The sequence below is a fragment of the Arthrobacter sp. TJ-178 genome, assembly GCF_058269275.1.
Window position 1 is genome coordinate 1 of the sequence record NZ_JBZCNK010000007.1, and the last position, 56867, is coordinate 56867.

Consider the following 56867-nt stretch of genomic DNA (forward strand, 5'->3'; position numbering starts at 1 on the left):
GATCACCAGAATGTTTTTGGTGGGGTTTGGCCGCCATGCTCAGGATGTTTTGCAACTCCCGGCCGCGGCGACTTAGAAGACTCTACACGGGGTTGGGGACCGGCGCAAATCGGCCGGCGAAGGCCGGAGGCGGCCGGCGGTTTAGGCTGCCGGCCGCCGTCGTCGGGGCTTAGTTTCCGCCCTCAGCCAGGGAAACTTCCACGGGCTGGTAATCCGCGCCCTTGGTGTCCACGCCCTCTTCCTCCAGCTCGGCGAGCGCCTTCTGAACGTACTCATTGGTGTACGCGGTCTCCGGCGGTTCGGTGGTCAGGATGGTCGCGCCGGTTTCATTCTGTGTACCCATGGCGATGTCCACCGTGTTCTTCCATGCTGCCTCGTCAATCATGCCTACGCCGTTGGTGGAGGGGAAGATAAGTTTGTTGGTCTCGTTCGTCATCCACAGCTGGTGGCTTTGGCCCAGGGTGGATCCAGCCTCGGTCACGATGCGGGCCGCATCCTCGGGATTGTCCTTCGCATAGATCCAGCCTTTGATCGCTGCCTTGATGAACGCGGTGGTGGTCTCCTGATACTCGGAATCATCGGCCAGCCGGTCCGCGTCCGCCCAGATCGCGTCCTGCAGCATCGCGGATCCCTCGTCATTCCAGTCAATAACGCTCAGGTCCTCGGGCTGGTACAGCTCCCCCGTGTCCGGATTGACGGTCTCCAGCACCTGGGCATATTCGTTGTAGGTCATGGCCTGCGCTGCATCGATGTCCCCGGACAGGAAGCCGTTCATGTCAAAGGCCTGCTGGATCAGCTCGATATCCCCCGGTTCAACCCCTGCATCCTTCATCCCGGCGAAAAGCTCCCATTCGTTGCCGTAGCCCCAGGAGCCCACCTTCTTTCCGGCGAGGTCTTCCGGCCCGTCAATCCCGGAATCTGCCATGGCCACCTGCAAAGTGGCGCTGCGTTCAAAGATCTGCGCCACGTCGGTGATGTTGGCGCCCTGCTCGATCGATCCCAGGACCTTTGGCACCCAGGAAATTGCATAGTCCACGTCCCCGGACGCGAGCACGTCCTGCGGCACGATGTCCGCTCCGCCTTCCACAATCTCCACGTCCAGGCCCTCGTCTTCAAAGAACCCCTGATCCAGTGCCGCGTAATAGCCGGCAAACTGTGCCTGCGCGAACCACTGCAGCTGCAGCTTGACCGGGGTCAGCCCCTCGGCTTCCCCGCCGTCGTCCGCCGCCCCGCTGCCCGAGGCGCAGCCGGCCAGGACCAGTACTGCAGCGGTTCCGGCCGCTGCGGCCGTGCGGATGCGTTTTCCATGTGCCGTTTCTCTTCCATGTGCCATTTCATTGCCTCCAGTGGGTAAGCGGGTGAGCGGAACGATGAACGGCAGCGTGCGCCGAATGGAGCTAGTGCCGGGAACTGTATTTCTCCAGTGCTGCGGTTGCGCCGAAGAACAGCAGGCCGACGACGACGGCGCCCAGCACGTAGGCCCAGGCCAGCGTGTAGTTGCTGCCGGCAGCGGCGGAGGTGATGGATTTGCCCAGCCCGCCCACCGGACCGCCGAAGTACTCGGCAATCAGGGCCGAAATCACTGCCAGCGAGGAGGCGATCCGCAGCCCGGTGAACATATAGGGCACTGCACTGGGCAAGGTGACTGCCCGGGTGACCTGCCAGCGGCCCGCAGCATAGGAGCGCATCAGGTCCCGGTGCACCGGAAGGACCTGCCGGAATCCGCGCAGCGAGTTCACATACACCGGGACAAACACGGCGATCCCCGCAACGATCTGCCGCGGCGCTTCCTCGCCGGCACCGAACATTGTGTACAGCACCGGAGCCACTGCCACGATCGGCACCACGGACAGAGCCGTCACCGTGGGCCCGGCCAGCCGGTCAAAGACCGGGAGGAAGGCGGCGACGACGGCGGCCAGCACACCGATGATTGCCCCGGCCACCAGGCCCGCCAGGGCGTTGGTTCCGGTGACGAGCGAGGCCGAGGCAATGTTGCCGAGGTTTGCGGCGAATTCAGCGGCGATGGCAAAGGGGCCCGGCAGGACAAACGGCGGAACCGCGAACAGGCTCACCGCGCCCTGCCACAGCAGGACCGCCGCGGCACCCAGCAGCAGCGGCAGCGCGGCCTGCTTCCCGCCGTCGAGTGCCCTGCCCAGCAGTGCCGGTGACGTGGCTCCCGCAGCGGCCGGCGCTGTTGGAAGCGTTGCGGGCTCCACCGCCGTCACCGTGTCTCCACTCCGCGCACCTGGGCCACTTCAGTGCCGTGCAGGGATTCCCGCACCGCGGTGATGGCCGCATAGAAGGCGGTTTCTTCGCGCAGGTTCTCGCCGCGCTCCTCCGCGGCTCCCAGCCGGATCGGCAGCACGTCCTTGATCCGTCCCGGCCGGGCGGACATCACGAACACGCGGTCGGACAGGAACACCGCCTCCGGAATGGAGTGGGTGACAAAAACGACGGCGGCTCCCGTTTCCGCGCAGATCCGCACCAGCTCGTTCTGCATCCGTTCGCGCGTCATCTCATCCAGTGCGCCGAACGGCTCATCCATCAGCAGCAGCCGCGGACTTTCGGCCAGGGACCGGGCAATCGCCACGCGCTGCTGCATCCCGCCGGAGAGCTGGTCCGGAAAGGAATCGGCAAACTCGGCCAGACCCACCATGTCCAGCAGCTCGTCGACGCGGTGACGGCGGGCGGGCACCGCGGCCCCGTGAAGCTGAAGCGGCAGTTCGATATTCGCCCGGACGCTCCGCCACGGCAGCAGCCCGGCCTGTTGAAAGGCGATGCCGTAGGCCTGTTCCTTCCGGGCCTGGCGTGCGGTGCGGCCAAACACACTGACGGTTCCGCTGGTGGGCTCGTCAAGGTCAGCGATCAAACGCAGCAGCGTGGACTTGCCGCAGCCCGAGGGCCCGATCAGGGAGACGAACTCCCCCGGCGCCACGCTCAGACTGGCAGCTTCCAACGCTGTGACCGCCCCGCGGTTCGTGGAAAACACCCGATGAACGTCCCGGACTTCCACCGCCGGTTCAACTGGTCCGCTCATGATGCTTGTTCTCCTCTGCGGTAGCGGTGCAGGAACAGTCCCAGGACTGTGGTGGCAGTGACGGCAGCCAGCCCCAGCAGGACTGCCCCGAAAATGGGTGCCCAGGGTTTGCCCGGATCCCCGCCGGCGGCGGCCGCATATTCCACGATCATCCGGCCGATCCCGCCCTTCAGCCCGATCGATACTTCCGCCACCACGGCGCCGATGACGGCGTTTGCTGCGGCAAGGCGCAGGGCGGGAAGCAGGAACGGAACACTGGCGGGAAGCCGGAGGAACAGGAAGCTGCGCCACCAGCCCACGGAATAGCTGTGCATCAAATCAAGGTGGCTGGCTGCCGGAGAGGAAAATCCGCGCAGGGCACCGATCGCCACCGGGAAGAAGGCCAGATAGGAGGCGATGACCGCCACCGACATCCAGTTTTCCCAGGTGAAGGATCCCACCTCCAGCTGGGATCCCCAGCGCCGCACCAGCGGAGCAATGGCGATCAGCGGCACGGTCTGGCTCAGGATGATCCACGGCAGCAGGGCCGATCCGGCGGAACGGAACCGCTGCATCACCATCGCCAGACCGGTGCCCACCACTACTCCGATCAGCCATCCCAGCGCCGCGATTCCCAGGGTGAACGCCGCCGCCTGCAGCACTGCGGCCCACAGGGGCGGCGCCCCCGCAGCCGAGGTGGCCGGTTCAGCCAGCCGCGCCAGCATGGTCCACAGGTGCGGCATGGCCAGGTCAGAGGTCCGCGGCAGCAGCGGCAGCCCGGCCAGGTTCACGCCGTTTTCGGGCCCGGCAAACTTGTACCCTTCCCACAGCAGCACCGGGGCCAGGACCCCGCCGGCGGCCCACCCGATCCGGGCCGCCGGCCCCGCCGCCGAACTCATGCGCTGCTCATGCGGTTGCGCTCACGTGCTCGCGCAGCGCCGGGATGATGCTCTCGCCGTACACCCGCAGGGTTTCCTCCTTGTTGTCATGCTGGAGGTAGCCGGCAAACTGCGTGACCCCCAGCGCCTTGAGCTTCTCCAGCTTTTCCATGTGCTGCTCGGCGGTGCCCATGAGGCAGAACCGGTCCACAATCTCGTCCGGAACAAACGCGGTGTGGGTGTTTCCGGCCCGTCCGTGCTCGTTGTAGTCGTAACCCTCCCGCCCGGCGATGTAATCGGTCAGAGCCTGCGGCACAGCGGCGTCGGCACCGTATTTGGCCACGATGTCCGCCACATGGTTGCCCACCATTCCGCCAAACCAGCGGCACTGGTCCCGCATGTGCTCCCAGTCGTCCCCTATATACATAGGGGCCGCCACGCAAAACTTGATGGCCATTGGATCCCGTCCGGCAGCGGCCGCCGCGGAGCGCACGGTGTTGATCATCCATTCGGCAATGTCCAGATCCGCCAGCTGCAGGATGAAACCGTCCCCCACTTCGCCCGTGAGCTTGAGCGCCAGCGGCCCGTAGGCGGCCACCCACATTTCCAGCTCCGAACCGGTGCTCCACGGAAACTGGAGGGTCCGGCCGTTGTATTCCACCGAACGGGAATTCGCCAGCTCGCGGATCACATGGATAGCCTCGCGGAGCGTCTTCAGCGTGGTGGGCGATCCGCCGCTCACCCGCAGAGCGGAGTCGCCGCGGCCGATGCCGCACACCGTCCGGTTGCCGTACATGGAGTTCAGCGTGGCGTAGGTGGACGCAGTTACCGTCCAGTCACGGGTGGCCGGGTTGGTCACCATTGGGCCCACTTTGATGTTCTGGGTCTGCGCCAAGATCTGGCTGTAAATGACGTACGGCTCCTGCCACAGGATGTGCGAGTCGAACGTCCAGACGTAATCGAATCCGTATTCCTCGGCCCTTTTCGCGAGCGCCACGGTTCGGGCTGCGGGCGGATTGCATTGCAGTACTGCGCCAAATTCCATGCTGTTCCGCTCCTAGATCAGGTACTGGCTGGGGGCCCGGCGGACGTACCGGCCGTGGCCCTTGGAACCGAGGTACTCGTTGTCATTGATGAGGATCCGTCCGCGGGACAGCACCGTGTCCACGTGCCCGTCAATCTCATAGCCCTCCCAGGCGGAGTAATCCATGTTCATGTGATGGGTTTTCTCCATTCCAATCGAGGTGTGGCCGTTGGGGTCATAGATCACGACATCGGCATCGGCTCCGGGGGCGATCACGCCCTTGGCGCCGTACATGCCAAACATGCGCGCCGGCGTCGTACTCGTGATCTCCACCCAGCGTTCCAGCGAGATTTTCCCATCCACCACGCCCTGGTACATGAGGTCCATGCGGTGCTCCACAGAGCCGATGCCATTGGGAATCTTCGAGAAGTCCGTCTGGCCCAGATCCTTTTGCCCCTTCATGCAGAACGGACAGTGATCGGTGGCCACCATCTGGATGTCGTTGGTGCGCAGCGACTGCCACATGTGGTCCTGATGGTGTTCGTGCTTGGAACGCAGCGGCGTGGAGCACACCCATTTGGCTCCCTCGAACCCGTCGGCGCCGAGCTGGTCCTCCATGTTCAGGTACAGGTACTGCGGACAGGTTTCCCCGAACACGTTCTGGCCGTTGTCCCGGGCGGCCGCCAGCTGCTCCACTGCCTGCTTTGCTGAAACGTGCACTACATACAGCGGAGCGTTGGTGAGGTTGGCCAGCATGATGGCCCGGTGCGTGGCCTCTTCCTCCATCTGCCAGGCGCGTGCCACCCCGTGGTAGTAGGGATCGGTTTTGCCCTGCGCCAGCAGTTCGGTGACCATGGCGTCAATGGCGGGTCCGTTTTCGGCGTGCATCATGGTCATCAGGCCGGTTTCGGCTCCCACCCGCATGGCCTTGTAGATCTGTGCGTCATCGCTGTAGAAGACACCCGGATAGGCCATGAACAGCTTGTAGCTGGACACACCCTCATCAATGAGCCCCTCCATGGCCTTGAGGGAATCATCATTGACGTCCCCCACAATCTGGTGGAATCCGTAGTCGACGGCGCACTCCCCCGCCGCTTTCTCGTGCCAGGCCGCCAGGCCGTCCATCACCCGCTCGCCGTAGCGCTGGATCGCGAAGTCCACGATCGTCGTCGTGCCTCCCCAGGCGGCGGCGCGGGTGCCGGTTTCAAAGGTGTCGGAGGCTTCGGTGCCGCCGAACGGCATCTGCATGTGGGTATGGGCATCAATGCCGCCGGGAATGACATATTTGCCGCTGGCATCCAGGACCGTGTCCACGGAGCCGGCAAGGTCATGGCCCAGCAGGGTGGATCCGGGGGCGAGTACCGCCGCGATCTTTTCCCCGTCGATGAGGACGTCCGCTTCGCTGCGGCCGGTGGAGGTGACAACTGTTCCTCCGGTGATCAGTGTTGTACTCAAAACGACTCCCTTATAGAACTAAGACTTCTTTCCTGCGAAGAACCGGCCGATGGAACCGGCCGTTACGGGTTGGTGATGGGCGTGTAGGCGTCCGGCCGGCGGTCTCGGTAGAACTGCCAGTTGTTGCGGGCGGTGCGGACCAGGTCCATGTCCAGGTCGCGGATCATCAGTTCCTCGTCGTGGCGGTTCCCCAGTTCTCCCACGTAGTTGCCCTGGGGGTCGGCAATGTAGGAGGTGCCGTAAAAGTCCACCGCTTCCTCGCCGAATTCATTGGTTTCGCTGCCTACCCGGTTGGGGACCACCACGTAGTAGCCGTTGGCGGCAGCAGCGGTGGGCTGCTCGAGTTCCCAGAGCCGGTTGGAGAGCCCTGGCTTGGAGGCGTTCGGATTGAAGACAAGCTGGGCACCGTTCAGCCCCAGGACGCGCCAGCCCTCCGGGAAATGCCGGTCATAGCAGATGGTCACGCCTACGGTGCCGACGGCGGTCTCGAACACCGGCCAGCCCATGTTTCCCGGCCGGAAGTAGAACTTCTCCCAGAACTTCTCCACATGTGGAATGTGGTTCTTGCGGTATTTGCCCAGATAGGTTCCGTCAGCATCGATAACCGCTGCGGTGTTGTAGTAGACACCCGGCTGTTCTTCTTCATAGACGGGCAGGATGATCACCATGTTGTGCTCGGCGGCGAGCTTGGAGAACCGTTCCGTCAGGGGTCCCGGAACTTTCTGCGCATAGTCGTAGTACTTGCTGTCCTGCACGATTCCGAAGTACGGACCGTGAAAGAGTTCCTGGAAACAAATGATCTGGGCGCCCTCGGCAGCTGCCTTGCGGACGAACTCCTCGTGCTTGGCAACCATGGATTCTTCATCCCCGGTCCAGGTGGTCTGGGTCAGGGCTGTGCGGACGATTGTCATTGTGCCTCCTTGTAGCGGCAGGTGCGCCGCAGTTCCGATCGGCCGTTTGACGGGCCGTTCCCAGTCTTTGGGCTGAATATTTCCCCAACATTTCCGCGGCGTTAAAAATCGCCTTTTCCGCGGTGTGGATTCATCCTTCGCTCCTCATCCGGAACTGGCAAGGGTTTTGAGATGTTGTTTTGAAACCGTTGCGTACCGATTCGGTCTTATATCGCCCTGAAATGGCTCTGAATTGGCCCCTGATTCTCCGGGAATATCCGGAGAAAGAGAAGGAACGTAACGGAAACAAAGAGATGCTAGCGTTTAGTCGAAAGATCACCGGCCGGAAATGGCCGGTAGCACTGGTCTGGATTTGGACCATAGATCCCTCCGCTCTTCCGCCCCACTGACGAGGAACTATGAACCGATCCCTTTTGCCTGCCCTTTCCCTGCTTCTGGCCGCCGCACTGGCCGGCTGTTCCGCGGCCTCCGATTCCGCGGCCCCGGCCGATGCCGCCGGCAGTTCCGAATCCGGCACTCCCGGAGTGAGCAGCACCGCGGATGGCCCGGCGTCGTCGTACCCGATTTCCGTGTCCAACTGCGGCACCACCGTGACCCTCACCGCGCCGCCCGAACGCATCGTGACCATCAAATCCACCTCGCTGGAGACGGTCCTGGCCCTGGGCCTGGGCAGCAAAGTGGTGGGGACGGCTTTCCTGGACGGACCGGTTCCGGAATCCATGGCGGCAGCGGCCGAAGAGCTGCCGTCCCTGTCCGATGCCGCCCCGTCACAGGAAGTGGTGCTGGAGAGTGAACCGGATTTCATTTACGCAGGCTGGGAATCCAACCTGAGCGCCGACGCTGCCGGGGAGCGCGGTTTCCTGGCCTCACTGGGCATCAGCAGCTACGTGTCTCCCGCGGCCTGCCGCGCAGAAGGGGCCCCGGGCAAGCTGACCTTTGAATCCGTTTTTGACGACATCACCGAAGCCGGCGCACTTCTGGGCGCACCGGATGCCGCCGCGGAGCTGATTGCTGATCAGCGTGAGGTGCTGGCCGGCGTCGAACCCGCCGGTGACGGGCGCACCGCCTTCTGGTTTTCCTCCGGCCGCGACACCCCCTACGCCGGTGCCGGCCTGGGCGCTCCGCAGATGATGATGGAGGAGCTGGGGCTGAAGAACATTGCCGCCGACGTGCAGGAATCCTGGGCATCGCTGAGCTGGGAGACCGTGGTGGCGGCCAACCCTGATGTGATTGTGCTCGTGGACGCGGACCGGAATACGGCCGAATCCAAAAAGGAGCTCCTGAAGTCCAATCCGGCGACGGCGGGCATGGACGCCGTCATCAACAACCGCTATCTGATCCTTCCCTTCGCGGCGGGAGAGGCCGGTGTCCGCAATGCTGAAGCAGTGGCGGACCTCGCCGACCAGCTCTCGACGCTTCCGTGACCACAGTCCGTCTCCGACCCTCATCACGTCGCCGGTTCCGCACAGGGCCGGCGACGGCGGTGCTGGCCGCAGCCCTGGTCTTTTCCGTGGCCGCCGCGGCAACTGTTGGTCCGGCGGATATCAGCGTGGCGGACGCGTTCCGGTCCATCCTGTCCCATCTCGGCCTCGGCACCAGTCCGCTGTCCGCTTTGCAGGACGGGATTATCTGGGAGCTGCGGCTCCCGCGCGTCCTGACCGCCGGAGCGGTGGGCGCCGGATTGGCTGTCAGCGGAGCAGTGATGCAGGCACTGACCCGCAACGCGCTGGCAGATCCGTATCTGCTGGGTTTGTCCTCGGGCGCTTCCCTGGGCGCGGTCTGCGTGGTGCTGCTCGGGGCTCAGCTGCTGCTGCCGCTGGCGGCGTTCATCGGCGCGCTGGCTGCTCTGGCCGCCACCCTGCTGCTGGCCAGGCTGGCCGGCGGCCTGACGCCCTCCCGAACAGTCCTGGCCGGAGTCGCGGTCTCTTCCCTGGGCAGTGCCCTGACCAGCCTGGTGATCTTTTGGACGGCCACGGGGGATTCTTACCGGAACATCCTGGGCTGGCTGCTCGGTTCCCTCAGCGGCACCACATGGTCCAGTGCGGGAATCGCCGCCGGAGCCCTGGTGCTGGTGGGCCTTCCGCTGCTGGCCACGGCCCGCCTGCTGGACGGGTTCGCGTTCGGGGACGACTCCGCCTCCGCCCTGGGCATCAACGTTCCGGCCGTGCGCTGGAGCATGCTCGCCGCCACGGCACTGCTGACCGGAGCCATGGTGTCCGTCAGCGGATCGATCGGCTTCATTGGACTCGTGTTCCCGCACGTGGTCCGGCTGATTGCCGGGCCGGGACACCGTGCCCTGCTGCCGTTGTCGGCGCTGCTCGGCGCCGTCTTCCTGATCTGGGCGGACACCGCGGCCCGCGCCGCGTTTGAGCCCCGGGAACTTCCCGTCGGCGTGGTGACTGCCGTTATTGGTGCGCCGGTGTTTGCTTACGTGCTGGCCCGGCGGAAGGGCGGAGCATGAGCCCGGTGGCGGAGGGAAGGGCCGGGGCAAGGGCTGATCTGCTGCGTGAGGCGTCCCTGCAGGCTGCCGGCGTGGAAGTGCAGCTTGGCGGAAAGCTGGTGGTGGACGGCGTGGACTGCACGGTTCCGGCAGGTGCCCTGTCAGCGCTGGTGGGGCCCAACGGTGCCGGAAAGTCCACGCTGCTGCGAGCGCTCGCCGGGGTCATCCCGGTGCGCGCCGGAACCGTGCTGTGGGAGGGACGGGACCTGCTGCACCGGCCGAGGCGCGAACGTGCCCGCATTGCTGCCCTGGCCGAGCAGGAGTCCGGCACCGACTCCCCGCTGACCGTGCGGGACGTAGTGGCGCTGGGAACCATGCCGCACCGGCCGCTGCTGGGATTCGGCACCAGCGAGGACGAGTCCGAGGTGCTGGCGGCGCTGGACACCGCGGGTGTTCCTGATCTGGCGGACCGGATGTTTTCCGAACTCTCCGGCGGGCAGCGGCAGCGGGTGCAGCTGGCCCGCGCGCTGGCGCAGCGCCCGCAGCTCCTGCTGCTGGATGAACCCACCAACCACCTCGATCCGTACGCCCAGCTGACCACCCTGCATCTGCTTCGGGAGCTGGCCGGCCGGGGCATCGCCGTCGTCGCCGCCCTTCACGACCTCACCCACGCCGCTGCGCACTGCGACCACGTCATTGTCCTCTCCGGGGGCACGGTGGTGGCCGCCGGCGATCCGCGCACCGTGCTCACCGCCGAACTGATCCGCGAGGTCTACGCAGTGCAGGCGCATGTGCTGGTGCATCCCGGAACGGGTCGTCCGCTGATCGCCCTGTCCCTGCCGGTGGAAGCGGTGGAAACCTAGTTTGCTCCTTCGGCCTCCTGCCGGAACCCGCCGGCTGCAGGATTAAGGGTTTCATCGCCGGCACCCGGGTTCAGCCAGGCCGGAACCGGCAGCCCGGCGTCGCGGCAGGCTGCGGCGTAACCTTCCCGCCAGGCTTCGGCGCTGCCGAGACGGAACATGTCCGTGTCCGCGGCGCGAACCAGTGCCCGTGCACCCTCATCGGCGCCCGCGGGCGGTTCGGAACGCACCAGTTCCGGCAGGCCCCGCAGCACCGCCACCGGGCACTGGCTGGTTTTGCCCTTCACGAGGTCCGCGGCTGCGGCGATTTCGTCCGCCACCGCGGTGATGGTCGCCTTCATCTGCTGGCCGAAGCTGTCGGCCGTTCCGCGCAAATCCATCAGGACATCCATGCCTGCGGCACCGATGGCGGCGTCGGTCTGTCCCTCCCGCCAAGCGCGGCCCAAGGTGTCGGTGATCAGGACGCCGACGTCGAACCCCAGTTCCCGGCGCAGCGCGGCACACAGCGCGCGGGCCGAGGCGTCCGGATCCACCGGAAGCAGCAGGACCGTTCCGTCGGGGGTGTTGCTGTTGTCCACTCCGGCTGCGGCGGCCACGATGCCCAGCTTGTTCTCCACAATCCGGGTCACGCCGCCGGGATGAACCTTGCTGGCCACCACCCGGACGGTTTCATCGGTGATTGCCTGTTCACGGTCCCCGGCGGCGATCTGGCGTCCCTCGGCCTTGGAGACAATCTTTGACGTAACCGCCAGGATGTCCCCGGGCTGCAGTTCAGTGCCGGGAGCCGACCCGGCGGCGGCCAGGATGACCGCCGCCAGATCGGTGCCCGGCGCAATTTCGCCGATGCCGGGAAGGGTGAAAAGCGTGATGCCGCGCATGGAGGTCAGCGCTTCAGCGCGGGCAGGACGCTGCTGCCAAAGACATCAATCCATTCGCGCTGGTTCCGCCCCACGTTGTGCAGGTAGATGCGGTCGAAGCCCAGGTCCACGAACTTCTGGATGTAGGCGCGGTGGATGTCCGGATCGCTGGAAATGATCATCCGGCCCTCGAAGTCTTCGGGGCGGACCAGCTTGGCCATCTGCTCCAGCTCGAACGGTGAACGGATGTCTCCCTTGGGGAACTTCATGCCGCCGTTGGGCCATTCCACCATGGCATTGGTGAGGGCCTCTTCCTCGGTCTCTGCCCAGCTCATATGCAGCTGCAGGACTTTGGGCATAGTGTCCGGATCCTTGCCGGCCTCGCGGGCACCGGCGTCGAACCGTTCAAAGAGCATGCCGATCTTTTCCAGCGGAGCGCCCACCGTGATGAGTCCGTCCGCGTGGCGTCCGGCGCGCTTGGCCGTCACCGGGCCGGCGGTGGCCACCAGGATTTCCGGGGCGACTTCCGGCATGGTCCACAGGCGCGTGGATTCCATCTTGTAGAACTCACCCTTGTGGCGCACGTCCTTGCCGGCCAGCGAGTTCGTGAAGAGCTTGGTGATGATCTCAATCGCTTCGAACATGCGGTTGATGCGTTCGGGTGCTTCCGGCCAGTACTGTCCGGTGATGTGCTCGTTCAGCGCCTCTCCGGAGCCCAGGCCCAGCCAGTGCCTGCCCGGATACATGGCCGCCAGGGTGGCCGAAGCCTGCGCCACCATGGCCGGATGCCAGCGGAAAGTGGGAGCTGTGACGCCCGGGCCAATGTCACCCCTGGTGCGTTCCCCCAAAGCGGACAGGACGTTCCAGACAAAAGCGGACTGGCCCTGGGCGGGAACCCACGGCTGGAAATGATCCGCGGCCATGACGCCGGAAAATCCCCTGCTTTCGGCATATTCAGCAAGTGCCACCGCTTCCGTGGGGTGGAACTGCTCCAGCATTGCTGCATATCCGATGGTTAATGAAGAAGTCATATTCCGATCCTGACAGCGAGACATTTCGAAAAGGAAAACAATTGTTTCCAGTGCAATAAGGCAACGGATTCCGGATCTGCCGGAACGTTGAAGCCATCCTAACGGCCGTGTCCGGTTTGCGGCCGGCAGGACCGCAGCCGATTTTCAGCACCCCTTTTTCAGCACCCCTAGGATGGAAGGACCGGACCTGCTTTACAGGCATGACAGAGGAAGGCCGCAATGACTGCCAAGAACTCTCCGCCGTCACACCCTGACGCTCCGACATCAAACACGGCTGGCCCTAAGTCCCGCACCGACGGGTATGCGGACCTGCGCTCCTACGCGGCGATCGGGGACGGACGCACGGTCGCACTGGTGGCCCTGGACGGTTCGGTGGACTGGTACCCCACCCCCGATCTGGATTCGGTTCCCTCGTTCGCGGCACTGCTGGATGCCGACGACGGCGGCCGAATCGAGCTGCGTCCGGAGGAGGACTTCACGGTGGAGCGGGCCTACGTGGACGGATCCAACGTCCTGACAACCACCTTCAGCACCTCATCCGGAACCGTCCGGGTGACCGATTCCCTCAATACCGGCGTTGCCGGGCGCCTGCCCTGGGGCGAGCTGGCCCGGCGGGTGGAGGGTGTGGCCGGCACGGTGCGGATGCGCTGGGCCGTGATACCCGGCAACTGTTTCGGTACCGCATCGCCCTGGGTGGAAGAGACGGCCCACGGACCGGTGCTTCATGCCCAGCAGACCACCATCGGCGTCCGCGGACTTCATCACGGCAGCGAGAAGGTCTCGGACCGCAGCATTGCCGGATCCTTCACCACCTCCCCCGGTTCCCGGCACCTGGTGGCTGTTGTCTCCACCTATGACGAGCCGCTGGCACTGCCGGATGCGCAGACCGTTGATGCCGGCGTCGACCGCACCATCGCCAACTGGCAGAGCTGGATGCGGGAGTTTACCTATGACGGGCCGTGGTCCGAAGCTGTACAGCGCAGCGCGCTGGCGCTGAAGCTGCTGATCCACAGTCCGTCCGGCGCTGTGGCCGCTGCCGCCACGACCTCGCTGCCGGAGAGCCTGAACGGCGGGAAGAACTGGGACTACCGCTACGCATGGGTCCGGGACACGGCGTACACCCTCAATGCCCTGATCCGGTTCGGCCTGCGCGAGGAGGTCCATGCCGCCGTCGCCGGAATGCTGAAGAACATCCGCAGCCAGGGGAAGGACTTGCAGGTATTCACGGCTCTGAACGGAGACCGGGCTGAAGGAGCCCAGGAGCTGGACCTGCCCGGCTGGCGCGGGATCGGGCCGGTGGTCCGCGGCAACAATGCGGCATCCCAGCTGCAGATGGGCGTCTTTGGCGACCTGTTCAATATTGTTCAGCTCTATGTCGACGCCGGCCATGTCCTGGATACGGGCACCGGGCGGCTGCTGGCCGATCTGGCTGACCTCGCCTGCGACACGTGGCAAAAGCGCGACGCCGGGATGTGGGAACTGTATGACGAGCAGCACTACACCACATCCAAGCTGGGCTGCTGGCATGCCCTCAGCTGCGCCTCGCACCTGGCGGATTTGGGACAGATGCCCGGTCCCGGAAAGCGGTGGCGGGCGGAGAAAGAGCGGATTGCGGAGTGGGTCCGGAACAACTGCTGGTCCGAGGAACGCGGAAGCTACGTCTGGTATCCGGGATCAGACAAGCTGGATGCCTCCATCCTCCTGCACGCAATCAGCGGCTTCGACCGCGGGGAGCGGATGAGTTCCACCCTCGATGCGCTGCGGAAAGAGCTTGGCCGCGGACCCCTGCTCTACCGTTACAGCGGTGCCGAAAAGGAGGAAGGCACCTTCGTGGCGTGCGCGTTCTGGATGGTCTCCGCACTGACCCATGTCGGCCGGCGGGAAGAAGCGGTGGAACTCATGGACCAGCTGGTTCCGCTGGCGAACGACGTCGGCCTCTTCACCGAGATGATCGCCGAGGCGGACCATGCGTTCCTGGGCAACTTCCCGCAGGGGCTCTCCCATCTTGCGCTGATCACCGCGGCGCTCACTCTCCAGGACAGCGAGGGCCGGTAGCTCCGGTTCGGCGGGGTGCCCTCCGACTAGGACGTGCAGCCCTCACCGTCTCCGTCGCCGTCGAACTTGGGGTCCCAGCCCGCGTCACCGGAACGGATGGGCGCCGCTCCGGCAGCCTTCACGGCCGCGCAGTTCGCGTAGACCGGAGCGCTTTCGGGTACCTCCCTTTCGGGCACCGCCGGGGCAGCTTCCGCGGCGGCTGCGGCGCTCGCGCCCGCATCGGGAACCGGCTGGTCCGGGCAGGTGGAGAGGACACCGGCAATCGCTTCGTGCTCAGGCGGGGTGACCCACAGCTGGTAGCGGGACTTGACCGCAACCTGGCGGGCCACGTATTCGCAGCGGAAGGCTTTATTCGGCGGCAGCCAGCTTGCGGCGTCGGCATCCGACTTTGAACCGTTCGCCGGACCGTCCGCGGCCATGAGGTTCAGCGGATCGTTGGCGAGCTGGCGCCGTTCCTCAGCTGAGAGCTGCTGGGCGCCTTTTTGCCAGGCGTCGGACAGCGCCACAATGTGGTCAATCTGGACGGCAGTGCTGGTTTCATTGCCGCGCGTGAAGTTGATGGTCGTGCCGGTGTAGGGATCGGCGAAGGTGCCGGAGGCCACCACGCATTCCTTGGAGCCGTCCTTGAAGATGACGGCGGTGAGGTCCCGGGCCAGGATGTCGTTGCGGGTGTCGCATCCGTTGTGGTCCACGTCCGCCCAGGACGGGCCAAACTGGTCCCGGTCATAGCCCGTCTTGGGGGCACGTCCCTTGACCGGAAGAGTTTCCAGCTGCTCCAGCGCGGACCCTGCTGCCACCTCCTGGACCGACGACTGCCCGGGTCCTGTTCCGGAATCAGGGCCGGACTCCGTCAGCGGAGTGCAGGAAACGGAACCGAACAACAATGCGGGCAGTGCGGCGAGGGACAGAATCTTGGTGCGTAGAGAAATCATCAATATTCATTATGAATGAAGAATTCCGGCACATTTTCACCGGCTCCCCGCTGCGGGACTCCAACACAAACTGACACTTTGGTTTGGCACTGCAGGTACTTCGGGGAGTTCGTCATTCCACGGGATAGAGTCAGCATGCGCGGCAAAAGCCGCCGTCTATTTACCCGCTGAACGTTGCTCAGCCGGTCTCCGTTTGAACAGGAACACTTTTTGGCGAAGATTTTTGGTGCCCGTGTCCGGGTCCGCACCGCGGCCGGGGCAGCTGTCCTCTTTCTGACCGGCGGCATGCTGATGGCCTCGCCGGCCGCCGCGCTCAGCCATGCTGACCAGCCGCCGTCCGCCGACTTCGGGCAGCAGGCGGGAACCAACCGCTTCGTCGTGAAGTTTGCCGACCGCGCCGCACCTTCCGCTGCTGACCGGGCCGAGTCCTATATGGAAGCCGGCGTTCCCCTGGGCGCTGCCGTGACCGAGCTGCGTCAGACCGCTGCCGGCGCAACCGTAGTGGCAGTGGACCGGACGCTCAGCGCAGAGGAAACCGCCGACGTCGTCAGCATCCTGGCCGCCAATCCCGACGTCGAGTTTGTGGAACCAGACGTCCTCCTGCAGCCGGCCGCAGCGGCTCCGAACGATCCCCTGTATCCGCAGCAGTGGAGCCTTACGGGCACCGGCGGCGGAGCCAACGCGGCGGCGGCCTGGGCTGCCTCCACCGGCGCAGGCCAGGTGGTGGCCGTGGTGGATACCGGCATCACCTCGCACACTGACCTCCAGGGGCAGCTGCTGCCCGGGGCGGACGTCATCTCCGACCTGGAAATGGCCGGGGACGGCGACGGGCGCGACGCCGACCCGCAGGACGAGGGCGACTGGTATCCCGACGGCGGATGCGGCCGGACGGTGGGCAGCCCGTCGACCTGGCACGGCACGCATGTCTCCGGAATTATTGCCGCCAGCACGAACAACGGCGTGGGCATCAGCGGCATGGCCCCGGGAGCCCGGATCCTCCCGGTGCGGGCACTGGGCACCTGCGGCGGTTACATGTCCGATATTTCCGACGGCATCATCTGGGCGGCCGGCGGCGAGCTGCCTGACCTGGCCGTGAATCCCACCCCTGCCCGGGTCATCAACCTGAGCCTGGGCGGGGTGAGCACCTGCTCCCAATCGATGCAGGACGCGATCAACTTCGCCGTAAGCCGGAACGCCGTCGTAGTGGCGGCAGCCGGCAATGACGGCATTTCCGCCGGCCGGAGCCAGCCGGCCAACTGCGGGAACGTCGTCGTAGTGGGTGCCACTGACCGGAACGGGTCCCGCGCGGATTACTCGAATTATGGTCCGCAGCTGGACCTCATGGCTCCGGGCGGAAGCACTTTTGAGCGCGAATCCGACGGCATCCTTTCCACGCTGAACAGCGGCGCTTCGGTCCCTGCTGCCGAAAGCTACGAGTTCTATCAGGGAACATCCATGGCTGCTCCGCATGTGGCCGGAACAGCGGCCCTTTTGCTGGCCGCAAATCCTGGACTGACTCCCGCTCAGGTGGAAGCAGCGCTTAAGGAAACGGCCCGGACCCTGCCGGGAACCTGTAAACCCTACTGCGGCCCGAAGCTGCTGGACGCTGCTGCTGCAGTGTCCATGGTCGCTGCGCAGGCACCGCCCTTCACAGATGTGCCGCACGGCATGTTGTTCTCCGTGGAGATGAATTGGATGGCGTCCGCTGGCATCTCCACCGGCTGGGTCGAGGCCAATGGAACGCGGACGTACCGACCTCTGCGGCCCGTCAACCGCGATGCGATGGCTGCGTTCATGTACCGGCTGGCCGGCAGCCCGGACTTCACGCCGCCGCAGGTGTCACCGTTCGCGGATGTCTCGCCGAACAATCTTTTCTACAAAGAAATCACTTGGCTGGCGGAAGAAAACATCTCCACCGGGTGGGCGGAGCGGAACGGTTCCCGAACCTATCGGCCCCTGCAACCGGTTAACCGTGACGCCATGGCCGCTTTTATGTACCGCTTTGCTGAAGTGCGGGGCAACCAGAGTCCGGCAGAAACTCCCCTTGCGAATGCTCCGTTTACGGACGTGGCTCAAAACAATCAGTTCTACAAGGAGATTTCCTGGCTGGCGTCTGCAGGTATCTCCACCGGCTGGCAGGCGGGGAACGGTACCAGTGCCTTCCATCCCCTCAGCCCGGTGAACCGTGATGCGATGGCGGCGTTCATGTACCGTTTCTCCGCGAAGTTCGGCGCGTAATCCGCCGTCGCACGTCAATATCTATGGGGAAGATTCCATTCTCCGGACTGCTGCCGCCCCGAGGTCCCGGGGCGGCAGCTCTTCCCTGCCTTCCCGCGGCGACGTAGATTCATTAATCACCGTCCGCGTGCAGGAGATATTTATGGCTACGAACAAGACCACCGTCACCGCCACCGCAGAAGACAAAAAGCTGCCCGAGAAGTCGGAAGAGCGGGAGGTTTCCAAGGCGTCCGAGTTGGATTCCTCCGATCAGGACAAGCAGGTGGCGCTGACGCCGGACTACGCCAGCGAACTCGATGAGCTGCGCGAGCTGAAAATTAAAAGCAAGAAAATCACTGAAAGTGTCGACGGCGAAGCCTGGCGGCACAATTACCCGTATGACAAGAAGCTCAGCCGGCGCAGTTACGAGAAACAAAAACGCGCCCTGCAGATAGAGCTTCTGAAGATGCAGCTCTGGGTGAAGGAAAGCGGCCAGAAAATGCTCCTCATCTTTGAGGGCCGTGACGCCGCCGGCAAGGGCGGGGCGATCAAGCGGTTCAATGAACATCTGAATCCCCGTGGCGCCCGGATAGTGGCGCTTGAGAAGCCCACCGACACAGAGCGCACCCAGTGGTACTTCCAGCGCTATGTGGCAAGGCTTCCCAGCGGCGGAGAAATCGTCATGATGGACCGGTCCTGGTACAACCGGGCCGGTGTGGAACGTGTCATGGGATATTGCACTCCTGCCCAGTATCTGGAGTTCATGCGCGAAGTGCCCGAACTCGAGCGCATGCTGGTGAATTCGGGGGTGCTGCTCAACAAACTGTGGTTTTCCGTGGGACGTGCGGAGCAGGCCGCACGGTTTGCCGCCCGCGAAACAGACCCCGTGAAACAGTGGAAGCTCTCCCCCACGGACCTTGCCAGTCTGGACAAATGGGATGACTACACCGAAGCCAAAGAGGCCATGTTCTTTTATACGGATACCGGTGATGCGCCATGGACTGTGGTGAAGTCCAATGACAAAAAACGGGCCAGGCTGGAAGCCATGCGGTTTGTGCTGCACAGCGTGAACTATCCGAATAAGGACACCTCGGTTGCACATGCGCCCGATCCGCTGATTGTTGGGTCGGCAGCCAGCCACTTCGAAGAAGATGAAGAGCCCAGCGGCCGCTTCCCTGTGGTCAAGCCGAACGGATAAAGGCAGGCCTGTTCTGGCGGCAGGGGTGTCCCTAAGTCAGGGGCAGAGCGGCAGTTCTGGCAGAGTGGCAGCGTGGCAGTCCATACGGTTGTCCGGAGTGCCGAAAAAGACGGGTATTCGGCCCGTACCGACAGGGCCGATTTTGGGTCTTTCGGAGCTGTTTTCGGGTCGGGAATGTCAGTGGCGGGTGAAAGCCTGAGGACATGGATCAGCACGGATCTTCTTCAGGGAACGCACCGGCCGGCGCGGGTGGAAGTGGCGGTGGTGCCTGCGTAGGTGATGTTTGCGCAGGTGGCAGGACAGCACCGGCGCGCAGCCTGTCCGTCTACTCCGTTGAGCCCGGCAGAGGTGAAGTCCGTTCGTGCCCGGCCACACTTGAAAGCGAAGCCGCAGCGTTCACCAGCACGGACTATTCCCGCTACAGGGACGGGTTCACCGGCAGCCTGGCTCTGCAGGGTGTTGAAGTCTTTGACCAGGATGAAGCCGGTGCCGTCCTGGCACGGTTGGATCACCTTGTCCGGTGGGCGCAGGCGCAGCAGGCCAGGGTCCTGAACCGGTTGGAGGGGATCTTCCGGAACGGCTTCCTGCCGGAAACCGGATCGAATGAAGACCGGCAGTTGGATCCGGGTCTGGCTTTCAGTCTCGCCGCGGAGGAAGCAGCAGCGATCCTGCACCTGCCCACCGGCACCGCGAAGATGCTCATGATGGACGCCGGAACCCTCTGCGACACCCACACGGCCACCCTGCAGCGCCTGGAAGCGGGAACACTCGGTTACGGGCACGTGCAGACCGTGCTGGAGCAGTCCCAGAACATTCCTGCCCCTGACCTGCCCGGATTCGAGAAGGATCTGCTGACGGCGGCCGGGCAGCATGACGGGGCGTTGACCCTGGCGCAGTTCCGGGTCAAAGCCCGCCGGCTGCGCGAAACCCGGTATCCGGAGACCATTCCGGTCCGGCACAAAAACGCGTTCGAAACCCGCCGGGTGTGTTTGCAGCCGGACACTGACGGAATGTCCTGGTTATCAGCATTTCTTCCGGCGCAGAGAGCGCAGGCGATCTATACGCAGCTCAGTGTTGCGGCCCGGGGTGAGCAGGCTGCCGGGGACCCCCGTCCCGTGGATCAGTTGCGTGCCGACATCCTTGCGGACCTGCTGACCAGCGGCGGCAGAACCGGAGACCCGGGCGGTAACGCTGAGGGTGACGGCGCGTGGGTCCGGGGCGAGAACGAGACCGCTGACAGTCGGGACAGTGCTGAAAGTACTGGTCGCGGACTCGGCGATGGGCTCGGCCGGGACATCAACCGCACCGGTGACACAAACCCTGCTGATGCCGGTAACGCCGGCAACAGCAGCAACGGAGACAACGGTGATGACGCTGAGAGGTCGGGCGGCCGTGGAGGGGACCGTCCCGTCAGGCACGGTTCCGGTGCCCGCACAGAGATTCTGGTCCTGATCACCGCCGAAAGCCTCCTCGGAGCTGATGAGGATCCTGCGGAACTGCACGGTTACGGGCCGATCAGCGCCGAAACAGCCCGCAGGCTCGCCCGGCAGGCGGCCCGGTGGACTCCGGTGGAACGCGACCCGCACACCGAAGAGATCCTTCGGGTCGGCCGCCGGCGGAAAGTCCCGGCCGGGCTCCAACGTTGGCTGCGGGCACGGGACGGTACCTGCCGGTTCCCGGGCTGCCGCACCAATGCCCTGATTTCCGAGATCGACCACACCAGACCCTGGTCCCATGGCGGGACAACGGATCATGACAACCTCGAACACCTGTGCCGGCGGCACCACATGTTCAAAACCCGGGGCTTCTGGAAAGCCAGACAGCACTCACCCGGCATTATCGAATGGACCTCACCGGGAGGCCGGACCTACCGCACCGAACCGCATCTTCACCTTGCCTCGGGGTCCGCCACGGATTCCGGTTCTCCCTCCACCGGCATGCCAGGGGTTGTCACGGGCGTGTCAGACGCTGCCTCAGGTACTGCTTCAGGACCGCCGTCATCGTCGCTTTGGGGATCACCCGACGACCCCGGTCCCTACGATTACGGCGACACTCCCCCGCCCTTCTGAGGCGCAGTCTGTCCCGGAATTCCTCCCGGATCTAATGTTTTCGTGTGGCAGTTATTCATGCTGAGCAACAGTCTGCCCCCTCCAATATCGTTCCCAGGAGGAGGAGCCCTGGTTGGCGGTGGATCGCTGTTTCAGTTTTGGCCCTCGCTGCGTGCCCAGCCGTTTCCGCATGTACTCAAGACACCTCCCAAGAGTCGGGATCCGGTCAACCCGCCCCAACGGCAACTGCAATTCCAGCTCCACCCCCGTCTCCGTCCTCAACTCCGCCCTCTCCCCCGGGGCTTACGGTGACCCTCGATGAACGCAGGCTGAACATAGGTGAGGGCATCATCAGCATGTTGGTGACCAACAACGGTCCGGGACCGGTGGACATTACTGCGGCAGAGCTCAGCACCCCTCTTTACGCAGACACCAGCAGGTGGATGCCAGGGCCTTCGGGACACAGCATTCTCAGAGCGGGCACGACAGTCGCCCTGCCAGCCCCGCTGACCGCAGCCCCCAACTGCGACGAAAGTCCGGAGCTGCAGACAACACCGCCAGCGGAAGCCACTGTTCTCTTGACCGTAGGCGGACAGCAACAGAACTATGAGGCACCCGATCCGTATGCTGCACTGGAGCGGCTTCAGCAACAGGACTGCTTGGAGCAGGCGGTCCTCGATGTAGCTGCGCTGGAGCTGTCCCCGGACGTCGCCGTCTCACCGGACGGAGGCACCGCCGTCGTACGCCTTTCGATTGTCCCGACCGGAAACAGCGGCAGCTTCACCCTCAAAAACTTCGGCGGGACCACTCTTTTGGCGGAGAATCCCCGGCAGCCGTGGCCGCGGAACATCTCGGTGAACGGCTCCGATGATCCTACTGTCGTGGAGCTGTCGGTGCTGCCGGCGCGATGCGACGCACACGCCCTGGCTGAAGATAAGACGGGCACCAAACTGCCTATAGACATCGAAACACACGCCGGACAAGGGCAGGTACGGCTTGTCCCCGACCCCGAATTCACCGGTTCCGTCTACTCATTCGTGCAGTCGGCCTGTTCCTAAACCGGTGCTGCCTCAAGGTCGGCAGCCGCAAGCGAGCCCCGCCGGGACTAAGAAAAGACAAGGAAGGAGGACGCAGACCACGCCATTGTGATCTGCGTTATCCATGATGCTAGCGAGAATCGGTGCACTTTGCAGGGAACACCCCGGAGGCATCCGGCACCTTCACATTGGAGCTGCCAACCGGCCGGTCATGGAAGTGTCCGGGGTGCGTGAGACGATAAAAACATGCCTTCCTCACCGCCTCTGATCGACGTCACGGACATCATCCGGGTAGTCGGCGGAGCAGCTTTCCAACGCGGCCAAACCTATGCCAAGGGCGGCGCGGTAGTGGAACTGGAATGGGAGCCCCAGGGTGAAGTGCTCCGCGCCAAAGTCCGCGGACACTCCTCCGTTCCGTACCGGACCATGCTCCAGCTGGGGGGAAAACGGCAGGGCGATTACCGGTTGCTGGACAACCACTGCAGCTGCCCGGTTGGGTTCGACTGCAAGCATGTGGCTGCTGTCGCACTGCAGAGCAACACCGATCATCTCGTAGCCAGGCAGGAATTCATCCGTCCCGGCGCTTCCGGCAGAGCCGCAGTGCCGGCCTGGCAGGAGTCACTGCAGACCCTGATTGATGCGGACCTCCACGCGCTCACCGGTTCCGGTGCCGCCTCCGCCACACCCTTGGCACTGCAGTTTGAGATCCGCACATCCGACGCCGGAATCAGCGCCAGATGGGGAGCCCCGGCTCCGCGCAGCGCCCACCGAAACACCTCATTCCGTTTGGGTGTCCGGCCCGTCATCCGCAACACCAAGGGCAACTGGGTCAAGAACAATCTCGCCTGGAGCAACATCGCCTATCAAACCCACGGGTTGAAGCTGAATCCGGAACAGCACCGTTGGTTTTCCCAGTTTCCCGCTCTGCACCGATCCAACGGTGTGAGCTATTTCGGCCAAAATGACTCCTGGCTCTATCTGGACGATTTCTCCAACCCCCTGCTGTGGCAGCTGCTCGAAGAAGCCCGGCGCATCGGCGTGCAGTTTGTCGGCACCAAAAAGGACACCGTTATCCAGCTGGGGAAGCGGGCAGCGCTGTCCCTCGACGTCCGCGCCGCCGAGGTCCGTGCTGCCGAGCACCGTGCTGCCGAATCCGGTGCCGCGGACACCGGGGCCGTTCCCCTCCAGCTCCTTCCGGTCCTGGAGATCGACGGCGACGTGTACCCCACCGATGCCGCCGGCCTGATCGCGGGCCACGGTATCTACGTTCGCAGTCCGGAAAATGTCATCACGCTGGCACCCACCGCACGCCCGCTGACCGATCAGGACAAGGGCCTGCTCCTGAACAGCGCGCCGGTAATGATCCCCGAAGAAGACGCTCCGGTGTTCCTGGAGAAGTTCTACCCCAAACTGCGCCAGGTGCTGCCCGTGACGAGCAGCGACCAGTCGGTGGAATTCCCCGAAATCTCTCCTCCCCTACTGGTGCTCAGTGCTTCCTTCCAGCCGGATGATTCATTGTTCCTGGACTGGGAATGGGAGTACCGGCACGGGGATGAGCTCACCCGGATCGCCCTGGGCACAAGGCCGGACCCTGCATCGGGTTACCGGGACGTGGCTGCAGAAGCGGACCTGCTGACCGCCGTCGGCAAGGTCCTGGGTTCAGTGCCGCGAAGCCGCTCCTATCAGGGCATCGACACTGCGGAATTCACCGAGTACCTGCTGCCCAAGATCGAAAAGGTCGACGGCGTGAGGGTGGACATCCTTGGCGAGCGACCCGCCTACCGCGAACTCACGAGTGTGCCCGAACTCAAGATCACCACAGTGGAAACAGAGCGCCGGGACTGGTTTGACCTCGGCATCATGATCACGGTGGAGGGCCGGCTTGTTCCCTTCGCGGATGTGTTCAAGGCACTGTCACAGGGGAAAACGAAGATTCTGCTTCCTGACCGCACCTACCTTTCGCTCGACCGGCCGGAGTTCGCCCAGCTCCATGCCCTCCTGGAAGAAGCCGAAGGCCTGCAGGAGTGGGAAACGGGGGAAATGACCATCAGCCGTTACCAGGCCGGCCTATGGTCGGAGCTGGAGGAGCTGGCGGAGGAGACCGAACAGGCGGCAGCCTGGCGTGCTTCCGTCACCGGGCTGCTGGAACTGGACTCGGTGGAACAGGTGCCGCTGCCGGCCGGGTTGAAGGCTGACCTCCGTCCCTACCAGGCTGAAGGGTTCAACTGGCTCGCCTTCCTGTGGGAACACGGGCTCGGCGGCATCCTCGCGGATGACATGGGGCTGGGTAAAACGTTGCAGACGCTGGCTTTGCTGGCCCACGCGCGTGAGCAGGCGGCAAAGGACGACGGCGGCTCCGGCGGCGATCCCGCACCGCGGCGGCCGTTCCTGGTAGTGGCGCCCACTTCCGTGGTGCCCAACTGGCTCTCCGAGGCTGCACGCTTCACTCCGGGTCTGCGCGCTGTCGCCATCCCCGATACCACCGCCAAGTCCAAGGTGGCGCTGGCCAAGCTGACTGAGGACGCAGACATAGTCATCACGTCCTATGCGGTGTTCCGGCTGGACTTTGCTTCCTATCGCGCCCTGGAATGGGACGGGCTCATTTTGGACGAGGCACAGTTTGTGAAGAACCGGACCACCCGGGCCCATCAGTGCGCGCGGGATCTCAACGCTCCGTTCAAACTGGCCATTACCGGCACCCCGATGGAAAACAACCTGCTGGAGCTGTGGAGCCTCTTTGCCATTGTGGCGCCGGGGCTCTTCCCCTCGGCCCGAAAGTTCATCGAGGAATACCAGCGTCCGATCGAACGCGGCGAGGACCATAAACTCCTGGCCCGGCTGCGGCGCCGTATCCGGCCGCTGTTGATGCGCCGCACCAAGGAAGCTGTAGCCAAGGATCTGCCGGAGAAGCAGGAGCAGGTGCTGGAGGTGGAACTGAGCCCCAAGCACCGCAAGATCTACGAGATGCATCTGCAGCGCGAACGTCAAAAGCTGATGGGCCTGATCAAGGATCTGGACCGGAACCGGATGATCGTCTTCCGGTCGCTGACCCTGCTGAGAATGTTGAGCCTTGATGCCTCCCTGGTGGATGACGAGTACGCCGGAGTGTCCTCGGCCAAGCTTGATGCCCTCTTCGAGCAGTTGGAGGATGTGACCACCGAAGGCCACCGTGCGCTGATCTTCAGTCAGTTCACCTCGTTCCTGAAAAAGGCCGCAGCACGCCTGGATGCCGCCGGAATCCCCTACGCCTATCTGGACGGTTCCACCCGCAACCGCGGGGAAGTCATCGCTTCCTTCAAGGACGGGAAAGCCCCCGTATTCCTGATCAGCCTCAAGGCCGGCGGTTTCGGGCTGAACCTCACGGAGGCGGACTACGTATTCCTGCTGGACCCGTGGTGGAACCCCGCAGCGGAGTCGCAGGCAGTGGACCGCACCCACCGCATCGGCCAGACCCGCAATGTAATGGTCTACCGCATGGTTGCGCGCGGAACCATTGAAGAAAAAGTGATGGCGCTCAAGGAGCAGAAAGCCAAGCTTTTCAGCTCTGTAATGGACGACGACGCCGTCTTCAGCTCCGCGCTCACCGCGGACGATATTCGGGCGTTGCTGGACTAGTGCTCGTCCAGGGGCCGGCTGGAATCAGGCCTGAATCTGGCTCAGGGACCGAGGTCTGAATCTGGTCCGGCTCGCAGCTGCCGCAACTCACGGCAGCCAGCTATGAATTTTGGCACATGACCCCGCACACAACGGCTTCCTGTCCCGCGCCGTTCCGCGGAACCGCAGACCGCAACGGGCTGACGTCTCCGACAGCCTGCCGACAGGGAAAAGTATTCTGAAGGCACCAGCCGGTGTCGCACGCTGGCTGTCCTGTGTTGTCACCAGGAAAGGGATATGAACACTCAGGATTCAACCCTCGTCCGGCCCGGGGAAGCTAGCGCCAAGGATGAAGATGAACTTGTGCATGTTTTCTGCACTCCCTGCAAGCGCCGGGCGATGCACCACGCTAAGCGCCCCGTTCCCTTCTGCGGAAAGACCATGCCCAACCGTCCCCTCCGGGACGACGATGGACGCCTTCCCGTCTGCGTAGTCTGCCTTGATCTCGCCCGGTCGGCTCCCTGCCCCCGCTGCGGAATGCGCGCCCAACTCTGAATTCAGCCATTCCGCCAACACAGATTGATTTGTACAGTGGGGTGATGGCTACTGACGAACGCCCCATCGGATTCTGGCTCAAACTTGTGGACCAGCTGGTTGACGACCAGTTTGGAGCCAGCTTCGAAGAGCACGGTGTCACCAGACGGCAATGGCAGATGATGAATCTCCTGACGGACAGCCCTGCCACTGAAAAGCAACTTTCGGATGCCTTGAAGCCCTTTTTTCCCGTGGTGGAGGGCAGCATCACGTCAGCGGAGCTGATTGAGGAATTGCGTGAAAGCGGCTGGGTGGATCTCACCGAAGGCCAGTACCAGCTCACGGATCTCGGCCGCCGAAGCTTGGAGAACCTGCGCGGCGCCGTGGAGCGCATCCGTGAACAGCTGACGGAAAACGTTTCGGAAGAAGAGTACGGCGCCCTGGTGGCCGTGCTGCAGCGCATGGCGACCAACCTCGGCTGGGACGGATCCACAGAACAGCCCCCGGTTTCAGCCTGACAGTGCGCCTGCCGGCACCACCGCCGAATCTCCACATCCAGACCTCCACCGCGTGATAGCAGGACCGGCGCCGTGCATTAGGCTTCCCGCATGGGGAAACAGGGACAGCAGATTTATGTGGAAATACCGGTCCGGGCCAGTCTCGACAGGCTCTGGCAACTCAGCCAGGATCCTGATCTGCATCCCCGATGGGACCTGCGCTTCACCGCCATCCGTCCCGTTGCTCCTGCGACTGCCCCTGGGCCTGGGCCTGCGGCGGCAGAAGGGAACGATCCGCACGGGACGCAGCACTTTAGCTACGAATTCGCCCTCCCGTTCCACACCATCCGCGGAACAGGCACGTCGCTGGGGACGCGGGTATCCGGAAGCGGACACACTACGTCCGTCTTGAAGTTCGCCACTTCGGATGTCCTTTCACCGATTAAATCCGGGGCCGGATACTGGCGCTATGTGCCCGACGACGGCGGTGTCAGGTTCATCACCGGCTACAACTACCAGCCAGGCTGGGGAGCGCTGGGGAAGCTCCTGGATGCCCGAGTCATCCGGCCCGCACTGGGCTGGGCCACCGCCGTCAGCTTTGATCGGTTGCGGCTATGGGCCGAGAATGACACGAACCCGGCAACGGCCCGCAATGCCTGGCTGGCTGACGGCGTTGCCCGCGCCATCGGAATTGGCCTTGCCCTCCTGTTGTTCAGGTCCCCGGCCGGAGCCAACACCGGAGTCCAGCTCGGAGTCCGTCCCCTAAGGCGACCCGGAAGCCAGGGCGGAATCAGAAGCCGGCCTCGACTCCTCAGGACAGCGCTGCCGGCCGCCACGCTCATCATTGCTGCACTGGCCTGTCCCGCAGCCAGGAGCGTGCCGCGGGCCGCACGCTGCAGCAGGTCAACAACCGACCGAACGGTCTCCCGGGCTCCCTCTGCCCTGGCGGATCTGCAGGAACCGGCATGAGCCCGGACATCGGCCCGCTGGGGCCCGGCAATCCTGTTCCTCCAGCCGGTGTGAGCCCGGGTTCCATCTTCCGGCAGGCGCTCGGCCCCGATTTCGACCGGTTGCATCCCATGCTGCAGCGCCGTTTTGGTGTGGACCCTGAAGCCGGCTATGCCTGCATTGGGCACGGTGTTTTTGCCGAGGTCCGGCGTGGTGCCTGGTGGACGGTTCCTTTCCTGAAAGTCGGCGCCTTCCGCAACATCCTCTTTCCCGATTCGGGGACCAACGTCCCCTTCACCATCGAGAACTACCCTTATGTGGACGGCTTCGGCCGGCCGACGGTCACCTTCGCCCGCACCCTTGAAGTCCGTCCCGGGAAGCCCCGGCGCTTCGACGCCACGATGATCTTCAGCCCCGAGCGCGGCGGCGTCGTCGACTATTTGGGAACCCACCAGCATTTGGCGACCGACCTCCAGCTGGCGGTGCGCGAGGACGGCTCGCTGCACCTGCGCTCCACCGAACTCCGGTTCTTTGAAGGCAAACTCCGTTTCACGGTTCCCCGGTTGTTTAGCGGGAGTGCGGACCTGTACGAGTCCTGGAACGAGGACCGTCAGCGGTTCAGTATCCAGCTGCAGGTGCGCAACCCGATCTTCGGTTTCCTCTTTGGCTACCGCGGGGAGTTCAGCTGTGAGTTCCCTGCAGCGACAGCAGCGGACGTACCGGACCGTCTCAAACCCCGCCGGGAGGAAATCCGGGAATAGCCGGGATTAAAATGGGAACCGCTTTGCCCACCTATCGATGAAAGCAGTCCCTGCATGCAACCAATGACGGAATCTGCCATCCGCCGGTCCTTCATTAACGCCAGCCGGTCCGAGACGGCCGCGCTGCACCTTCCGCAGGACCTTGAATCGATCGACTGGGAAAACCTGGACCAGCTGGGCTGGCGTGATCACAAGATGCCGAAACGCGGGTATCTGCTGGCTCCTTTTGAAGGGTCAGTAGTCGGCGTCCTGCTGCGCGCCCCTGATACTGCTGCACCGAGGAACCGCCGTGTCCTCTGTGCCCTGTGCGAGGACATTTATTCCGAGGACGAGGTCTTCCTCTTCGTAGCCAAGCGCGCAGGGGCACCGGGCCGGAACGGAAACACCGTGGGCACCCTCATCCACTCGGACTTCACCTGCTCCCGCAATGTCCGGGCCGAGGTCAAGCCCACCGCCATCCACCCCGATCCTGACGTAGTCGTGAAGACGCGAATTGAAGGGCTGCAAGCGCGCACCGAAAAGTTCATCCGTCAGGTGCTCAACCGGTAGTCAGTACCCTGCTTCAACGTCCACTGCGCCGTCCAGCGGTTGTCCGGCAGCGAGCCTGCGTACGTTGTCCCGCACGCGTCCGGCCAGAAGGGGAGCCACCATCGCGGGGGTTTCAGCGGTGTGCGGCGTCACCAGTGCACGCGGCTCCGTCCAGAGCGGATGCCCGTCCGGCAGGGGCTGCGGATCGGTGACATCCAGCGCTGCACCGGCCAGTTTGCCGGCACCGAGCGCCTGCGCCAGGGCATCCGTGTCCACCAGGGGCCCGCGGGCAATGTTGATCAGGAAGGCGTCTGGCTTCATCAGCTGCAACCGCCGGGCATCCATGAGATGCGCAGTGCCGGGAGTCATGGCCGCGGCAAGAATAACGACGTCGGCGGCCGGCAGTGCCTTATCCAGCCCTGCATCGGTAATGGTGCGTTCGGCGCCCGGAACCGGCCGGTTATGGGCGCGGACCACCGTGACATGCTCCGTGAATAAACTCAGCAGCCGCAGGATTTCCTGTCCGACTCCGCCTGCACCCACCAGGACCACCCGCCGGTTGTGCAGCGACGTCCCCTGCGGCTGTCCCCAGGTGCGGGAGCGCGCATACGCCGGGATATTGCGCATCACGGCGAGAGTGAGGGCCAGTGCAAACTCCCCCACCGGCTGCCGGAAGGCACCCTTGCCGCTGGTCCACTCGATCTTCGAGTGGGTTCTCATGACCTGGTCGTACTGGTCCACGCCGGCAAGGGGAAGCTGCACCCAGCGGATGTTCGCGTGCGCGGCGACGGCGCGTTCGACGTCACCGGGACCAACAGCCTCCGCCAGTACCAGCGCGTCGGTGCGGCTTGAAAGGGGTTCGACGACGCCGCCGCCCTCCGAGACGGCCCGCACGAGTTCCGAGGTGGGCGCAGGGAGAATCGCAACCGACGGCGCTGCCGGGCCCGGCTGAAACGGATTGGCCGAAGGCACCGGCTCGGTGCCGTTCTGCAGCGAAGGGGAGGATGACTCAGGGTCAGCATGCTGGGCCATGTTCGGCTCCTGGGCTGGTGAGGTTCCCGGAGACCGGGACGGCTCCTGTCGAGTGTAGTTCCGCACTCACCCGTAATGAAGGCTAGTCGCCCGGCGCCGGGCCTACCCTTGCCGGGTTTGGGCCAGCAACTGCTCGAACGGGAGCGACGCCATGGGATCCCGGCGTGCTGCCGGCTGTTGGTCTCCGAACAGGGCAGCGAGCTCACCCGCGGCGCGGCGAACCCGGGCGTCCAGGGCTGTCACTCCCGGTTGGGCCGTTCCGGCGTCGGCAGACCCGGAGCCCCAGTCTTCCGGGGCCGCATACACGGCTGTGGGAGCAACCCGGGCGCGAAGATAACTGAACATGGGACGCAGTGCGAAGTCCAGCACCATGGAGTGCCTTGCGCTGCCGCCGGTAGCCCCGAGGATTACCGGTTTACCGTCCAGGGAGGTGTTGTCGAGGACATCGAAGAAGGACTTGAACAGTCCGCTCATGGAAGCGGTGAAGACGGGCGTCACGGCCACCAGGGCATCTGAGTCCACCACTTCATTGATGAGTGCTTCCAACTTGGGCGGGGCATAACCGGTCACCATGTTGTTGGCGATGTCCACGGCGTATTCGCGAAGTTCAAAGGTACTGACGGAGGCCGTTGCACCGGATCCCTCCAGTGCCTGCCGGGCGGCAGCACCCAACTGGTCAGCCAGCATCCAGCTGGACGAGGGAACCCCCAGACCCGCTGTGACGACTACGATTCTGCGATCCGACATACCAACCTCCTAATTCATGCTTTTGCATCTACTCTCCGGAACGGTCAGCTGCCGGTGGTTATTCCCCGATTCGGACGGGGGCAGGTTAGAGCTTGTCTGCGGAGTACGCAAATCGGCGGGAGGGTCTCGGGACCGGCACAGCAGCACTCAGAAATGCAGGCCCCAAAACGCCGATATCTTTAATGCAGTGCCCGCCGTTTCCGGGGAAATGCGCTGCTCTTCGAACCCTCTTCCGGCCCAGCCGGAACCTGTTCCGCAATGCACCGCACTCCGCTTACGGCCCAGTCCGCACCGAGCTTTTCCTGCCGCCTGCGGACCGGACTGCCCAGGCAGAGCACTGCACCAAGGGGCCCCGGCCCCCAGCTAGAACCTCAACGAAGCGGAGATGCAATGCCCCACAAAATCATCCTGGACTGCGATCCGGGGCATGATGATGCGGTCGCCCTGCTGCTGGCACACGGCAGCCCTGAAATCGAGCTTTTGGCGGTGACCACCGTCGTCGGAAACCAAACCCTGGAGAAGGTGACCCGCAACGCCCTGGCAATTGCGCGTGTCGCAAATATCACAGGCGTTCCCTTTGCTGCCGGCAGTCCGCGGCCCCTGGTCCGAACCATTGAAAACGCTCCGGACATCCACGGCGAGTCGGGCATGGACGGTCCCGAACTGCCGGAGCCGGCCATTGAACTGGACCCGCGGCACGCCGTCGACCTCATCATCGACACGGTCATGGCCCACGAACCCGGAACCGTCACGCTGGTTCCCACCGGCGGCCTGACCAACATTGCGCTGGCAGTCCGCAAGGAACCGCGCATCGCCGAACGCGTGAAGGAAGTTGTCCTGATGGGCGGCGGCTACCACGTGGGCAACTGGTCCGCGGTCGCCGAGTTCAACATCAAGATCGATCCTGAAGCCGCGCACATCGTTTTCAACGAGAAGTGGCCGCTGACCATGGTCGGCCTGGACCTGACGCATCAGGCCCTGGCCACGGACGAGGTGGCCAGCCGCATCGCCGCGGTAGGCACCAAGCCCGCGAAGTTCGTGGGCGAGCTGCTGGAGTTCTTCGGCCACGCCTATAAGGACGCCCAGGGCTTCGACTTCCCGCCCGTCCACGACCCCTGCGCGGTGGCGTACGTCATTGACCCCTCCGTGATGACTACCCAGCGGGTTCCGCTGGACGTTGAGCTGACCGGCACCCTGACTCTGGGCATGACGGTGGCGGACTTCCGCGCCCCTGCCCCCGCCGACTGCAACACCTCCGTGGCTGTGGACCTGGACCACCAGAAGTTCTGGGACCTGGTTGTGGATGCACTGGAACGAATTGGTGAGGTAGACCTGTGAGCGAAACCGCTCAGCGCCGCGTCAATGTCGCCGTCCTGATGACGGCCCTGCTGGCTGCCTGCGTGGCGTTCCAGCTGAACGCCTCCATGCTCTCCCCCGCACTGGTGAAAATCGAGGAGGAACTCAACACCACCTCGGCGGCCGTGGGCCTGACCCAGACCGCGTTCTTCACCTCCGCGGCCCTCTTCTCCCTGTTCCTGCCGCGCCTCGGTGACATCATCGGCCGCAAGAAGGTCCTTGGCGGCATGCTGGTGGTGCTGACCATCGGCTCCGTCGTTGCGGCGCTGGCACCGAGCATCGAAGTGCTGTTCATTGCCCGCCTGATCCAGGGAGTCTCCGGACCGGTGGTGCCCCTGGCCCTGATCATGCTCCGCGTGGAGATCAAAGAGCCCAAGCTCTACGGCACGCTGATGGGCGTGATCACGGCAGTCAACGGCGGCATTGCCGGCGTTGATGCGCTGGCCGGCGGTTACCTGGCCGAAAACCACGGCTTTGCTTCGGTCTTCTGGGCCATGGCTGTGGTTGGTGCTGTCGCCGCAGCCCTGCTGATCTTCCTGGCGCCCGAGTCCACCGCTGAGAAGAAGGAAAAGATGGACTGGGTGGGCGTGGTTCCCCTGGTCATCTCGGTGGGCACCCTGCTCACCGCCTTCAACGAGGCCGGAAAGCTGGCTGACGCCAACTGGCCGCTGGTCATCGGCCTGATCGTCGTTTCCGTGGTCACTTTCGCCGTCTTCTGGAAGGTGGAAAACCGCAGCACCCATCCGCTGGTGGCCACCCATTTGCTCAAGCAGCGGTCCACCTGGGCCCTGCTGCTGACCACCCTGCTGACCATGACCGGTGTCTTTGCCGTCATGAACGGCATCATTCCCGCCCTGGCGCAGGACGGCGTCGTCGGCTTTGGCCTGGGCGCCGAAGACTCAGCCTGGTGGACCCTCACCCCGTACGCCATCGCCGGCCTGGTCATGGGTCCCGTTGCGGGCCGCCTTGCCGCGAGCTGGGGCTACGGCAAGATGCTGCGGATCGGCATGATCGGCTCCGTCATCGCGCTGGCCCTGATGCTCCTGGTGGTCGGCAGCGACTCCAAGCTGGGCCTGCTGGGCGTCTCGGTGCTGGTCGGTATCACGTACGCCGGCATCGGCAACATCATGCTCAACGGTCTGGGCATTGTGCTCTCCCCCAAGGAGAACCCCGGCTTCCTCCCGGGCCTGAACGCCGGTGCCTTCAACCTGGGTGCCGGACTGAGCTTCGCAGTGATCTACGCTGTGAAGACCGCCACCACCGCGGCAGACGGGTCGGGCACCGAGGGCTATTACGGCGGAATTATTGCCGGCCTCATCATCCTGGTTCTGGCCCTGGCCACATCCTTCCTGATCCCCAAGCCCGCCGACGCCGAAGTGGGCGCCCACCCGGCGCCCGCCCAGCACTGACAACCGCCTGATCCGCAGTCCGTTTTCAAGGAGAGTTCCCGTATGTCCGCCGGAATAGTTGTAGTTGTAGGGTCGCTGAATGCTGACCTCACCGTCCGCACCGACCGCTTCCCGCAGCCCGGGGAAACCCTCAACGGGTCTGAACTGGTGATTGTTCCCGGCGGAAAGAGCGCCAACCAGGCGGCAGCAGCGGCCATTTTGGGCGCCGAGGTCCGCCTGTTCGGTGCGGTGGGCGCCGACGGCCACGGAGACCTGCTGCTGAAGGCCGCGGGGAATGTCGGTGTTGACGCCTCCCGGGTGCTCCGCCGCGCAGACACGGCAACCGGTACGGCCATGATCGTGGTGGACGCTGCCGGAGAAAACACCATCATCGTCTCCCCCGGCGCCAACGGCACGGTCACCGGAGCCGAGCTGCCGGCCGACCTGTTCGACGGAGCCGCCGTGCTCACCCTGAGCCTGGAGGTTCCGCTTGACGCGGTCACTGCTGCGGCACGCGCAGGGCACGACGCCGGCGCGCAGGTCCTGCTGAACCTCTCCCCGTACCGGGAGGTCCCGGCCGAGCTGCTCGCACTCACCGACGTCCTGCTGCTCAACACCCACGAAGCGGCGCTGGTCACCGGTCTTACTGATCCGGCCGCCGACTGGGAAGCGGTCATCGCTGTCCTGGGACAGCTCGGCGTGCGGCGCACCATCATCACGCTCGGCGGGGACGGCGCCGTCGTGTTGGACGGCACTGCCTCCGGTGCGGACCGTGTGGTTGCAGTGGCACCCACCCGGGTTACCGCGGTGGACACCACCGGCTGCGGGGATGCCTTCACGGCGGCCACGGCCGCCCGCCTGGCAGCCGGGGATTCCCTCGCCGACGCCGCAACGTTCGCAGCCCGAGCCGGCGCACTGGCTGCCACCCGCGAGGGTGCCCAGTCGTCCTACTCCGCGCTGCAGGAGCTGGTGGGCTAAGGCTCGATCACCGCACACGACGACGGCGCTTCCCGCTTGGGAGGCGCCGTTTTCGTCTGCTGCTAGGCTCTGGCCGCATGGATGAAAAACTGGGGGAATTCCTTCGCAACTTCAACCGTGCCATCGAGTTGGCACAAGCGCACCGCGATGATGCTCCGGGGCGAATCCGTCTTTTGGACGTACTCACCTCACACCTGGGCACGTCAGTAGCTGAAATCCCGATCCTGGCCCAGGACTTTCCGGTCCATCGTTTCGCGGACCTGGACATCGCCGTCGAGAAGATCTCCGGGCAGGATCCGCAGGCACGGCTGATAGGTGTGGGAGGCGGGCAGCAGCGCCACCACCAATCCCTCTCAGATCTGGTACAGCAGGAATACGGACCGGTCAGCGTTGGCCAACCGGATTTCCTCAATCTCGCCATCGGTCCGGACAGCACCCGCGAAGTGTTGGCACTGGGACTGCGGCTCTTTATTTACGAAGGGATTCCGCTGGCGGTGCTGCAGCGCGCAGCCAATCCGCAGTACGGACGCAACGGGACCGACATTGCCGTACTGGCCCCGGAGCGGGAAGCGGCGGCCCGCTTCTTGGCAGCAGTCCAAGAGGATCTGCGGACCAACAGCATTCTGCGCGGACAGGTGGTCTCCTTCGCCTTTGACCCCTACGGCCAGCAGGGCGCCGGCGTCACGTTCCTGCCCCGCCCCTCACTGCCCGCAGACGAGGTGATCCTGCCCGACGGCGTGCTGGACCGGGTGGGCCGGCATGTCCTGGGGATCGCAGCCAACCGCGACGTGCTTCGCGACCACGGGCAGCACCTCAAGCGCGGCGTCCTGCTCTACGGCCCGCCCGGCACCGGGAAAACCCATACCGTCCGCCACCTGCTCAGCGCCAGCGAGGGCACGACGGCGGTGCTGCTCGCCGGGAGTTCGCTGCACGCGGTGGGAGAAGCGGCCCGCCTGGCCCGTGCCATGGCGCCGTCCATGGTGATTCTTGAGGATATTGACCTGGTGGCCGAGGACCGGAACATGGGCAACCCCCAGCCCCTGCTCTTTGAAGTTCTCGACGCCCTGGACGGGCTGGATGCCGACGCCGACGTCGTGTTCCTCATGACCACCAACAGGGCGGAAGCCCTGGAACGGGCACTCGTGCAGCGGCCCGGGCGGGTGGACCTCGCCGTCGAAATTCCGCTGCCCGATGTCGGAAACCGGGTGCAGCTGCTGGAACTCTATGCCCCGGCCGGAGTGTTTTCCGAAGCTGCACTGCAGGCTGCCGCGGACCAGTCCGAGGGTGCCACGGCGTCCTTCGCACGGGAGCTGATCCGGCGGGCAGTACTGGTTGCCGTGGATGCCGGCGAGCAGCCCGGTGACAAGCACTTGGCCGCCGCCGTTCGGGAACTCATGGGCCAGGGCGAGGCATTAACGCGGAGCCTGCTGGGTGCCGGCGGGGGTTCTGACGGCAGGGATTCCGACGATCCCGGGCTGCTGCCGGATGGCCAGGAACCTCAGCCCGGGGTCAGCACCGGTTACAGCTTTGGCTGGGTCGGCCAGGGCGGGGCCCGATATGTCCCGCTGCCGCGGACCACATGATGGCTACCGTGCCGCGACGCGCCCGGCTGTGCGGCCGCTGAACAGGCAACCGCCCAGGAAGGTTCCTTCCAGGGAGCGGTAACCGTGCATCCCGCCGCCGCCAAAGCCCGCGGCTTCCCCGGCAGCAAAGAGGCCGGGAACCGGATTTCCATCCAGCCCCAGGACCCGCGAATCAAGATCGGTTTCCAACCCGCCGAGGCTCTTGCGGGTCAGGACGGAAAGCCGGACTGCGATGAGCGGACCGTCTTTGGGAGCCAGGATTGGACGCGGAGTCGCCGTGCGGATGAGCCGGTCCCCCAGATAATTCCGTGCGCCCCGGATGGCGGTGACCTGACTGTCCTTGCTGAAGGGATTGGCGATTTCGCGGTCGCGGGCTTCCAGTTCGCCGCGGACGGCCTCGGCGGACAGGACCGGAGCAGCGCCGTTGGTGGAGTCCTTCGCCAGCGCGTTCATTCCCGCCACCAGTTCCTCCACCGAGCCGGCGGTGAGAAAGTCCTCACCGTGGTCCAGGAACTTTTGCACCGGCCCGGGCACCCCGGCGGTGGCACGGCCCAGCACCTCCCGCACGGATTTACCCGTCAGATCCGGATTCTGCTCGGACCCGGACAGTGCGAACTCCTTGCGGATGATGGCCTTGTTGAGGATGAACCAGCTGTACTCATGGCCGGTGCCGCGCAGATGTTCCAGCGTGCCCAGAGTATCGAAGCCCGGAAACAGCGGCACGGGCAGCCGATGTCCCGCAGCATCCAGCCACAGCGAGGAGGGCCCGGGCAGGATCCGGATGCCGTGGTTCGCCCACACCGGGTTCCAGTTCTTGATGCCCTCCACGTAGTGCCACATCCGGTCCGGGTTGATGACCCGGCCGCCGGCAGCTTCACCGGCAAGGATTCCCCGGCCGTCCACATGTTCAGGCACCCCGCTGAGCATGGTGGCCGGCGCAGGACCCATCCGCGCCGGCCACGCCTTGCGCACCAGGGAATGGTCACCGCCAATTCCACCAGTGGTGATAACGACGGCGCCGGCAGTGAACTCGAACTCCGCCAGCGGGACGCGGCTGGTCGCAGCGCCGCGAACCGCCGTCGTCGGCTCCAGCACGGTGCCGCGAACCCCGGTGACGCTTCCGTTGCTTAGCGTCAGATCTTCCATCCGGTGGCGGAAGGCCAGACGGACCCGGCCGCGGGCGACGCCGTCGCGCACCTTTGCTTCGAACGGTGCAGTGATGCCCGGTCCGGTGCCCCACGTGATGTGGAACCGGGGCACGGAGTTGCCGGGGCCGGTGGCACCGTAACCGCCGCGTTCCGCCCAACCGACTACAGGGAAAATCCGGTGGCCCATTTCATGCAGCCACGCACGTTTTTCCCCGGCTGCGAAGTGAACGTAGGCCTCGGCCCAGCGGCGGGGCCAATGATCCTCCGGCCGGTCAAACCCTGCCGTTCCCAGCCAATCCTGCCAGGCCAGATCCACAGAATCCCGGACCCGCAGCCGCCGCTGCTCGGGTGTATCCACCATGAACAGTCCGCCAAAGGACCACCAGGCCTGGCCGCCGAGGCTAGCCTCGCCCTCCTGTTCCAGCAGAATCACGGTGCGGCCGGCATCAATGAGTTCCGAGGTTGCCACCAGCCCCGCCAGTCCGGCTCCTACAACAATGACGTCTGCATCTGTGGTTGGCTGCATCCGGTTCACGGTACCGGCAGAGTGTGCCTCTGGCTAGGACCGATAGTTCATGGTGACCGCGAGCCGTCCCGCGGCTGCACCGCCCGCTGATCTGGCCGCATCTCCCGCTAAATTGGCCACTTGGTCCTTGCCCCTTTCTGCCCGAAGCGCTCGTTCCTAGACTTGGGGTTATGGACTGTGCTTTCAGAGAGCTGCCGTCCGCCCCGACCTGACTGGAGAGAAACTATGGCTGAGAAGGAAAACCCCGCATCCGGCGAGGACCAGAACCGCACCCACAACGAGGCTCCTTCCGAAGGAGACACTTCCTCCGACGCCGATACGCAGCGCCAGCACACCCAGGATGCAGCTGAGGGAGACGACGCCGGCAAGAAGTAGGCCGGCAGCAGCAAAAGGCCTGGGATTCCACTACGGAATCCCAGGCCTTCTCAGTTGGTACGACGCCCGAACCGCCGGGCTTTCCTGTCAGGACGCCTTTGCCCTTCCAGTGCTGTGACTGGCCTCGCCCAGTACATCGGCGTCATGGCTTTGGTCCACAATCGGGCCGGTGCCTGCAATCTCGCGCAGCAGTTCAATACCGGCAACAGCCGCCTGCTTCGTGGGGAACATCGCTGATACCGCCATCAGGGCGCCGTCACCGGAAATGAGCTTAATCCGGAACGCGCCGTCGTGGGCGTCTACCAGCTTGAAGTAGCCCGACATCTCTTACCTCCTTGTAAGGGGTACATCTGTGCCCTTAATAGTAAGCCAGCTTACGGCTGGCGGAACCATCCGATTCAAAATTCGAGTACCTGCTGAGGCGTGCTCATCCGGACTGCCCGCCCTGCCTCCCGGGAGCGGCCGTGAGGGCGCGGAGAATTTGTTCCGGAGTGGCCGGCTGAGAGGTGAGCAGGGCCGCGAGGATGCGCGCCTGAGCAGGCTTGAGGTCCCCCGACGGAATGGCTCCGGCCCGCACCAGGTCAACTCCGCCCCCTGCCCCGTACGTCGGTACCACGGGCCCAAACGGCACCCGGGAACTCAGCACCACAAAGCACCCCGCCCGCACAGCATCCTGGACTGCTTCAGCAAATCCGGGGCCGGCATTTCCGAGCCCTGTCCCGGCAAGGACAACGGCGTCGGCGCCGGCGTGGACGGCATAGGAGAGAAGATCAGGATCCGCGCCGAGCGGACAGTCGATGATGCTGACCCGGGCGGCGTCGAACTTCTCGCCCGGCATGCGCAGCGCTGCCGGACGCAGCGGCCGGGCTGTTACGTGCAGGCTGTCGCCGATGAAGTGTGCCACCTCGGTGCCGCCGGCAAAGGGGTCTGCAGCCGTGGTGCTGGCGGCGAAAGAGCCCCGGGCGGATCGGACCGTCCCCGCAAATGAAATAAGCACGCCGGTGCCGCGCAGTTCCGGAGAGGCAGCGGCCTCCACGGCCTCTTCCAGATTCTGCGGTCCATCCGGAGCAGGACTGTCGGCGGGACGCCTGGAACCGGTAAACACCACGGGTTTGGGCGAGCTGTGGACCAGGTCCAGCAGGAAGGCAGATTCCTCCATGGTGTCCGTTCCGTGCGTGATAACCACGCCGTCCACGGTGGAATCCATAACTGCATTCCGGGCTGCTTGAGCAATGCGGCGAAGGTCCGAGAGCTGCAGCAGGTAGCTTCCGGTGACCATGACGTCCTGCACGGTAACGGTATGCCGCCGGGAGAGCGTACGGATCAAATCCGCGGCGTGATCAGAGGGCACCAGCCCGCCGGGCCCGGTGCTCCGGGACGCGATGGTCCCACCAGTGCCGATGATTCGGATGGAAGCCATAAACCAGCCCTTCGCGTGTTTCGCATTTACCAGCCAAGGTAGGCCGCGCCTGCAGGTTGTGGCTAGGGCGCAGCACTGTACCGGCTGCGTGGAAGCTGATCCTGGGAATGCTGCGGGCGGGGCCCGTGTTGGACCCAATAGCGCGCCGAGTGAGAAGTGACGCGGCGTGAGAAGTAACGCGAAAAGCAAGAAGGGCACCATGCAGACCATTGACCAAAACGTCATCGACTTTGTTCGCCGCTACGGCAGGGTCCAGCCCCAGGATGTTGCCGAGGAGTTCGACCTCGGCGGAGTGCAGACCCTGAACGTCCTTAAGTCCCTGGAAGACCTGGGCGCCCTGCGGCTGGTTGAGGGCGGCGACGGAACCTTTGCCGTACCCACGGGACAGTCACTCTGCGATCCCTACACCGGCACCTGCATCTAACTGTTCCCGGCGGGCGCAGCATCCACCCTTACCTAGACTGGATTCATGGCCGATACCGTCACTGCTGAGCAGCGCAGCCGGAACATGTCCCGGATTCGGAGCAAGAACACCAAACCCGAGCTCCTGGTACGGCGGCTCCTTCACGCAGCCGGCTACCGGTTCCGCCTTCACGGCTCCGCCGGCGGAAAACTGCTCCCGGGAAAGCCCGACCTGGTTTTCGCTGCCCGGCGCAAAGTTATTTTCGTCAACGGCTGTTTCTGGCATCTGCACAGTTGTCCCGCCGGACAGCATGCACCGCAGACCAACGGCGCCTTTTGGGCCGAGAAACGGCAGCGGACTGCGCTTCGCGATGCTGCAGCAGTAGAGTCGCTGGCCCTGGCAGGGTGGGAATCGCTGACGGTATGGGAGTGCGAGCTGAAGGACCGCAGCGCTTTGGAGGATCAACTTGTCAGCTTCCTTGGCCCACCCCGGTCAGGCGGTCACTAGACTCTAAAACCTCACCTCAATCGCACTCAAGTGAAGGCAGGACCTACATGGCACAGAACAGCGCCGCCAAGCGCGGCGTCCTTTTCGACGTCGACGGAACACTGGTCGATTCCAACTATCTGCACACTGTGGCCTGGTGGCAGGCGTTCCGTCGAATGGACCACGACGTCCCCATGTCCGCCGTGCACCGCGCCATCGGCATGGGCGGAGACAAACTCGTGGAACATCTGCTGGGGGAAGACAGGAACACGGACGAGGACGAGAAACTCGACGACACCCACGGTGCCATCTTTTCCGCCTGGTGGCCGTCCCTGCGTTCCTTCGACGGCGCCCGCGAGCTCCTGCTCGCCTGCGCAGACCAGGACCTGACCGTGGTACTGGCCTCTTCGGCGACGGAACCCGAGCTGAAAGTCCTGCGCGGCGTGATCGACGCCGATTCGGCGATTGCCGCCGCCACCAGTTCATCCGACGCGGAAGAGTCCAAGCCGGCACCGAACATCCTGCAGGCAGCCTTGGATACCTCCTCCCTTGCAGCTGAAGACACCATCTTTGTCGGCGATTCAGTCTGGGACGTGAAGGCAGCCGCCGATCTGGAGATCCCCACCATCGGGCTGCTCTGCGGCGGCACCAGCGAAGCCGAACTGCGCGAGGCCGGAGCCAAGGAGATCTTCGAAGATCCCCGCGACCTGCTGGATAATCTGTCCGCGTCACTGCTTGGGAAGCTCATCAGCCGCAGCTGACCCCCTGGCAATCAGGGAACCAACTGCACCCAACAGAACAGAAGAGCCAGACGAAGGGCCGGGGAAATAAGTTCCCCGGCCCTTCGCTCTGTCCGCCCGGTTATCCACCCGTTCTGCTCGCCGGGGAAGGACTGTTCTGCCAGCCCAGCTGCCCGCCGGGAGCGGCTGCCTGAGGCGGATGCCGGGCACGGACACGGGCTTCGAGTCATTGACATCACCTCTTATCTGTACGAGGGTAAGCCGCAGCGGAAGCGCTTTCCGAACCTGCCGGCAAGCTCCGGCCCGGAGGCAACCGCTGGTCGGGAAGCAACGATGCACCCCGCCCGCTCCGCCAATCCTTCGCACCCTCTGGAGCTTTCGCAGATGACACGTTCCCCCTTCCGAACCGCCATCATCGGTACCGGCGGCATCGCCCACGCACATGCCCAAAGCATGTCGACCCTCAGCGACAGGGCCCAGGTGGTTGCCGCCGTGGACATCGATCCGGGCCGCTTGTCCGAGTTCTGCGACAAGTGGAACATTCCCCGCCGCTATTCCTCTCTGACGGAGCTGCTGGCAGCCGAGGAATTGGATCTGGTCCACCTGTGCACGCCGCCCGGGTTCCATAAGGAGCAGGCTGTTGAAGCGCTGCGCAGCAACGTGAATGTCCTGTCCGAAAAGCCTCCGGCCCTGACGCTGGCGGATATGGATGAGATCGCCGAGGCGGAGGCCGCTTCGGAGGGCTTCTTCGCCACGGTTTTCCAGCACCGCTTTGGATCCGGCGCGGAAAACCTCAAACGACTCATGGGTCAGGACGAGCTTGGCCGCCCCCTGGCCGCAATCTGCAATACGCTCTGGTACCGGCCGGACAGCTACTTTGACCTGCCGTGGCGGGGGCAATGGCTCGTGGAGGGCGGTGGACCCACCATGGGCCACGGCATCCACCAGTTCGATCTCCTGCTTTCCATTTTGGGGAACTGGAGCGAGGTTACGGCCGTCGCTGCACGACAGGCCCTTCCCACCAATACCGAGGACTTCTCCGCCGCGATCGTCAGCTTCGAGAACGGGACCGTCGCCACCATTATCAACAGCCTCCTGGCGCCGAAGGAAACCAGCTACCTGCGCTTCGACTTCAGCGGTGCCACCGTTGAACTGGAGCACCTGTACGGCTATTCGGATGACAGCTGGCAGCTCACCCCGGCTCCGGGACGCGAAAATCTTGAGCGGCTGTGGAAAGAGGGACTGACCGGCAGGGCGTCAGGCCATTCGTCCCAATTCGCCGCCATCTTCGATGCCCTTGAGTCCGATGCCGCACCGCCGGTGGCCAGCGCCGATTCGCGCCGAACCATGGAACTCATCGCCGCCATATACGCCTCGGCCTTCACCCGCCAGCCCGTTTCCCGGGGCCAGATCGGTCCCGATTCCCCCTTCTACGGTGCCATGGACGGAAACCGTGCTCCGTGGACCGATGTGAAAGAGAGCCACTAATGCCTCAGCTTCCCTCCCATCCCACCGAACCGGTCAGCGCCGGGCTGTCGCTGGTGCACGAGTATGACCGAAGCCTCCGGGTGAGCTTCAACGGACAGGAGATTTTCCGGTATGTGTACCGTCCGTGGGATGCCCAGTTTGAATCCCCGCGTCCCTATTTTCATCCGCTGACGACCCTGGGCGGCAAGGAAGTCAGCACTTACCGCCCCCATGACCATCTCTGGCACAAGGGAATGGCGTGGTCCCTGCCGAATGTGGGAACCGAGAATTTTTGGGGCGGACCCACGTACAACCGCGGACGCGGTTACGAGCAGCTGGACAACAACGGCTCCACCCGGCACATCGATTTCGCCTCCCTGGAGGCAACTGCGGAACGCATCACGGTGGTGGAAAACCTGGAGTGGATTACCCAGGCCGGTGAGCTGTGGGTCCGGGAAGAGCGCCGGTTTGCGGTGGACGTGCTCGACGGCGAACCAGACGAGCGGGCCTGGACGCTGACCTATTCCACTTCCTTCACCAATGTGTCCGGATCCGACATCGTGATGGGCAGCCCCACCACCAAGGGCCGGGAGAATGCCGGCTACGGCGGACTTTTTTGGCGCGGACCCCGCTCCTTTACCGGCGGCTCCGTCTACATCCCGGGCAGGAAAGGCGGCGACGACCTTAACGGAATCCGTTCCCCGTGGATGGCCTTCAGCGGCCAGCACGACGGCGAGGGCGGGGCTTCCACGCTGGTCTTCGTCGATTCCCCCCACAATTCCTATCCCGGAGCCGAGAACACCGAATGGTTTGTCCGCACCGGAATCTTCGCCGTCGTGAGCCCGTCCCCCTACTACTCCACGGAACTCACGTTCGAGCCGGAGCAGCGCCTGTCCTATGAGTACGCCGTGGTGATCGCGGACCGGGACCGGGGCGTGGAGGGGTCGGAGCAGCTGGCCGAGGCCAGCCTGCGGCTGCTCGGATCCTCCACCGCGGCCGGCCGCTGATGCTTCCCGTCACCGGGGGCGGAGCAGCCGGATTCCCGGGCGGCACCGGGGTCACCCGGATCAACGTCTACACCTGGGATGCAGTGGACGGGCAATGCGGCGGCAGTCCCCACTTACACACCGCCACCACTGAAAGCTATGTTGTGGTGGCCGGCCGCGGACGGGTGCAGACCCTCAGCTCCACCGGGTTTGACGAGCATCCCCTGGCGCCGGGCACCGTGCTGTGGTTTACCCCGGGCACGGTCCACCGGCTCATCAACGACGACGGCGCCCTGGAAATCGTGGCCGTCATGGGCAATTCCGGGCTGCCGGAAAACGGTGACGCCGTCATGACTTTCCCCGAACGCTATCTGAACGATCCGGACACATACCGCAAGGCAGCCGCCCTCCCCTCCGAGGGCACAGTGGCAGCCAGGGAGGCTGCCGTCATTGCCCGCCGGGACCTGGCGATGGAAGGATTCCTTGCCCTTCGCTCCCGCGTCGAAGCCGAAGGACCGCAGGCCCTGGAACACCTCTACCGGCAGGCGGCCGCACTCGTTCGGGACAAAGTGGCAACGTGGACGGCCCTCGTCCGCAACGGTCCGCTGGCTCAGGCCCAGCAGAGCCTGGAGCAGCTGGAGCGGCTGGCACAGGGCGACGGCGCCCATCTGACCCGCGCCGTCGTGCGCTCCGCCGCACCCATCTCCTCCGATCCCGTGTACGGGATGTGCGGCCGGCTCCAAACTTGGAATCTTCTGCCCGCACTCGAGGAAACCGGGAACGCGGCCGGCGCGGATCATCACAAGGACCCGGTGGTAGTCTCCAAAAACCAGTGAGGAAGAAAGGCACTCAATGACCACCGAACCCGCAGGACCTGCCAACACCGATGAGGATCCCCTGGGTCCCAGCACGCCCCAGCCCGAACCGACGGGCGGCCCCCGCCGGCCGGGACAGGACGCCCAGCGGGAACCGAAGGCCGCCAACATCCGCGAGGCTCAGGGCACCTCCCCCGCGGGCACGGTTCCGGCCGGCCACTCCGGCAAGGACTCCGACGATCCCGCTGCCGCGGGCGGCACGGCCCCGGAAGAAGCCCTGTCCGAACCCGAGTCCTCGGACGGCTAAACCAGCCCGGCCCGGCGCAGCGCTTCGGCCATCGGCCCCTGCGGCTGCGCGGGAACCTGCGGACGACGGCGCCCGCTGTCGGGAGCGGGCGATCCCGCCTTGCCGCTGCGCTGCGGAGCTGACCCCTTACCGCCGCCGCTCTTTGCCGCTGCTGTCCGGCCGGCTGCCTTGCCTCCGTTTGCCGGACGGCCGTTAGGTGTCCTCTCCCGCGGAGCCCGGGGGCCGGCGGCAGCGGCGTCGTCGTCCAGGCGAAGTGTCAGTGAGATCCGTTTACGGTCCGGGTCGGCTTCCAGCACCTTGACCTTGACCACCTGTCCGGACTTCACGACGTCGTGCGGGTCCGAGATGAAGGTGGAGGACATGGCCGAAATATGGACCAGTCCGTCCTGGTGCACCCCCACATCAACGAATGCCCCGAAGGCGGCCACATTCGTGACCACGCCGTCCAGCACCATCCCCGGCTGGAGGTCGGAAATCTTCTCCACACCCTCTGAGAAGGTCGCGGTGCGGAATTCCGGCCGGGGGTCACGGCCGGGTTTGCGCAGTTCGGCCACGATGTCCAGAATCGTGGGCAGACCCACCGAATCATCCACAAATGCGGACGGCTCCAGGTGATCCAGCGGCGCACCGGCCGGGCTCATCCGCGCACCGGCCGCAGCAAGAATTTTGCGGGCAATGCCGTAGGACTCCGGATGCACACTGGAGGCGTCCAACGGCTCGCTCCCCGCGGTAACGCGCAGGAACCCTGCACACTGTTCAAAGGCCTTCGCGCCCAGCCGGGGCACCTTCTTCAGATCGGCACGGCGGGCAAAGGGCCCGTTCTCATTGCGGTAGGCCACGATGTTCTCGCTCAGCAGCGGCCCAACGCCGGCCACGCGGGTCAACAGCGCCGGCGATGCGGTGTTGACATCAACTCCCACGGCGGTGACGCAGTCTTCGATCACCGCGTTGAGGGAACGCTCCAGTTTGGCGGCGCTGACATCATGCTGGTACTGGCCAACACCGATCGATTTGGGGTCGATCTTCACCAGTTCCGCCAGCGGGTCCTGCAGCCGCCGGGCAATCGACACGGCTCCGCGCAGTGACACATCCATTCCCGGCAGTTCCGCCGAGGCAAGGGCGGACGCGGAGTAAACGGAGGCTCCGGCTTCGGAGACCACCAGCTTCTGCAGGCCTGCGTTGGGCAGCAGCCGGATAAGTTCGGTGGCCAGCTTGTCGGTTTCGCGCGAGGCGGTGCCGTTGCCGATGGCAATCAGCTCCACATGGTGCTGCTTAACCAGCTCCGCGAGCCGGGACAGCGCCTCATCCCATTTGCGGGCGGGGGCATGCGGATAGATGGTGTCGGTGGCCACTGACTGGCCGGTGCCGTCCACCACCGCAACCTTCACACCGGTGCGCAGTCCGGGATCCAGCCCCAGGGTGGGCCGGTTCCCGGCCGGGGCTGCCAGCAGGACGTCACGGAGATTAGCGGCAAAGACGCGCACTGCTTCGGTTTCAGCGGAAGTGAAGAGGCGGACGCGAAGATCGGCAGAGAGCTTGGCCAGGATCCGCCGCCACGCGAGCTGCGCAGTCTGCAGAAGCCAGGCATCGGCCGGCCGGCCGCGGTCACTCACGCCCAGGTGAGCGGCCACTGCCCGTTCGTACTTCTGCCGGGCTGCGGTCAGGGCTGCGGCGTCGGCCGGGTCAGCCTCCGCCAATTCAAGGTCCAGGACGCCTTCCTTCTCCCCGCGCAGCAGCGCCAGCACCCGGTGCGAGGGCATGCTCGACGGCGAGCCGGTGAACGCGAAGTAGTCGGCGAATTTCTGGCCTTCGGTTTCCTTGCCGGCCTTGACCTGCGAACGCAGCTTGCCCTGCTTCCAGAGCCGCTCGCGCTGCTCAGTGAGCAGGTCAGCGTCCTGGCCCGCCCGTTCCATCAGGATGGCCCGCGCTCCGGCGAGCGCTTCCGCCCCGTCCGGGACGGCGTCGTTCACATATCCGGCGGCGGCCCGTTCCGGATCCAGCGAAGGGTTGGCCAGCAGCCCCTCTGCCAACGGTCCCAGCCCGGCTTCCCGCGCCATCTGCGCCTTGGTGCGCCGCTTGGTTTTATACGGCAGGTAAATATCCTCGAGCCGGGACTTGGTGTCCGCTGCGGCGATGGCCGCGGCCAGCTGCGGGGTCAGCTTGCCCTGGCTCTCGATGGCTTCCCGGACGGACTGCCGCCGGTCCTCCAGCTCCCGCAGGTACCGCAGGCGCTCGTCGAGTTCGCGCAGCTGCGCATCATCGAGGGTTCCCGTGACCTCCTTGCGGTACCGGGCGATGAAGGGGACGGTGGCGCCGCTGTCCAGAAGGTCGACGGCGGCACGCACCTGCCACGGGGCCACATCCAGCTCCGCGGCGATCTGTGCGCAGACCCGGCCGGTGACCTGCTCGGCGGCCGTGCCGGCTTTGCCGCCCTCCTGCCGGGCGGGACGGGTTGGGGAGGACGCTGCCGGGTTCTTGGGGTGTACCGAAGGAAGACTCACCCGCCCAATTGTTCCCTACGGGCCGCAGGATCAGTCAACTATTGCCGGTTCACGGGCCGGGGCGCGGCAAGCTCATCAACCGGTGTCTCCTCGTCCGGCTCCCACCGCAGCAGGTCACCGGGCTGGCAGTCCAGCACTTCGCACAGGGCGGCCAGCGTGGTGAAGCGCACGGCCTTGGCCCGGCCGTTCTTCAGGACGGCGAGGTTGGCGGGGGTGATTCCGATGCGCTCTGCCAGGACACCCACCGGTATTTTCCGTTTGGCCACCATGACGTCGATGTCCACGATGATGGGCATCAGATCACCTCCCCGAGTTCGCTGCGCAACTGCGTTGCCTCCACATCCGTGGCGACAGCACGGGCCAGCAGCATCCGCAGCACCAGGACAATCAGTGCACCTCCGGCGACGGCCAGCCCCGCTCCGCCGATGAGCAGGACGACGCCGGGCGCCACGCCCTCTCCCGGAGCAAGCACAGCACCCAGTCCGAACAGGAGCAGGGAACCCGCACTCACGGCACCGATCACCCCGTCCACATAGCGGAAGGCGGCCGGGGAAAACACTGTTCCCCTGCGCACCATGGTCAACAGGCACCAGACACAAACCAGGATGACCTGCACCGCGATGAGGCCCAGGACAATGATGACGACGACGGGAACCCGGACGGCGTCTGCGCCCGGGCCCGCTTGCGTCAGGTCAGCGGCCAGCAGGGGCACCATGACGGTCTGCACAAACAGCGTGCCGGCAAGTACTGCCGCCAGGACAACGCGCAGCGCCAGGATCGTAAACCTGCTCATGACGTTTCCCCTCGTCGATTGATGAACACCGATTGATTTTCAGCATAAATCTATCGACTATCGAGAGGAAGGACAAGCCCCCGGCGGAAGGTTAGCCCGCCGCCGGTGTTGCTCCCGCTCCCTCCCGGTTCCCTTCCGCAGCTCCGGCCGAACGCTCCGCAGCATCCCGGGCCACAATGTAGCCGTAGACCAGCCCCTGGCCGATGGTTGCCCCTGCACCCGGATAGCTCTTGCCGAAAACGTTGGCAGCGGTGTTTCCGATGGCATACAGGCCGTCAACGGCTGAGCCGTCTTCGGTCAGGACTCGTCCGCGCGCATCAGCGGTGAGACCGCCGCACGTACCCAGGTCGCTGAGAACAACCTTGACGGCGTAGAACACCTTGCCGGAAAGGGGACGCAGGTTGGGGTTGGGCCGAACCGTGGGATCGCCGTAGTACCGGTCGTAAGCGCTCGATCCGCGGTGGAAGTCCTCATCGACACCGGCTCCGGCAAGTTCATTGAACCGGGCGGCTGTTGCCGCAAAAGCTTCCTCCGGCACGCCGATTTTCCGTGCCAGCTCGCCCAGGCTGTCGGCCTTGGCCGCAATGCCTTCCTCATACCACTTCTCCGGCAGCGACATCCGGGGAAACAGGCTCCCGGCGAGGATGTAACTGTTCCGGTATTCCTGGTCGAACAGCATCCACATAGTGCCCACCGGGTTGCCCTGGCGTTCACGTTCCAGCACGCGCTGGCCAAAGGACATGTAGTCCTGGGCCTCGTTCACAAAACGGGATCCGCTGCCGTCCACAATGAAGGATCCGGGCAGGGAGCGCTCCGCGAGCATCACCATCGGCGATCCGCCGGGCACAGGGGCAACGGCCGGGAACCACCAGGACTGGTCCATCAGTGCCGTGCCGGCACCGACAGAAACAGCGGCCTTAATGGCGTCACCCGTGTTTCCTTCACTGCCGAAACTCCAGTTTTCCAGCATTTCCGACTGATGCTTGTGGCGCATGGCCATGTCATGATCAAATCCGCCGGCGGCGAGGACCACTCCCTGCCGTGCGGTCACCGTGACCTCGCGGCCGTCCTGCTGCAGCACCGCTCCCGTCACCCGGCCATCTTTGGTGACGAGCCGCACCAGGGAGGTTTCGGTCCAGACGGGAATGCCGGCCGCCAGCACTCCGGCGTACAACCCGGCGGCGAGCGCCTGCCCGCCGGCCACGTAGTCCCGCTTCAGTGCGAGGCCGCCAACTCCCTGGAAGATTCGGGTGATTGCGGCACTGAACCCCTGGACCGGTGCTTTGGAGATCAGGTTGAGCGCACGGTAGTCCTTGCCGGTGATGGCCATCGGCAAAGATGACTCCATGGTGCCGCCGCGAAGCCGGCCGCGTTCCTCACCGAGGACATTTGCGTCGAAGGGCTTGCACTCACAGCTGCGGCCCGCAGCGGATCCGCCCGGCTGTTCCGGATGGTAATCCGAATACTCTTCATCCCACATAAATTTCATGGGCGTGGTGCGCTGCAGCATTTCCACCGTGGCGGTTCCGTTGTCCAGGAAAGCCTGCCAACGTTCTGCGGAGGAAGTGCCGGCGACGACTGCGTCGACATACGCTGTGGCCCGAGCGGGTGTGTCAGTTGCTCCGGCAGCATTGAGGACCGGGTTGTTGGGAATCCAGAATGCTCCACCGGAACGAGCCGTGGACCCGCCCACCGTGGCGGTCTTTTCCACGATCAGAACCGAGGAGCCCTGTTCTGCGGCTGCCAAACCCGCAGCCATTCCGGTACCTGAGCCGATGATCAACAGATCCACCGTCGTGTCCTGTGCCGTGAATTTCCTCGCTGGTACGGATTGCGCCATTGCTATCTCCCTAGGTTCTCAGTCGTGAAACTTGTCAGCACACCGCGAAACTTCGTTGTACCGCTGTTTGTGCACCCTAACCCGGATGCTAAGTGAAACCCAGTATCAGGATGGGCGTGGTGCATAACGGGACGCGCTCTCCGGTTACCAGTCCTCGGAGCTGAACAGCCGCCGTCGGGCACTGAGCAGTTCGATTTCCGGCCGTCCGGCCAGCAGGCGTTCGACGGCGTCGAGGACCTCCACCGCATGGGCACTGTCCGCAGTCACCAACCCCACCCCGATTCCCGCACGCCGGTGCAGGTCCGGCTCACCGGTTTCGGCGACCGATACCTCATATTTTCTCCGCAGCTCGGCCAGAATCGGGCGGATGACTGAACGTTTGCCCTTGAGCGAATGCACGTCTCCCAACAACAGATCAAACTCAATGATTCCTATCCACATGGGCCCCATCGTGGTGCATGCCTGCCCGCAAATGCCAGTGGCTGGTTGCCGGCGGGCGCGGGCAGGGGCGCCGGGCCGGGGTGCGCCCGCCGGTGAGCCGGTGTTATCTTCTCTGGATGAGCACGCCCGCTAACGCTCCGGTCCGTCCAACCCGCCGCAACGTCCTCTCCGGAGTATTGGTGGGAATCGGGGTGGCGGCGTTTGTGGATGAAGTGGTCTTTCACCAGCTCCTGCATTGGCACCATTTCTATGACAAATCCACCCTCGCCGCCGGGCTGGTCTCCGACGGGCTGTTTCACGCCTTCGGCTGGTTCGCCGTGGTGGCCGGACTCTTCCTTTTCGCAGACCTGCGCCGCCGTGCCATCCTTCTGCCCGCACGCTGGGCAGGGGCCGTCCTGGTGGGGACCGGCGGTTTTCAGCTGTATGACGGGACTGTCCATCACAAGCTTCTGGAACTGCACCAGATCCGTTACAACGTTCCGCTGCTGCCCTACGACCTGATCTGGAATCTGACTGCGGCGGTGATGATTCTTGCCGGTGCCGTCCTGCTCTACCGGACCCGGGATGCGGTGCCTGCCCGCGCCGGCGCTCCCCGGGCCTAACGGTGGACCATCACCAGTCAGGCGGATTCAGCGTTGAACTGCTGTTCCTGATACCGGCCGCCGCAGCCGTTGCCGCGTATTGGGCAGGCACTGTGTCAGCCCGTTCCCGGAACTGGCCGCTGCACCGCGCCGTACTGTTTACGGCCGGGGTGGCCGCGGTTCTTATTACTGTCCTGGATCCGCTGGCAGGGCGCAGCCACACGCATTTTGCCGCCCTGAGCTTCACCCACCTCCTGGCCGGGATGCTGGGACCGTTGCTTTTGGTGCTGTCCCGGCCGGTGTCGCTTGCACTGCGCACATTGGATGTTGTTCCAGCCCGCCGGCTCTCCCGTGTTCTGCGCAGCCGGCCGCTGCGGTTCCTGACCTTCCCGGTAACTGCCGCCGTCCTCAACGTCGGCGGGATGGTGGTGATGTTCCGGACCGGCGTGTTTACCGCCATGCAGGAATCAATGCCGGTCCATTGGCTGGTGACCTTCCACCTGGCGGCTGCCGGGTACCTGTACACCGCTGCCCTCGTGGGCCGGGACCCCATGCCGCACCGCGCCCGATTGCGGCTGCGTGCCGTGGTGCTGGTTCTTTCGGCAGCGGCCCACAACATCCTGGCCAAGTCGCTCTACGCCGATCCGCCGGCAGGAGTCGACCGGGCAAACGGAGAGGCAGGAGCACTGATCCTGTACTACGGCGGCGGAGTGGTTGAGCTGGTCCTGATGTTCCTTTTGTGCCGGCAGTGGTATTCCGCCCAGCGGCCGCCGTACCGGCTTCCCTCCGCCGCCTCCTCCTAGCTGTCTCCTCCTAACTGTCTCCTCCTAGCTGCGTCCGCCAGCTGACAGCTCTGCCCCCGCTCCGCCGGTTCCGGTCTTTTCCGCCAGGCTCCCGTCCACCAGCGAGACAATCATGGAGCAGTCCTTTCCAGCCTGTCCCGCGTCCACCAGTCGCTGGAAGAGCTGCTGCACATGCTCACCGATCTCCAGCGGCGTCCCCGTGGCCCGGGCGGCGGCGATGGCCAGGTTGATATCCTTGTTGGCGAGCTCTGTGGTGAAGGTCGGGGCGAAATCGTTGTTGGAAGCTGCTGATTCCACCACTCCGGGGACGGGGTACCAGGTGCGCAGTGCCCAGCTGTCACCGGAAGACACTGACGCGATATCCCAGAACACCTGCTTGTCCAGACCGAGCCGGTCGGCCAGCACGGCCCCTTCGGAGGTGGCCGCAAGGTTGATGAACAGCATCAGGTTATTGCAGATTTTCGCCGCCTGGCCCGTGGTGGCTCCTCCGGTGGGAATCACGTTGCCGGCCATCGGCCCAAGAAATGCGCCGGCTTCCTGCACCGCACCAGGTTCACCTCCCACCATGAACGTCAGCGTTCCGGCCTCGGCACCGCTCATTCCTCCTGAGACCGGAGCGTCCACAAAGCGGAAGCCGGCGGCAGCGGCGGCGTCGTGCAGTGCCTGTGCCGACTCAATGTCGATGGTGGAGGAGTCCACCAGCAGCGTCCGGGTGTCTGCGTGCGCCAGGACTCCGTCCGGCCCCAGGTAAACCGAGCGTGAATGCTCGCCTTTGGGCAGCATGCTGAAGACGACGTCGGCTCCTTCCACCGCTTCAGCGATGCTGTCCACGGTTTGCACACCGTGATCGGCGGCCGCCGCCACCGCTGCGGGATTCAGATCGTAACCGCGCACGGTGTGCCCGGCCTTCACCATGTTGGCGGACATGTAGCCGCCCATGTTTCCCAGTCCAATCCATCCGACTGCAGCCATGATTCACAGCTCCTTTGCTTGTGGGCGCCTGCATCCTGCAGGCGCGGAAATCAGAATGTCACCCGGGTGTTGGGTGTTCAAGAGCAGAATTTCGCCGGGTCCGGTCACTTGTGGCGGCCGGACTTGGCAGCTGTCCCCTTGGCCGGGGATTTTTTCGCGGCTGCGGTCCGGGATGCTGCCAGGAGATCCGCGGTGCCGCGGGCATCGGCGGCATCCACGTCCTGCAGGGAGATGCCGTTGGTCTCCCGCAGCATCAGCACGGAGAAGGCGGTGACCGCACAGGCGCAGAGCAGGTAGACGGCCACCGGAGTGGACGAGTCGTATTTCTCCAGCAACGAGGTGGCGATGATGGGGGCCAGCGAACCTGCAACGATCGATGTCACCTGGTACCCCAGCGAAACACCTGAATAACGCATCCGGGTGGGGAACATTTCGGCCATAATGGCGGGCTGCCCCGCGTACATCAGGGCGTGGAACAACAGGCCGATGGTGACGGCCCCCAAGATCACCAGGTCATCTGCCGTATCCATCATGGGGAACGCAAAGAAGCCCCAAGTAGCACCCAATACTGCCCCGGCGAGATAGACAGGACGCCGGCCGAGCCGGTCGGACAGCTTCCCCACCACAGGTACTGCGCAAAAATGAATGAAGTGCGCCACGAGCAGCAGCAGGAGAATCCGGGAGGTATCCACCTCCACCACCAGCTTCAGATAGGTGATGGAGAACGTCACCACCAGGTAATAGAGGATGTTCTCGGCGAAACGCAGCCCCATGGCGGTGAAGACCCCGCGCGGGTAGCGCTTGAAGACCTCGATTACGCCGTATCCTTTGGCTTCCTCCTCGACCTCCTTCTGCGCTTCCAGGAAGATCGGGGCATCGCTGACCTTGGTTCTGATGTAGTAGCCCACCAGTACGATCACCGCCGAGAGCCAGAAAGCCACACGCCAGCCCCACCCCAGGAAGGCATCCGAAGAAAGCGTCGCGGAGAGCAGGAACAGCACACCGGTGGCGAGCAGGTTGCCCATGGGCACGGCGGACTGGGGCCAGCTGGACCAGAACCCGCGGGATTTGTTGGGGCTGTGCTCCGCCACCAGCAGCACGGCGCCGCCCCATTCACCGCCAACGGCAAAGCCCTGGATGAACCGCAGCGCCACCAGCATGGCGGGAGCCCAGTAGCCCACCTGGTCGAAGCCTGGCAGGCATCCCATCAGGAAGGTGGACAAGCCCACCAAGATGATGCTCAGCTGCAACAGCTTCTTCCGCCCGAATTTATCGCCGAAGTGACCAAACACAATGCCGCCGATGGGCCGGGCCACAAAGCCGACGGCATAGGTCACGAAGGCTGCAATGATGCCGTCCAGTTCCGTTTCGGCATTGGGGAAGAAGAGCTTGGCGAAAACCAGCGTCGACGCCGCCGCATAGAGGAAGAATTCGTACCACTCCACCACCGTGCCGGCCATGGAGGCCACCACAACCTTCTTCAGCCCCTCCGGCGCGCGCTCCCTGCCGCCGCCCGCCGGAGACCCGCCCTGCCGTGGAATTTTCGTACTCATGGGGTGCTCCTGACATGTCTCCGTTGACATTTCCCGCCGCCTCCCGGCGGCCGGGCTGCAATGTTTCATTGAGTATGGACGCATAACGCGGTCTCCTCAATCCCCATAAACACCGTGCCGCTCCGGAAATCGATCCAATTGCGGTGGCGCCCCGGGTCCCGGCCGCGCTTCCCCGCGGGAAGTTGCAGCGGACCGCACCATTGTGTCCCGCAGAACATTCCCCTAAGAATGGACTATGACGGTTACCCTCAGATCACTGGAAATTGCTGTCCCGCCCACCGTGCTGGTACAAACCGAGGCACGAGACGTCTTTGCCGCCCAGCCCGGCCTTACCAGGCTGGGACAAAGGCTGGTCAATACCTGCTTCAACTCAGCTGCCATCGATACCCGCCGCACGGCCCTGACCGAGCTTTCACTCTCCAGCCGGTCCGCACACCCGCAATTCTTTGATGCTGAAACGGGCAACATGCTCAGTCCCAGCACAAAAACCCGGAATGACATCTTTGCCACCGAGGCCACCAAACTTTTCATTGAATCCGCCCAAAAGGCAGTTGATGCCTGCGAGGGCATCACCGCCCGAGACATCACCCACGTCATTACCGTTTCCTGCACGGGTTTCTTCAATCCGGGACCCGACTACAAGGTGGTCCGGGCGCTTGGCCTGAACCCGTCGGTGCAGCGGTTCCATCTGGGTTTCATGGGCTGTTACGCGGCCTTCCCGGCAATGCGGGCAGCCAAGTCCTTCTGCGAAGCGGACCCCGGTGCCGTGGTCCTGATAGTCAGCGCCGAGCTGTGCTCCCTGCACGTGCGGACCTCCAATGACCCGGACACCATCATGGGCTCCTCGCTCTTTGCTGACGGTGCTGCTGCGGCCGTGATTACCGCCCGGGACCTGCCCGGCAACGCCCCCGGAATCCAGCTGGACCACTTCGAGACCATCCTGACTCCGGTGGGCGAGGAATCGATGGCGTGGAACATCGGTGACGAGGGCTTTGAGATGGTGCTGGGAACGTACGTGCCGCACATCATCGATGATCACATTGTCGGCGCGCTGGAACCGCTGCTTGCCAAGGACCCCAGCCTCACCGGGCAGGCTTACCGCGACATTGAGCATTGGGCCATCCACCCCGGCGGCCGGAGCATTCTGGACAAGGTGGAGGCCAAGCTCGACCTCACCGAGGAGCAGCTGGTTCCGGCCCGCGAAACCCTGCGCAACTGGGGCAACATGTCCAGTGCCACGGTGATGTTCGTTCTCAAGCACATCCTGGACCAGCCGTTCCGCGGGGGCAACGAGCGCATCTGCTCCATGGCCTTCGGTCCCGGGCTGACGGTCGAAACGGGACTCTTCACCCGCGTGGGAGGTCCCGTTGAGCCCGCAACAGGCGACTCCACGGCAGAGCAGCTGCCGGCAGCAGCTACAGACCCGGCCGCCGTCCCGGCTCCGGCAGGCGTGTGAGCACCGGAACTTCCGCGGGCCACCTCACCCAGGGGCCGCTGGCGCGGCGGCTCACCCCGCCGCGCCTGCGGTCCCTCACGGAACGGGATGTCCGCGCAGTGGAAGAAATGGACCGTTCCGACTGCGACCCGGCAAAGCTGCAGCGCACCTATGCCCAGTTCTGGCTGATCAACTCAGTGGTCTCCGGCTGGCGGCGCAATTATGTCCGGTACCTGCGTCCCCGGTTCGAAACCGAGCGGACCAACACGCTGCTGGACATCGGTTCAGGCGGCGGCGACGTTCCTCGGATGCTGGCACGCTGGGCACGGCGGGACGGCCTGCGCCTGGAGATCACCGGAATCGACCCGGATGAACGGGCGCATGGCTTCGCCTCTTCGCGCCGTGACGTGCCGGGGCTGAGTTTCCGCCGCGCGTTCAGCAGCGAGCTGGTCGCCGAAGGCAGGACCTACGACGTCGTTATTTCCAACCATGTCCTGCACCACCTCACCGATGAGCAGTTCAGTTCCCTGCTCGCCGACTCGGAACAGCTGGCCACCCGGCTGGTTCTGCACAGCGATATTGAGCGCAACCGCTGGGGTTATGCCCTCTTCTCGGCCGGAACCCTGCCGTTTTTCCCCGGCAGCTTCATCCGGCAGGACGGGCTGACCTCCATCCGCCGCAGCTACACCGCCTCCGAACTGGCCGCCGCCGCCCCGCCGGAGTGGGACTGCGTCCAGCACCGGCCATGGCAGAACCTGCTGCTGTATTCGCCCGCCGGGAAGCAGCCGTGACGCCGCCGTTGCAGCCCGCTGCCCAGCTCCGGTCCGCCGCCGTTCCCCGACCTGTTTCCGATGTGGCAGTGGTGGGCGGCGGACCCGTGGGCATGTTCTTGGCTGTGCTGTTGGCTCAGGAGGGTGTGCGCGTGCAGGTCTTGGAGCAGCGGACGGAGCGCTCGGCGCATTCACGCGCCATCGGTATCCATCCCCCGGCGCTGGACGCGCTGGCTGCTGCCGGGGTTGCCGAAATGATGAGCGGCGAAGGCGTCCAGATCCGCCGCGGCGAGGCCCGCAGCGGCGCCCGGCGTGTGGCGGAAGTGGATTTTTCCGCGGTGTCCAAGCGGTTTCCCTACGTTCTAACCCTTCCCCAGCTGCGCACCGAGGCCATCCTGGAGGCCCGACTGCGCGAACTGGATCCCGGTGCACTGGTGCGCGGGGCGAGAGTCAGTGGACTGCACGACGACGACGGCCGGGTTCTGCTGCTCGGCACCGGCGCAGCGGGCACCGGCCCTGCCGGTGACCCGGAGGGCCGGGGGGAAACTTTTGCCCTGTCGGCACGGATCGCAGTGGCGGCCGACGGCGCCCGTTCCGGCC

At 64.7% G+C, this 56867-nt stretch carries 52 protein-coding genes (1 of these 52 running past the window's edge); 30 read left to right on the top strand and 22 right to left on the bottom strand.

The features are described 5' to 3' along the window. Nucleotides 1-169: 169 nt before the first annotated feature. The 7 genes from AC4D2Q_RS16400 to AC4D2Q_RS16430 form a co-directional block, all read right to left on the bottom strand. Nucleotides 170-1333: an ABC transporter substrate-binding protein gene (locus tag AC4D2Q_RS16400; RefSeq protein ID WP_490927762.1), complete on the bottom strand. Its 1164-nt coding sequence runs from the start codon at nucleotides 1331-1333 to the stop codon at nucleotides 170-172. 64 nt (nucleotides 1334-1397) lie between these two features. Beyond that, nucleotides 1398-2225, bottom strand: a complete 828-nt coding sequence (locus tag AC4D2Q_RS16405) for an ABC transporter permease (protein ID WP_490947516.1) — start codon at nucleotides 2223-2225, stop codon at nucleotides 1398-1400. After that, nucleotides 2222-3037: an ABC transporter ATP-binding protein gene (locus tag AC4D2Q_RS16410; RefSeq protein ID WP_490947517.1), complete on the bottom strand. Its 816-nt coding sequence runs from the start codon at nucleotides 3035-3037 to the stop codon at nucleotides 2222-2224. The genes AC4D2Q_RS16405 and AC4D2Q_RS16410 overlap by 4 nt, the downstream gene beginning before the upstream one ends. After that, complete coding sequence (locus tag AC4D2Q_RS16415) at nucleotides 3034-3915, bottom strand: ABC transporter permease (protein ID WP_490947518.1); 882 nt, start codon at nucleotides 3913-3915, stop codon at nucleotides 3034-3036. The genes AC4D2Q_RS16410 and AC4D2Q_RS16415 overlap by 4 nt, the downstream gene beginning before the upstream one ends. 7 nt (nucleotides 3916-3922) lie before the next feature. Beyond that, nucleotides 3923-4939, bottom strand: a complete 1017-nt coding sequence (locus AC4D2Q_RS16420; protein WP_490947519.1) for a TIGR03842 family LLM class F420-dependent oxidoreductase — start codon at nucleotides 4937-4939, stop codon at nucleotides 3923-3925. A 12-nt stretch (nucleotides 4940-4951) separates the two neighbouring features. Beyond that, nucleotides 4952-6373: a dihydropyrimidinase gene (hydA, locus tag AC4D2Q_RS16425; RefSeq protein ID WP_490947520.1), complete on the bottom strand. Its 1422-nt coding sequence runs from the start codon at nucleotides 6371-6373 to the stop codon at nucleotides 4952-4954. A gap of 62 nt (nucleotides 6374-6435) precedes the next feature. Further along, entirely contained in the window at nucleotides 6436-7284 is an 849-nt protein-coding gene (locus AC4D2Q_RS16430) for a nitrilase-related carbon-nitrogen hydrolase (RefSeq protein ID WP_490927756.1), read from the bottom strand. A 398-nt stretch (nucleotides 7285-7682) separates the two neighbouring features. On the opposite strand from AC4D2Q_RS16430, the gene AC4D2Q_RS16435 reads away from it, so the two are divergent. Genes AC4D2Q_RS16435 through AC4D2Q_RS16445 form a run of 3 tightly spaced genes read left to right on the top strand, consistent with a single transcriptional unit; the run spans nucleotide 7683 to nucleotide 10587 of the window. Then, a complete protein-coding gene (locus tag AC4D2Q_RS16435; RefSeq protein ID WP_490947521.1) occupies nucleotides 7683-8708 on the top strand; it encodes a putative F420-0 ABC transporter substrate-binding protein in 1026 nt (341 codons plus the stop codon). Further along, entirely contained in the window at nucleotides 8705-9745 is a 1041-nt protein-coding gene (locus AC4D2Q_RS16440) for a putative F420-0 ABC transporter permease subunit (protein WP_490947522.1), read from the top strand. The genes AC4D2Q_RS16435 and AC4D2Q_RS16440 overlap by 4 nt, the downstream gene beginning before the upstream one ends. Beyond that, on the top strand, nucleotides 9742-10587 hold the full coding sequence (locus tag AC4D2Q_RS16445) for an ABC transporter ATP-binding protein (protein ID WP_490947523.1): 846 nt from the start codon (nucleotides 9742-9744) through the stop codon (nucleotides 10585-10587). Before AC4D2Q_RS16440 ends, AC4D2Q_RS16445 begins: the two co-directional genes overlap by 4 nt. Here the strand turns inward: AC4D2Q_RS16445 and cofE are convergent. Together cofE and AC4D2Q_RS16455 are read right to left on the bottom strand one after the other, a co-directional pair. Next, nucleotides 10584-11462 (bottom strand): coenzyme F420-0:L-glutamate ligase, encoded by an 879-nt coding sequence (gene cofE, locus AC4D2Q_RS16450; RefSeq protein WP_490947524.1) that lies wholly within the window; start codon nucleotides 11460-11462, stop codon nucleotides 10584-10586. The two genes, AC4D2Q_RS16445 and cofE, sit on opposite strands and share 4 nt — an antisense overlap. Before the next feature lie 5 nt (nucleotides 11463-11467). Beyond that, a complete protein-coding gene (locus AC4D2Q_RS16455; protein ID WP_490927751.1) occupies nucleotides 11468-12472 on the bottom strand; it encodes a TIGR03557 family F420-dependent LLM class oxidoreductase in 1005 nt (334 codons plus the stop codon). Nucleotides 12473-12691: 219 nt separating this feature from the next. On the opposite strand from AC4D2Q_RS16455, the gene AC4D2Q_RS16460 reads away from it, so the two are divergent. Next, nucleotides 12692-14527, top strand: coding sequence for a glycoside hydrolase family 15 protein (locus AC4D2Q_RS16460; RefSeq protein ID WP_490947525.1), 1836 nt, complete (start codon nucleotides 12692-12694; stop codon nucleotides 14525-14527). A 26-nt stretch (nucleotides 14528-14553) separates the two neighbouring features. On the opposite strand, the gene AC4D2Q_RS16465 is transcribed toward AC4D2Q_RS16460, so the two are convergent. Next, nucleotides 14554-15459: a GmrSD restriction endonuclease domain-containing protein gene (locus AC4D2Q_RS16465; protein WP_490947526.1), complete on the bottom strand. Its 906-nt coding sequence runs from the start codon at nucleotides 15457-15459 to the stop codon at nucleotides 14554-14556. A gap of 210 nt (nucleotides 15460-15669) precedes the next feature. Between AC4D2Q_RS16465 and AC4D2Q_RS16470 the strand changes: the two genes are divergently transcribed. From AC4D2Q_RS16470 to AC4D2Q_RS16510, 9 genes are all read left to right on the top strand, one after another. Next, entirely contained in the window at nucleotides 15670-17697 is a 2028-nt protein-coding gene (locus AC4D2Q_RS16470; RefSeq protein WP_490947527.1) for a S8 family serine peptidase, read from the top strand. Between the two features lie 142 nt (nucleotides 17698-17839). Continuing rightward, nucleotides 17840-18874: a polyphosphate kinase 2 gene (ppk2, locus tag AC4D2Q_RS16475; protein ID WP_490947528.1), complete on the top strand. Its 1035-nt coding sequence runs from the start codon at nucleotides 17840-17842 to the stop codon at nucleotides 18872-18874. Between the two features lie 203 nt (nucleotides 18875-19077). Next, nucleotides 19078-20943, top strand: coding sequence for an HNH endonuclease signature motif containing protein (locus tag AC4D2Q_RS16480; protein ID WP_490947529.1), 1866 nt, complete (start codon nucleotides 19078-19080; stop codon nucleotides 20941-20943). Between the two features lie 557 nt (nucleotides 20944-21500). Then, nucleotides 21501-21980 carry a hypothetical protein gene (locus tag AC4D2Q_RS16485; RefSeq protein ID WP_490947530.1) on the top strand — a complete coding sequence of 160 codons (480 nt, stop codon included), beginning with the start codon at nucleotides 21501-21503 and terminating at the stop codon, nucleotides 21978-21980. 225 nt (nucleotides 21981-22205) lie between these two features. Then, complete coding sequence (locus AC4D2Q_RS16490; RefSeq protein WP_490947531.1) at nucleotides 22206-25574, top strand: DEAD/DEAH box helicase; 3369 nt, start codon at nucleotides 22206-22208, stop codon at nucleotides 25572-25574. 578 nt (nucleotides 25575-26152) lie between these two features. Then, a complete protein-coding gene (locus AC4D2Q_RS16495; RefSeq protein ID WP_490947532.1) occupies nucleotides 26153-26605 on the top strand; it encodes a MarR family winged helix-turn-helix transcriptional regulator in 453 nt (150 codons plus the stop codon). A 387-nt stretch (nucleotides 26606-26992) separates the two neighbouring features. Then, entirely contained in the window at nucleotides 26993-27553 is a 561-nt protein-coding gene (locus AC4D2Q_RS16500) for a hypothetical protein (RefSeq protein WP_490947533.1), read from the top strand. Further along, the gene (locus AC4D2Q_RS16505) at nucleotides 27550-28293 is read left to right on the top strand and encodes a DUF4166 domain-containing protein (RefSeq protein ID WP_490947534.1); all 744 of its coding nucleotides are present in this window, start codon (nucleotides 27550-27552) and stop codon (nucleotides 28291-28293) included. The genes AC4D2Q_RS16500 and AC4D2Q_RS16505 overlap by 4 nt, the downstream gene beginning before the upstream one ends. Nucleotides 28294-28356: 63 nt before the next feature. Next, on the top strand, nucleotides 28357-28842 hold the full coding sequence (locus tag AC4D2Q_RS16510; RefSeq protein WP_490947535.1) for an FBP domain-containing protein: 486 nt from the start codon (nucleotides 28357-28359) through the stop codon (nucleotides 28840-28842). Here the strand turns inward: AC4D2Q_RS16510 and AC4D2Q_RS16515 are convergent, their stop codons facing one another. Together AC4D2Q_RS16515 and AC4D2Q_RS16520 are read right to left on the bottom strand one after the other, a co-directional pair. Beyond that, nucleotides 28843-29853, bottom strand: coding sequence for an NAD(P)-dependent oxidoreductase (locus tag AC4D2Q_RS16515; protein ID WP_490947536.1), 1011 nt, complete (start codon nucleotides 29851-29853; stop codon nucleotides 28843-28845). Between the two features lie 102 nt (nucleotides 29854-29955). Next, the gene (locus tag AC4D2Q_RS16520) at nucleotides 29956-30600 is read right to left on the bottom strand and encodes an FMN reductase (protein WP_490947537.1); all 645 of its coding nucleotides are present in this window, start codon (nucleotides 30598-30600) and stop codon (nucleotides 29956-29958) included. Between the two features lie 390 nt (nucleotides 30601-30990). Between AC4D2Q_RS16520 and uriH the strand changes: the two genes are divergently transcribed. From uriH to AC4D2Q_RS16540, 4 genes are all read left to right on the top strand, one after another. Further along, nucleotides 30991-31938: a uridine-preferring nucleoside hydrolase UriH gene (gene uriH / locus AC4D2Q_RS16525; protein WP_490927737.1), complete on the top strand. Its 948-nt coding sequence runs from the start codon at nucleotides 30991-30993 to the stop codon at nucleotides 31936-31938. Then, on the top strand, nucleotides 31935-33365 hold the full coding sequence (gene uriT, locus AC4D2Q_RS16530; protein WP_490947538.1) for a uridine transporter UriT: 1431 nt from the start codon (nucleotides 31935-31937) through the stop codon (nucleotides 33363-33365). Before uriH ends, uriT begins: the two co-directional genes overlap by 4 nt. A gap of 42 nt (nucleotides 33366-33407) precedes the next feature. After that, nucleotides 33408-34322: a ribokinase gene (locus tag AC4D2Q_RS16535; RefSeq protein ID WP_490947539.1), complete on the top strand. Its 915-nt coding sequence runs from the start codon at nucleotides 33408-33410 to the stop codon at nucleotides 34320-34322. 77 nt (nucleotides 34323-34399) lie between these two features. Further along, a complete protein-coding gene (locus AC4D2Q_RS16540) occupies nucleotides 34400-35905 on the top strand; it encodes an AAA family ATPase (RefSeq protein WP_490947540.1) in 1506 nt (501 codons plus the stop codon). 3 nt (nucleotides 35906-35908) lie between these two features. On the opposite strand, the gene AC4D2Q_RS16545 is transcribed toward AC4D2Q_RS16540, so the two are convergent. Further along, complete coding sequence (locus tag AC4D2Q_RS16545) at nucleotides 35909-37579, bottom strand: FAD-binding dehydrogenase (protein ID WP_490947541.1); 1671 nt, start codon at nucleotides 37577-37579, stop codon at nucleotides 35909-35911. A 225-nt stretch (nucleotides 37580-37804) separates the two neighbouring features. Here AC4D2Q_RS16545 and AC4D2Q_RS16550 point away from each other — a divergent pair, with 225 nt between their 5' ends. Continuing rightward, nucleotides 37805-37954: a hypothetical protein gene (locus AC4D2Q_RS16550; RefSeq protein WP_490927733.1), complete on the top strand. Its 150-nt coding sequence runs from the start codon at nucleotides 37805-37807 to the stop codon at nucleotides 37952-37954. Between the two features lie 87 nt (nucleotides 37955-38041). Here the strand turns inward: AC4D2Q_RS16550 and AC4D2Q_RS16555 are convergent, their stop codons facing one another. Together AC4D2Q_RS16555 and AC4D2Q_RS16560 are read right to left on the bottom strand one after the other, a co-directional pair. Then, nucleotides 38042-38278, bottom strand: coding sequence for a YegP family protein (locus AC4D2Q_RS16555; protein ID WP_490947542.1), 237 nt, complete (start codon nucleotides 38276-38278; stop codon nucleotides 38042-38044). A gap of 103 nt (nucleotides 38279-38381) precedes the next feature. After that, nucleotides 38382-39374, bottom strand: a complete 993-nt coding sequence (locus AC4D2Q_RS16560) for an asparaginase (RefSeq protein ID WP_490947543.1) — start codon at nucleotides 39372-39374, stop codon at nucleotides 38382-38384. Between the two features lie 199 nt (nucleotides 39375-39573). Between AC4D2Q_RS16560 and AC4D2Q_RS16565 the strand changes: the two genes are divergently transcribed. From AC4D2Q_RS16565 to AC4D2Q_RS16595, 7 genes are all read left to right on the top strand, one after another. Beyond that, the gene (locus AC4D2Q_RS16565) at nucleotides 39574-39798 is read left to right on the top strand and encodes a hypothetical protein (protein ID WP_490947544.1); all 225 of its coding nucleotides are present in this window, start codon (nucleotides 39574-39576) and stop codon (nucleotides 39796-39798) included. Between the two features lie 45 nt (nucleotides 39799-39843). Next, nucleotides 39844-40284, top strand: a complete 441-nt coding sequence (locus AC4D2Q_RS16570) for a very short patch repair endonuclease (protein WP_490947545.1) — start codon at nucleotides 39844-39846, stop codon at nucleotides 40282-40284. A 47-nt stretch (nucleotides 40285-40331) separates the two neighbouring features. Continuing rightward, nucleotides 40332-41024, top strand: coding sequence for an HAD family hydrolase (locus AC4D2Q_RS16575; protein ID WP_490947546.1), 693 nt, complete (start codon nucleotides 40332-40334; stop codon nucleotides 41022-41024). Between the two features lie 363 nt (nucleotides 41025-41387). After that, nucleotides 41388-42491, top strand: coding sequence for a Gfo/Idh/MocA family protein (locus tag AC4D2Q_RS16580; RefSeq protein ID WP_490947547.1), 1104 nt, complete (start codon nucleotides 41388-41390; stop codon nucleotides 42489-42491). After that, entirely contained in the window at nucleotides 42491-43477 is a 987-nt protein-coding gene (locus tag AC4D2Q_RS16585) for a DUF6807 domain-containing protein (RefSeq protein WP_490947548.1), read from the top strand. The genes AC4D2Q_RS16580 and AC4D2Q_RS16585 overlap by 1 nt, the downstream gene beginning before the upstream one ends. Then, nucleotides 43477-44292 carry a cupin domain-containing protein gene (locus tag AC4D2Q_RS16590; RefSeq protein ID WP_490947549.1) on the top strand — a complete coding sequence of 272 codons (816 nt, stop codon included), beginning with the start codon at nucleotides 43477-43479 and terminating at the stop codon, nucleotides 44290-44292. The genes AC4D2Q_RS16585 and AC4D2Q_RS16590 overlap by 1 nt, the downstream gene beginning before the upstream one ends. Before the next feature lie 16 nt (nucleotides 44293-44308). Further along, entirely contained in the window at nucleotides 44309-44578 is a 270-nt protein-coding gene (locus tag AC4D2Q_RS16595) for a hypothetical protein (protein ID WP_490947550.1), read from the top strand. Here the strand turns inward: AC4D2Q_RS16595 and AC4D2Q_RS16600 are convergent. The 5 genes from AC4D2Q_RS16600 to AC4D2Q_RS16620 form a co-directional block, all read right to left on the bottom strand. Next, a complete protein-coding gene (locus AC4D2Q_RS16600) occupies nucleotides 44575-46956 on the bottom strand; it encodes a Tex family protein (RefSeq protein ID WP_490947621.1) in 2382 nt (793 codons plus the stop codon). The genes AC4D2Q_RS16595 and AC4D2Q_RS16600 overlap by 4 nt on opposite strands. Nucleotides 46957-47117: 161 nt before the next feature. Beyond that, nucleotides 47118-47375: a helix-turn-helix domain-containing protein gene (locus AC4D2Q_RS16605; protein WP_490927724.1), complete on the bottom strand. Its 258-nt coding sequence runs from the start codon at nucleotides 47373-47375 to the stop codon at nucleotides 47118-47120. Continuing rightward, nucleotides 47375-47872: a DUF2975 domain-containing protein gene (locus AC4D2Q_RS16610; RefSeq protein WP_490947551.1), complete on the bottom strand. Its 498-nt coding sequence runs from the start codon at nucleotides 47870-47872 to the stop codon at nucleotides 47375-47377. Before AC4D2Q_RS16610 ends, AC4D2Q_RS16605 begins: the two co-directional genes overlap by 1 nt. Nucleotides 47873-47963: 91 nt before the next feature. Next, nucleotides 47964-49712 (bottom strand): 3-ketosteroid-delta-1-dehydrogenase, encoded by a 1749-nt coding sequence (locus tag AC4D2Q_RS16615; protein ID WP_490947552.1) that lies wholly within the window; start codon nucleotides 49710-49712, stop codon nucleotides 47964-47966. Between the two features lie 144 nt (nucleotides 49713-49856). After that, nucleotides 49857-50153, bottom strand: coding sequence for a DUF503 domain-containing protein (locus AC4D2Q_RS16620; RefSeq protein ID WP_490947553.1), 297 nt, complete (start codon nucleotides 50151-50153; stop codon nucleotides 49857-49859). Nucleotides 50154-50269: 116 nt separating this feature from the next. Between AC4D2Q_RS16620 and AC4D2Q_RS16625 the strand changes: the two genes are divergently transcribed. Then, a complete protein-coding gene (locus AC4D2Q_RS16625; protein ID WP_490947554.1) occupies nucleotides 50270-50755 on the top strand; it encodes a DUF2243 domain-containing protein in 486 nt (161 codons plus the stop codon). Between the two features lie 2 nt (nucleotides 50756-50757). Beyond that, nucleotides 50758-51537, top strand: coding sequence for a cytochrome c oxidase assembly protein (locus AC4D2Q_RS16630; protein ID WP_490947555.1), 780 nt, complete (start codon nucleotides 50758-50760; stop codon nucleotides 51535-51537). A 24-nt stretch (nucleotides 51538-51561) separates the two neighbouring features. Here AC4D2Q_RS16630 and mmsB read toward each other — a convergent pair whose 3' ends face one another. Continuing rightward, nucleotides 51562-52509: a 3-hydroxyisobutyrate dehydrogenase gene (gene mmsB / locus AC4D2Q_RS16635; protein ID WP_490947556.1), complete on the bottom strand. Its 948-nt coding sequence runs from the start codon at nucleotides 52507-52509 to the stop codon at nucleotides 51562-51564. 104 nt (nucleotides 52510-52613) lie between these two features. Then, nucleotides 52614-54062 (bottom strand): MFS transporter, encoded by a 1449-nt coding sequence (locus AC4D2Q_RS16640; RefSeq protein WP_490947557.1) that lies wholly within the window; start codon nucleotides 54060-54062, stop codon nucleotides 52614-52616. Nucleotides 54063-54297: 235 nt separating this feature from the next. Between AC4D2Q_RS16640 and AC4D2Q_RS16645 the strand changes: the two genes are divergently transcribed. The 3 genes in view from AC4D2Q_RS16645 to AC4D2Q_RS16655 are tightly spaced (each overlapping or abutting the next) and all read left to right on the top strand, a layout consistent with a single transcriptional unit that may run on beyond the window. Further along, nucleotides 54298-55518, top strand: a complete 1221-nt coding sequence (locus AC4D2Q_RS16645) for a type III polyketide synthase (protein ID WP_490947558.1) — start codon at nucleotides 54298-54300, stop codon at nucleotides 55516-55518. Beyond that, a complete protein-coding gene (locus AC4D2Q_RS16650) occupies nucleotides 55515-56288 on the top strand; it encodes a class I SAM-dependent methyltransferase (RefSeq protein WP_490947559.1) in 774 nt (257 codons plus the stop codon). The genes AC4D2Q_RS16645 and AC4D2Q_RS16650 overlap by 4 nt, the downstream gene beginning before the upstream one ends. Continuing rightward, nucleotides 56285-56867 carry the 5' end (the start) of an FAD-dependent oxidoreductase gene (locus AC4D2Q_RS16655; RefSeq protein WP_490947560.1) on the top strand. Its footprint extends 644 nt past the window's final position, so 583 of the gene's 1227 nt are visible here — the first part of the coding sequence; it begins with the start codon at nucleotides 56285-56287; the stop codon falls past the right edge of the window. Before AC4D2Q_RS16650 ends, AC4D2Q_RS16655 begins: the two co-directional genes overlap by 4 nt.

Bases quoted from the DNA above. Each gene is read 5' to 3' on its own strand.
- AC4D2Q_RS16415 (WP_490947518.1), bottom strand. From the start codon at position 3,915: ATGAGTTCGGCGGCGGGGCCGGCGGCCCGGATCGGGTGGGCCGCCGGC.
- AC4D2Q_RS16620 (WP_490947553.1), bottom strand. From the start codon at position 50,153: ATGTGGATAGGAATCATTGAGTTTGATCTGTTGTTGGGAGACGTGCAT.
- AC4D2Q_RS16480 (WP_490947529.1), top strand. From the start codon at position 19,078: ATGGATCAGCACGGATCTTCTTCAGGGAACGCACCGGCCGGCGCGGGT.
- AC4D2Q_RS16610 (WP_490947551.1), bottom strand. From the start codon at position 47,872: ATGAGCAGGTTTACGATCCTGGCGCTGCGCGTTGTCCTGGCGGCAGTA.
- mmsB (WP_490947556.1), bottom strand. From the start codon at position 52,509: ATGGCTGCAGTCGGATGGATTGGACTGGGAAACATGGGCGGCTACATG.
- AC4D2Q_RS16490 (WP_490947531.1), top strand. From the start codon at position 22,206: ATGCCTTCCTCACCGCCTCTGATCGACGTCACGGACATCATCCGGGTA.
- AC4D2Q_RS16520 (WP_490947537.1), bottom strand. From the start codon at position 30,600: ATGTCGGATCGCAGAATCGTAGTCGTCACAGCGGGTCTGGGGGTTCCC.
- AC4D2Q_RS16570 (WP_490947545.1), top strand. From the start codon at position 39,844: ATGGCCGATACCGTCACTGCTGAGCAGCGCAGCCGGAACATGTCCCGG.
- cofE (WP_490947524.1), bottom strand. From the start codon at position 11,462: ATGCGCGGCATCACGCTTTTCACCCTTCCCGGCATCGGCGAAATTGCG.
- AC4D2Q_RS16595 (WP_490947550.1), top strand. From the start codon at position 44,309: ATGACCACCGAACCCGCAGGACCTGCCAACACCGATGAGGATCCCCTG.
- AC4D2Q_RS16555 (WP_490947542.1), bottom strand. From the start codon at position 38,278: ATGTCGGGCTACTTCAAGCTGGTAGACGCCCACGACGGCGCGTTCCGG.
- AC4D2Q_RS16580 (WP_490947547.1), top strand. From the start codon at position 41,388: ATGACACGTTCCCCCTTCCGAACCGCCATCATCGGTACCGGCGGCATC.
- AC4D2Q_RS16560 (WP_490947543.1), bottom strand. From the start codon at position 39,374: ATGGCTTCCATCCGAATCATCGGCACTGGTGGGACCATCGCGTCCCGG.
- AC4D2Q_RS16545 (WP_490947541.1), bottom strand. From the start codon at position 37,579: ATGCAGCCAACCACAGATGCAGACGTCATTGTTGTAGGAGCCGGACTG.
- AC4D2Q_RS16540 (WP_490947540.1), top strand. From the start codon at position 34,400: ATGGATGAAAAACTGGGGGAATTCCTTCGCAACTTCAACCGTGCCATC.
- AC4D2Q_RS16605 (WP_490927724.1), bottom strand. From the start codon at position 47,375: ATGCCCATCATCGTGGACATCGACGTCATGGTGGCCAAACGGAAAATA.
- AC4D2Q_RS16565 (WP_490947544.1), top strand. From the start codon at position 39,574: ATGCAGACCATTGACCAAAACGTCATCGACTTTGTTCGCCGCTACGGC.
- AC4D2Q_RS16535 (WP_490947539.1), top strand. From the start codon at position 33,408: ATGTCCGCCGGAATAGTTGTAGTTGTAGGGTCGCTGAATGCTGACCTC.
- AC4D2Q_RS16465 (WP_490947526.1), bottom strand. From the start codon at position 15,459: ATGATTTCTCTACGCACCAAGATTCTGTCCCTCGCCGCACTGCCCGCA.
- AC4D2Q_RS16510 (WP_490947535.1), top strand. From the start codon at position 28,357: ATGACGGAATCTGCCATCCGCCGGTCCTTCATTAACGCCAGCCGGTCC.
- AC4D2Q_RS16615 (WP_490947552.1), bottom strand. From the start codon at position 49,712: ATGGCGCAATCCGTACCAGCGAGGAAATTCACGGCACAGGACACGACG.
- AC4D2Q_RS16515 (WP_490947536.1), bottom strand. From the start codon at position 29,853: ATGGCCCAGCATGCTGACCCTGAGTCATCCTCCCCTTCGCTGCAGAAC.
- AC4D2Q_RS16460 (WP_490947525.1), top strand. From the start codon at position 12,692: ATGACTGCCAAGAACTCTCCGCCGTCACACCCTGACGCTCCGACATCA.
- ppk2 (WP_490947528.1), top strand. From the start codon at position 17,840: ATGGCTACGAACAAGACCACCGTCACCGCCACCGCAGAAGACAAAAAG.
- AC4D2Q_RS16445 (WP_490947523.1), top strand. From the start codon at position 9,742: ATGAGCCCGGTGGCGGAGGGAAGGGCCGGGGCAAGGGCTGATCTGCTG.
- uriH (WP_490927737.1), top strand. From the start codon at position 30,991: ATGCCCCACAAAATCATCCTGGACTGCGATCCGGGGCATGATGATGCG.
- AC4D2Q_RS16430 (WP_490927756.1), bottom strand. From the start codon at position 7,284: ATGACAATCGTCCGCACAGCCCTGACCCAGACCACCTGGACCGGGGAT.
- AC4D2Q_RS16640 (WP_490947557.1), bottom strand. From the start codon at position 54,062: ATGAGTACGAAAATTCCACGGCAGGGCGGGTCTCCGGCGGGCGGCGGC.
- AC4D2Q_RS16495 (WP_490947532.1), top strand. From the start codon at position 26,153: ATGGCTACTGACGAACGCCCCATCGGATTCTGGCTCAAACTTGTGGAC.
- AC4D2Q_RS16575 (WP_490947546.1), top strand. From the start codon at position 40,332: ATGGCACAGAACAGCGCCGCCAAGCGCGGCGTCCTTTTCGACGTCGAC.
- AC4D2Q_RS16505 (WP_490947534.1), top strand. From the start codon at position 27,550: ATGAGCCCGGACATCGGCCCGCTGGGGCCCGGCAATCCTGTTCCTCCA.
- AC4D2Q_RS16410 (WP_490947517.1), bottom strand. From the start codon at position 3,037: ATGAGCGGACCAGTTGAACCGGCGGTGGAAGTCCGGGACGTTCATCGG.
- AC4D2Q_RS16420 (WP_490947519.1), bottom strand. From the start codon at position 4,939: ATGGAATTTGGCGCAGTACTGCAATGCAATCCGCCCGCAGCCCGAACC.
- AC4D2Q_RS16585 (WP_490947548.1), top strand. From the start codon at position 42,491: ATGCCTCAGCTTCCCTCCCATCCCACCGAACCGGTCAGCGCCGGGCTG.
- AC4D2Q_RS16550 (WP_490927733.1), top strand. From the start codon at position 37,805: ATGGCTGAGAAGGAAAACCCCGCATCCGGCGAGGACCAGAACCGCACC.
- AC4D2Q_RS16625 (WP_490947554.1), top strand. From the start codon at position 50,270: ATGAGCACGCCCGCTAACGCTCCGGTCCGTCCAACCCGCCGCAACGTC.
- AC4D2Q_RS16455 (WP_490927751.1), bottom strand. From the start codon at position 12,472: ATGACTTCTTCATTAACCATCGGATATGCAGCAATGCTGGAGCAGTTC.
- AC4D2Q_RS16400 (WP_490927762.1), bottom strand. From the start codon at position 1,333: ATGGCACATGGAAGAGAAACGGCACATGGAAAACGCATCCGCACGGCC.
- AC4D2Q_RS16590 (WP_490947549.1), top strand. From the start codon at position 43,477: ATGCTTCCCGTCACCGGGGGCGGAGCAGCCGGATTCCCGGGCGGCACC.
- AC4D2Q_RS16435 (WP_490947521.1), top strand. From the start codon at position 7,683: ATGAACCGATCCCTTTTGCCTGCCCTTTCCCTGCTTCTGGCCGCCGCA.
- AC4D2Q_RS16645 (WP_490947558.1), top strand. From the start codon at position 54,298: ATGACGGTTACCCTCAGATCACTGGAAATTGCTGTCCCGCCCACCGTG.